This window comes from Nocardioides ungokensis, from assembly GCF_013466985.1.
Taxonomy (GTDB): Bacteria; Actinomycetota; Actinomycetes; order Propionibacteriales; family Nocardioidaceae; genus Nocardioides; species Nocardioides ungokensis.
In genome coordinates this window covers 1,659,625-1,714,385 of sequence record NZ_CP059164.1, presented here as the reverse complement: position 1 = coordinate 1,714,385, position 54,761 = coordinate 1,659,625, and the positions used below count along the sequence as shown (strand labels likewise).

55 protein-coding genes, 1 tRNA gene and 6 pseudogenes (2 of these 62 only partly in view) are annotated in these 54,761 nt (G+C 73.4%); 31 read left to right on the top strand and 31 right to left on the bottom strand.

Annotated features, from left to right (window positions below; all coding sequences use genetic code 11):
• Positions 1-283: the 5' end (the start) of a hypothetical protein gene (locus tag H0S67_RS08450; RefSeq protein WP_180936831.1), read on the bottom strand. 494 nt of this gene lie to the left of the window's left edge; only the first 283 of its 777 coding nucleotides appear in the window; the start codon lies at positions 281-283; the stop codon falls past the left edge of the window.
• Positions 284-621: 338 nt separating this feature from the next.
• Between H0S67_RS08450 and H0S67_RS08445 the strand changes: the two genes are divergently transcribed.
• The 4 genes and pseudogenes from H0S67_RS08445 to rsgA all read left to right on the top strand — a co-directional run bounded on the left by H0S67_RS08445 (position 622) and on the right by rsgA (position 5,011).
• A complete protein-coding gene (locus H0S67_RS08445) occupies positions 622-2,046 on the top strand; it encodes a sigma-70 family RNA polymerase sigma factor (protein WP_246355223.1) in 1,425 nt (474 codons plus the stop codon).
• An 83-nt stretch (positions 2,047-2,129) separates the two neighbouring features.
• Positions 2,130-2,660 (top strand): DoxX family membrane protein, encoded by a 531-nt coding sequence (locus H0S67_RS08440; RefSeq protein ID WP_180936228.1) that lies wholly within the window; start codon positions 2,130-2,132, stop codon positions 2,658-2,660.
• An 81-nt stretch (positions 2,661-2,741) separates the two neighbouring features.
• A pseudogene (aroA, locus tag H0S67_RS08435) lies at positions 2,742-4,026 on the top strand (3-phosphoshikimate 1-carboxyvinyltransferase).
• A pseudogene (gene rsgA / locus H0S67_RS08430) lies at positions 4,023-5,011 on the top strand (ribosome small subunit-dependent GTPase A). Before aroA ends, rsgA begins: the two co-directional pseudogenes overlap by 4 nt.
• A 48-nt stretch (positions 5,012-5,059) precedes the next feature.
• On the opposite strand, the gene H0S67_RS08425 reads toward rsgA, so the two are convergent.
• Complete coding sequence (locus tag H0S67_RS08425; RefSeq protein WP_180936227.1) at positions 5,060-5,497, bottom strand: DUF2231 domain-containing protein; 438 nt, start codon at positions 5,495-5,497, stop codon at positions 5,060-5,062.
• Between the two features lie 42 nt (positions 5,498-5,539).
• On the opposite strand from H0S67_RS08425, the pseudogene H0S67_RS08420 reads away from it, so the two are divergent.
• From H0S67_RS08420 to H0S67_RS08410, 3 genes and pseudogenes are all read left to right on the top strand, one after another.
• Positions 5,540-6,328, top strand: a pseudogene (locus H0S67_RS08420) (inositol monophosphatase family protein); the annotation flags it as partial.
• A 263-nt stretch (positions 6,329-6,591) separates the two neighbouring features.
• Positions 6,592-7,023, top strand: a complete 432-nt coding sequence (locus tag H0S67_RS08415; RefSeq protein WP_180936225.1) for a CBS domain-containing protein — start codon at positions 6,592-6,594, stop codon at positions 7,021-7,023.
• Positions 7,024-7,096: 73 nt separating this feature from the next.
• Positions 7,097-7,465: an FKBP-type peptidyl-prolyl cis-trans isomerase gene (locus tag H0S67_RS08410; protein WP_180936224.1), complete on the top strand. Its 369-nt coding sequence runs from the start codon at positions 7,097-7,099 to the stop codon at positions 7,463-7,465.
• A 17-nt stretch (positions 7,466-7,482) separates the two neighbouring features.
• Here the strand turns inward: H0S67_RS08410 and H0S67_RS08405 are convergent.
• The 3 genes and pseudogenes from H0S67_RS08405 to H0S67_RS24730 form a co-directional block, all read right to left on the bottom strand.
• Positions 7,483-7,715 (bottom strand): annotated as a pseudogene (locus tag H0S67_RS08405) (RNA-binding S4 domain-containing protein).
• Between the two features lie 63 nt (positions 7,716-7,778).
• On the bottom strand, positions 7,779-8,858 hold the full coding sequence (locus H0S67_RS08400) for a DUF445 domain-containing protein (RefSeq protein WP_246355222.1): 1,080 nt from the start codon (positions 8,856-8,858) through the stop codon (positions 7,779-7,781).
• 26 nt (positions 8,859-8,884) lie between these two features.
• Positions 8,885-9,043 (bottom strand): hypothetical protein, encoded by a 159-nt coding sequence (locus H0S67_RS24730; protein WP_246355221.1) that lies wholly within the window; start codon positions 9,041-9,043, stop codon positions 8,885-8,887.
• Between the two features lie 100 nt (positions 9,044-9,143).
• On the opposite strand from H0S67_RS24730, the gene H0S67_RS08395 reads away from it, so the two are divergent.
• The 3 genes from H0S67_RS08395 (at position 9,144) to H0S67_RS26545 (ending at position 11,262) form a co-directional block, all read left to right on the top strand.
• Complete coding sequence (locus H0S67_RS08395; RefSeq protein ID WP_246355220.1) at positions 9,144-9,542, top strand: FAD synthase family protein; 399 nt, start codon at positions 9,144-9,146, stop codon at positions 9,540-9,542.
• A 122-nt stretch (positions 9,543-9,664) separates the two neighbouring features.
• Positions 9,665-11,137: an MXAN_6640 family putative metalloprotease gene (locus H0S67_RS08390; protein ID WP_180936222.1), complete on the top strand. Its 1,473-nt coding sequence runs from the start codon at positions 9,665-9,667 to the stop codon at positions 11,135-11,137.
• Positions 11,134-11,262, top strand: a complete 129-nt coding sequence (locus H0S67_RS26545; RefSeq protein ID WP_281368978.1) for a hypothetical protein — start codon at positions 11,134-11,136, stop codon at positions 11,260-11,262. Before H0S67_RS08390 ends, H0S67_RS26545 begins: the two co-directional genes overlap by 4 nt.
• An 18-nt stretch (positions 11,263-11,280) precedes the next feature.
• On the opposite strand, the gene H0S67_RS08385 is transcribed toward H0S67_RS26545, so the two are convergent.
• Positions 11,281-11,856 (bottom strand): hypothetical protein, encoded by a 576-nt coding sequence (locus tag H0S67_RS08385; protein ID WP_180936221.1) that lies wholly within the window; start codon positions 11,854-11,856, stop codon positions 11,281-11,283.
• Positions 11,853-12,086: a hypothetical protein gene (locus tag H0S67_RS08380; RefSeq protein ID WP_180936220.1), complete on the bottom strand. Its 234-nt coding sequence runs from the start codon at positions 12,084-12,086 to the stop codon at positions 11,853-11,855. Before H0S67_RS08380 ends, H0S67_RS08385 begins: the two co-directional genes overlap by 4 nt.
• Before the next feature lie 293 nt (positions 12,087-12,379).
• On the opposite strand from H0S67_RS08380, the gene H0S67_RS08375 reads away from it, so the two are divergent.
• Genes H0S67_RS08375 through H0S67_RS08365 form a run of 3 tightly spaced genes read left to right on the top strand, consistent with a single transcriptional unit; the run spans position 12,380 to position 14,318 of the window.
• Positions 12,380-12,856 (top strand): universal stress protein, encoded by a 477-nt coding sequence (locus H0S67_RS08375; protein WP_180936219.1) that lies wholly within the window; start codon positions 12,380-12,382, stop codon positions 12,854-12,856.
• Positions 12,853-13,317, top strand: a complete 465-nt coding sequence (locus H0S67_RS08370) for a universal stress protein (protein ID WP_180936218.1) — start codon at positions 12,853-12,855, stop codon at positions 13,315-13,317. Before H0S67_RS08375 ends, H0S67_RS08370 begins: the two co-directional genes overlap by 4 nt.
• Positions 13,314-14,318, top strand: a complete 1,005-nt coding sequence (locus H0S67_RS08365; protein ID WP_246355219.1) for a zinc-dependent alcohol dehydrogenase family protein — start codon at positions 13,314-13,316, stop codon at positions 14,316-14,318. The genes H0S67_RS08370 and H0S67_RS08365 overlap by 4 nt, the downstream gene beginning before the upstream one ends.
• A gap of 48 nt (positions 14,319-14,366) precedes the next feature.
• Here the strand turns inward: H0S67_RS08365 and H0S67_RS08360 are convergent, their stop codons facing one another.
• The gene (locus H0S67_RS08360) at positions 14,367-15,320 is read right to left on the bottom strand and encodes a universal stress protein (RefSeq protein ID WP_180936217.1); all 954 of its coding nucleotides are present in this window, start codon (positions 15,318-15,320) and stop codon (positions 14,367-14,369) included.
• A gap of 175 nt (positions 15,321-15,495) precedes the next feature.
• On the opposite strand from H0S67_RS08360, the gene H0S67_RS08355 reads away from it, so the two are divergent.
• Positions 15,496-16,560 carry an NAD(P)-dependent alcohol dehydrogenase gene (locus tag H0S67_RS08355; protein ID WP_180936216.1) on the top strand — a complete coding sequence of 355 codons (1,065 nt, stop codon included), beginning with the start codon at positions 15,496-15,498 and terminating at the stop codon, positions 16,558-16,560.
• A gap of 49 nt (positions 16,561-16,609) precedes the next feature.
• Positions 16,610-17,155 carry a flavodoxin family protein gene (locus tag H0S67_RS08350; RefSeq protein WP_180936215.1) on the top strand — a complete coding sequence of 182 codons (546 nt, stop codon included), beginning with the start codon at positions 16,610-16,612 and terminating at the stop codon, positions 17,153-17,155.
• Positions 17,156-17,167: 12 nt separating this feature from the next.
• On the opposite strand, the gene H0S67_RS08345 is transcribed toward H0S67_RS08350, so the two are convergent.
• Together H0S67_RS08345 and H0S67_RS08340 are read right to left on the bottom strand one after the other, a co-directional pair.
• Positions 17,168-17,554 carry a DUF5709 domain-containing protein gene (locus H0S67_RS08345; protein WP_180936214.1) on the bottom strand — a complete coding sequence of 129 codons (387 nt, stop codon included), beginning with the start codon at positions 17,552-17,554 and terminating at the stop codon, positions 17,168-17,170.
• A 54-nt stretch (positions 17,555-17,608) separates the two neighbouring features.
• A complete protein-coding gene (locus H0S67_RS08340) occupies positions 17,609-19,255 on the bottom strand; it encodes an LLM class flavin-dependent oxidoreductase (protein WP_180936213.1) in 1,647 nt (548 codons plus the stop codon).
• Between the two features lie 1,087 nt (positions 19,256-20,342).
• Here H0S67_RS08340 and H0S67_RS08335 point away from each other — a divergent pair.
• Positions 20,343-20,621: a hypothetical protein gene (locus H0S67_RS08335; protein ID WP_180936212.1), complete on the top strand. Its 279-nt coding sequence runs from the start codon at positions 20,343-20,345 to the stop codon at positions 20,619-20,621.
• A gap of 329 nt (positions 20,622-20,950) precedes the next feature.
• On the opposite strand, the gene selD is transcribed toward H0S67_RS08335, so the two are convergent.
• The 5 genes and pseudogenes from selD to H0S67_RS28580 form a co-directional block, all read right to left on the bottom strand.
• Positions 20,951-21,958 (bottom strand): selenide, water dikinase SelD, encoded by a 1,008-nt coding sequence (selD, locus tag H0S67_RS08330; protein ID WP_180936211.1) that lies wholly within the window; start codon positions 21,956-21,958, stop codon positions 20,951-20,953.
• An 82-nt stretch (positions 21,959-22,040) separates the two neighbouring features.
• Positions 22,041-23,012 (bottom strand): NrfD/PsrC family molybdoenzyme membrane anchor subunit, encoded by a 972-nt coding sequence (gene nrfD, locus H0S67_RS08325; protein WP_219635579.1) that lies wholly within the window; start codon positions 23,010-23,012, stop codon positions 22,041-22,043.
• A complete protein-coding gene (locus H0S67_RS08320; protein ID WP_180936210.1) occupies positions 23,009-23,914 on the bottom strand; it encodes a 4Fe-4S dicluster domain-containing protein in 906 nt (301 codons plus the stop codon). Before H0S67_RS08320 ends, nrfD begins: the two co-directional genes overlap by 4 nt.
• Positions 23,915-26,611 (bottom strand): annotated as a pseudogene (gene fdh / locus H0S67_RS08315) (formate dehydrogenase); the annotation flags it as partial.
• A gap of 12 nt (positions 26,612-26,623) precedes the next feature.
• Positions 26,624-27,193 (bottom strand): dehydrogenase, encoded by a 570-nt coding sequence (locus H0S67_RS28580; protein WP_246355217.1) that lies wholly within the window; start codon positions 27,191-27,193, stop codon positions 26,624-26,626.
• An 86-nt stretch (positions 27,194-27,279) separates the two neighbouring features.
• Between H0S67_RS28580 and H0S67_RS08305 the strand changes: the two genes are divergently transcribed.
• Positions 27,280-27,374, top strand: a tRNA-Sec gene (locus tag H0S67_RS08305).
• Between the two features lie 52 nt (positions 27,375-27,426).
• On the opposite strand, the gene H0S67_RS08300 is transcribed toward H0S67_RS08305, so the two are convergent.
• Positions 27,427-28,269: a class II glutamine amidotransferase gene (locus H0S67_RS08300; protein WP_180936209.1), complete on the bottom strand. Its 843-nt coding sequence runs from the start codon at positions 28,267-28,269 to the stop codon at positions 27,427-27,429.
• 359 nt (positions 28,270-28,628) lie between these two features.
• Between H0S67_RS08300 and selA the strand changes: the two genes are divergently transcribed.
• The 3 genes and pseudogenes from selA to H0S67_RS23350 all read left to right on the top strand — a co-directional run bounded on the left by selA (position 28,629) and on the right by H0S67_RS23350 (position 31,528).
• Positions 28,629-29,759 (top strand): L-seryl-tRNA(Sec) selenium transferase, encoded by a 1,131-nt coding sequence (selA, locus tag H0S67_RS08295; protein ID WP_219635578.1) that lies wholly within the window; start codon positions 28,629-28,631, stop codon positions 29,757-29,759.
• Between the two features lies 1 nt (position 29,760).
• A pseudogene (locus H0S67_RS23355) lies at positions 29,761-30,204 on the top strand (GTP-binding protein); the annotation flags it as partial.
• A gap of 352 nt (positions 30,205-30,556) precedes the next feature.
• Positions 30,557-31,528: a SelB domain-containing protein gene (locus tag H0S67_RS23350; RefSeq protein WP_219635577.1), complete on the top strand. Its 972-nt coding sequence runs from the start codon at positions 30,557-30,559 to the stop codon at positions 31,526-31,528.
• 11 nt (positions 31,529-31,539) lie between these two features.
• Here H0S67_RS23350 and H0S67_RS08285 read toward each other — a convergent pair whose 3' ends face one another.
• From H0S67_RS08285 to H0S67_RS08235, 12 genes are all read right to left on the bottom strand, one after another.
• The gene (locus H0S67_RS08285) at positions 31,540-32,691 is read right to left on the bottom strand and encodes a site-2 protease family protein (RefSeq protein WP_180936208.1); all 1,152 of its coding nucleotides are present in this window, start codon (positions 32,689-32,691) and stop codon (positions 31,540-31,542) included.
• Between the two features lie 49 nt (positions 32,692-32,740).
• Positions 32,741-33,220: a universal stress protein gene (locus tag H0S67_RS08280; protein ID WP_180936207.1), complete on the bottom strand. Its 480-nt coding sequence runs from the start codon at positions 33,218-33,220 to the stop codon at positions 32,741-32,743.
• The gene (locus H0S67_RS08275; protein ID WP_180936206.1) at positions 33,217-33,870 is read right to left on the bottom strand and encodes a V-type ATP synthase subunit D; all 654 of its coding nucleotides are present in this window, start codon (positions 33,868-33,870) and stop codon (positions 33,217-33,219) included. Before H0S67_RS08275 ends, H0S67_RS08280 begins: the two co-directional genes overlap by 4 nt.
• Before the next feature lie 3 nt (positions 33,871-33,873).
• Positions 33,874-35,301 carry a V-type ATP synthase subunit B gene (locus tag H0S67_RS08270; RefSeq protein WP_180936205.1) on the bottom strand — a complete coding sequence of 476 codons (1,428 nt, stop codon included), beginning with the start codon at positions 35,299-35,301 and terminating at the stop codon, positions 33,874-33,876.
• Positions 35,298-37,013: a V-type ATP synthase subunit A gene (locus H0S67_RS08265; RefSeq protein WP_219635576.1), complete on the bottom strand. Its 1,716-nt coding sequence runs from the start codon at positions 37,011-37,013 to the stop codon at positions 35,298-35,300. The genes H0S67_RS08270 and H0S67_RS08265 overlap by 4 nt, the downstream gene beginning before the upstream one ends.
• Positions 37,010-37,327 (bottom strand): hypothetical protein, encoded by a 318-nt coding sequence (locus H0S67_RS23345; protein ID WP_219635575.1) that lies wholly within the window; start codon positions 37,325-37,327, stop codon positions 37,010-37,012. Before H0S67_RS23345 ends, H0S67_RS08265 begins: the two co-directional genes overlap by 4 nt.
• A gap of 220 nt (positions 37,328-37,547) precedes the next feature.
• On the bottom strand, positions 37,548-37,772 hold the full coding sequence (locus H0S67_RS08260) for a V-type ATP synthase subunit F (RefSeq protein ID WP_180936203.1): 225 nt from the start codon (positions 37,770-37,772) through the stop codon (positions 37,548-37,550).
• A 4-nt stretch (positions 37,773-37,776) separates the two neighbouring features.
• A complete protein-coding gene (locus H0S67_RS08255; RefSeq protein WP_180936202.1) occupies positions 37,777-38,148 on the bottom strand; it encodes an ATP synthase subunit C in 372 nt (123 codons plus the stop codon).
• Entirely contained in the window at positions 38,145-39,611 is a 1,467-nt protein-coding gene (locus H0S67_RS08250) for a V-type ATPase 116kDa subunit family protein (protein WP_219635574.1), read from the bottom strand. The genes H0S67_RS08255 and H0S67_RS08250 overlap by 4 nt, the downstream gene beginning before the upstream one ends.
• Positions 39,598-40,569 (bottom strand): V-type ATPase subunit, encoded by a 972-nt coding sequence (locus H0S67_RS08245; protein ID WP_180936201.1) that lies wholly within the window; start codon positions 40,567-40,569, stop codon positions 39,598-39,600. Before H0S67_RS08245 ends, H0S67_RS08250 begins: the two co-directional genes overlap by 14 nt.
• Entirely contained in the window at positions 40,566-41,024 is a 459-nt protein-coding gene (locus H0S67_RS08240; protein WP_180936200.1) for a hypothetical protein, read from the bottom strand. The genes H0S67_RS08245 and H0S67_RS08240 overlap by 4 nt, the downstream gene beginning before the upstream one ends.
• Positions 41,025-41,119: 95 nt before the next feature.
• Positions 41,120-42,184: a phosphatase PAP2 family protein gene (locus tag H0S67_RS08235; RefSeq protein WP_180936199.1), complete on the bottom strand. Its 1,065-nt coding sequence runs from the start codon at positions 42,182-42,184 to the stop codon at positions 41,120-41,122.
• A 182-nt stretch (positions 42,185-42,366) separates the two neighbouring features.
• Between H0S67_RS08235 and H0S67_RS08230 the strand changes: the two genes are divergently transcribed.
• The 7 genes from H0S67_RS08230 to H0S67_RS08200 all read left to right on the top strand — a co-directional run bounded on the left by H0S67_RS08230 (position 42,367) and on the right by H0S67_RS08200 (position 49,295).
• Entirely contained in the window at positions 42,367-44,175 is a 1,809-nt protein-coding gene (locus tag H0S67_RS08230) for an MFS transporter (RefSeq protein ID WP_219635573.1), read from the top strand.
• Between the two features lie 128 nt (positions 44,176-44,303).
• A complete protein-coding gene (locus tag H0S67_RS08225) occupies positions 44,304-44,750 on the top strand; it encodes a DUF6325 family protein (protein WP_180936197.1) in 447 nt (148 codons plus the stop codon).
• A 10-nt stretch (positions 44,751-44,760) separates the two neighbouring features.
• The gene (locus H0S67_RS08220) at positions 44,761-45,060 is read left to right on the top strand and encodes an SHOCT domain-containing protein (protein WP_180936196.1); all 300 of its coding nucleotides are present in this window, start codon (positions 44,761-44,763) and stop codon (positions 45,058-45,060) included.
• A gap of 162 nt (positions 45,061-45,222) precedes the next feature.
• Positions 45,223-45,996 (top strand): ABC transporter ATP-binding protein, encoded by a 774-nt coding sequence (locus H0S67_RS08215; RefSeq protein ID WP_180936195.1) that lies wholly within the window; start codon positions 45,223-45,225, stop codon positions 45,994-45,996.
• Positions 45,971-46,300 carry a hypothetical protein gene (locus H0S67_RS08210; protein WP_180936194.1) on the top strand — a complete coding sequence of 110 codons (330 nt, stop codon included), beginning with the start codon at positions 45,971-45,973 and terminating at the stop codon, positions 46,298-46,300. The genes H0S67_RS08215 and H0S67_RS08210 overlap by 26 nt, the downstream gene beginning before the upstream one ends.
• Complete coding sequence (locus H0S67_RS08205) at positions 46,297-48,888, top strand: ABC transporter permease (RefSeq protein WP_180936193.1); 2,592 nt, start codon at positions 46,297-46,299, stop codon at positions 48,886-48,888. The genes H0S67_RS08210 and H0S67_RS08205 overlap by 4 nt, the downstream gene beginning before the upstream one ends.
• Positions 48,834-49,295: an ABC transporter permease gene (locus tag H0S67_RS08200; RefSeq protein ID WP_180936192.1), complete on the top strand. Its 462-nt coding sequence runs from the start codon at positions 48,834-48,836 to the stop codon at positions 49,293-49,295. Before H0S67_RS08205 ends, H0S67_RS08200 begins: the two co-directional genes overlap by 55 nt.
• 10 nt (positions 49,296-49,305) lie before the next feature.
• Here H0S67_RS08200 and H0S67_RS08195 read toward each other — a convergent pair whose 3' ends face one another.
• Positions 49,306-49,758: a Rieske (2Fe-2S) protein gene (locus tag H0S67_RS08195; protein WP_180936191.1), complete on the bottom strand. Its 453-nt coding sequence runs from the start codon at positions 49,756-49,758 to the stop codon at positions 49,306-49,308.
• Between the two features lie 145 nt (positions 49,759-49,903).
• Between H0S67_RS08195 and H0S67_RS08190 the strand changes: the two genes are divergently transcribed.
• Complete coding sequence (locus H0S67_RS08190; protein ID WP_180936190.1) at positions 49,904-50,311, top strand: hypothetical protein; 408 nt, start codon at positions 49,904-49,906, stop codon at positions 50,309-50,311.
• On the opposite strand, the gene H0S67_RS08185 is transcribed toward H0S67_RS08190, so the two are convergent.
• Together H0S67_RS08185 and H0S67_RS08180 are read right to left on the bottom strand one after the other, a co-directional pair.
• The gene (locus H0S67_RS08185; RefSeq protein WP_180936189.1) at positions 50,258-50,848 is read right to left on the bottom strand and encodes a hypothetical protein; all 591 of its coding nucleotides are present in this window, start codon (positions 50,846-50,848) and stop codon (positions 50,258-50,260) included. The genes H0S67_RS08190 and H0S67_RS08185 overlap by 54 nt on opposite strands.
• Before the next feature lie 109 nt (positions 50,849-50,957).
• Positions 50,958-51,470 carry a sigma-70 family RNA polymerase sigma factor gene (locus H0S67_RS08180; RefSeq protein WP_281368976.1) on the bottom strand — a complete coding sequence of 171 codons (513 nt, stop codon included), beginning with the start codon at positions 51,468-51,470 and terminating at the stop codon, positions 50,958-50,960.
• A gap of 202 nt (positions 51,471-51,672) precedes the next feature.
• Between H0S67_RS08180 and H0S67_RS08175 the strand changes: the two genes are divergently transcribed.
• The 3 genes in view from H0S67_RS08175 to H0S67_RS08165 are tightly spaced (at most 8 nt apart) and all read left to right on the top strand, a layout consistent with a single transcriptional unit that may run on beyond the window.
• A complete protein-coding gene (locus tag H0S67_RS08175) occupies positions 51,673-53,484 on the top strand; it encodes a sialidase family protein (protein ID WP_180936187.1) in 1,812 nt (603 codons plus the stop codon).
• A gap of 8 nt (positions 53,485-53,492) precedes the next feature.
• Positions 53,493-54,644, top strand: a complete 1,152-nt coding sequence (locus H0S67_RS08170; protein ID WP_180936186.1) for a glycosyltransferase family 39 protein — start codon at positions 53,493-53,495, stop codon at positions 54,642-54,644.
• Positions 54,563-54,761: the beginning of a hypothetical protein gene (locus tag H0S67_RS08165; protein WP_180936185.1), read on the top strand. It continues 338 nt past the right edge of the window; 199 of the gene's 537 nt are visible here — the first part of the coding sequence; its start codon is at positions 54,563-54,565; its stop codon lies off the right edge, out of view. The genes H0S67_RS08170 and H0S67_RS08165 overlap by 82 nt, the downstream gene beginning before the upstream one ends.

The following is a 54,761-nucleotide window of genomic DNA, read 5'->3' as shown; positions in this document are numbered from 1 at the left end:
CGGACCAGGCGACCGCGACCGCACGGGCAGCCGCGTGGTCGGGGTCCCGGCCGGTGACCGCGCGAGCGGTGCGGGCGAGCGCCTCGAGCGCCTCGTCGAGCGAGGTCCCCCGGGCGGCGAGGAGGCGCCCCACGGCCTCGCAGGGCGCCTCCACTCCCCCACCCGAGGCGAGGGCCTCCCCTACCGCCTCGAAGAGCGGCGGCAGTGCCTGCCGCTGCTCCTCGGACAGCTCCCCCCTTGCCCCGGGGTCGTCCGCGGGACGGCGCGCCCTCGTCGCGAACATCCCCACGGCTGCTCCTCCCGGTCCCGGTTCTCGGGGTAGTGACGGCGCGGGCGGGTGGCCATGACGCGGTACGGCGCATTTTCGTGGCGGGCGTCACGAGAACTCGTTCGTGATCTTTCGGGACTTCGCGCGTTGGACCTCCGTGAGCACCACGCTGCCCAGGGCCGACGCCCCCGCGGACGCCGAGCTGATCTCGGCGGTCCGGGGTGGGGACGTGCACGCGTTCGGGCCCCTGTTCGAGCGGCACGTCGAGGCCGCCCGGCGTCTCGCGCGCCAGCTGGTGTCGGGGGCCGGACGTAGACGACCTGGTCTCCGACGCCTTCGCCAAGGTGCTCGGCGTGCTCCAGCGCGGCGGCGGGCCCGACCTCGCGTTCCGGGCCTACCTGCTGACGGCCGTCCGCCGCCTCCACGTGGACCGGATCCGCGCCGGCGCCCGGCTCCATCCCACCGACGACCTGACCCCGTTCGACCCCGGGGTCCCCTTCCGCGACACCGCGATCGAGGGCTTCGAGAACGCCGCGGCCGCGCGCGCCTTCGCGTCGCTGCCCGAGCGCTGGCAGCTCGTGCTGTGGCACACCGAGGTGGAGGGGCAGAAGCCCGCCGAGGTCGCGCCCCTGCTGGGGCTGAGCCCCAACTCGGTGTCCGCGCTGGCCTACCGGGCCCGCGAGGGTCTCCGCCAGGCGTTCTTGTCGATGCACGCCCAGGACACCGCCGACGCGACCTGCCTGTGGGCCCAGGAGCACCTCGGCGCCCACGTCCGTGGCGGGCTGTCGCGACGCGACTCCTCGCGGGTCGAGCGCCACCTCCTGGAGTGCCGGCGGTGCACGGCCGTCTACCTCGAGCTCCTCGAGATCAACAGCGGCCTGTCCGGACTGCTAGCACCCCTGCTCCTCGGCGGGGCCGCGGCGGCGTACGTCGGAGCGTCGTACACCGGAGCGGCGGCCGGCGCCGCGTCGTCGGGCGGACTGTCGCTGCTCCTCGGGCGGGCCCGCGACCTCGTCGTGACACACACGCCCGCGACCGCCGTCGCCGGGATCGCAGCCTCGACGGTGGTGGTGGGGACGCTGCTGCATCCCTTCGCGCCGACCCAGCCGGGTCACGTCCGGACCGTGCCTGCCTCGGAGGCCGGGCCGGAGAGCCGTGGGGCCGGTCGTGGGAGGGATGCGCGTCGATCGCCCGACCCGTCCCACCACCGCGGCATGCGTGCGCCGGCGCCCGGGGCCGGCCACCCTGCCGCCGTCCCGGTCGCCGACACCACCGGTCCGACGCCGGCGCCGGACCACCCGGCGAGCCCCTCCTCGGGCCAGCACCCGTCCGGCGGGCCGTCGACCCAGCCGCCCTCCGCCCAGCCCCCGTCCGGCCAACACACGCAGCCGCCGCCCAGCCAGCCGGTCGACGATCCCGGCTCCACCGCGGCACCGCCGGACAGCGTCGACCTCATGGTCGTCGCCACGGCCTCGCCCGTCCTGGGAGCCGGTGGCCGGGTCGACGTCACGGTGACCGGGCTCGGGCCGGGGCAGGTCGCCGACCTGGACGTCAGCGCCGACCACACCTCGGTGACCCTGGCGCCCGACCCACGCTGCACCGGCATCGGGACCGGTCACGGGAGCTGCCGGGTGACCGGCAGCCCGGCGACGTTCACCTTCGCGGTCGGGGCGCTGCCGGACGCGCCGACGACGCTGACCTTCACGGTCCGACCCGAGGGCTCTGTCACGGAGTCCGACCCCTCGGACAACACCGCCCGCGTCCGGCTCGGCCCCTGAGCAGTCCCTGGGCAGAGTCCGACCCGGGCAAGGTCCGACCCCGGTCGAGGTCTGACCCGGGCTCGATCGGGTATGAAGGTGCCATGACCGTCAGCCGAATGATCGCCCGTCCCATGCTCGCCTCGATGTTCGTGGTCGGTGGGGTCAACGCCCTGCGCAACGCCCCCGCCCTGGCCAAGAAGGCCGGCCCCGTCGGCGACAAGCTCGTGCCCATGATCCGCAAGGCCGCTCCCTCGCTCCCGCTGCCGGAGGACCCGGTGACGCAGGTGCGCGTCAACGCCGTCGTGCAGCTCGGCGCGGCCGCGGCCCTGGCCACCGGGCGCGCGCCTCGCCTCTCGTCCGCGGTCCTCGCGGCCTCGCTGGTGCCGACCACCCTCGCCGGCCACCGCTTCTGGGAGGCCCCCGACAAGGACACCCGCACCCAGCAGCAGCTCCACTTCTTCAAGAACGTCTCCATGCTCGGCGGGCTGATCATCGCCGCCGGCGACACCGACGGGAAGCCCGGTGTCGCCTGGCGCGCCCGCCGCGTCGCCAAGGACGCGCGCCGCGAGGCCAGGCACCTGGCCCAGTCGGCGCGGCAGGAGGCCAAGCTGGCCAAGGCCAAGGTCAGCTGAGCGAGCGGTCTCACGGGTCCGGGCACGCGTACGGCGACCCGCGCCAGCGTCGTTAGTCTTGCGCGAGTGACGACGCCGACCGTGCCCGACCCGTGGCCCGCGCCCCGTGCCGCGACTCCCGTCGAGGCCACCGTCTCGCTGCCCGGGAGCAAGTCCCTGACCAACCGGGCCCTGGTGCTGGCCGCCCTGGCCGACGGCCCGTCGACGGTCGGCCGGGCCCTGCGGTCGCGCGACACGACGCTGATGGCCGCCGCGCTCACCGCCCTGGGGTCGACCGTCGACACCACCGGCGAGGACTGGGTCGTCCGTCCCGGCGCCTTCGACCGTGACGCCGGCGTCGACTGCGGGCTCGCGGGGACCGTGATGCGCTTCGTCCCCCCGGTCGCCGGTCTGTCGCGTGGCTCCGTCGCGTTCGACGGCGACCCGCACATGCGCTCGCGCCCCGTCGGCGAGGTGCTCACGGCGCTGCGCTCGCTGGGCGTGAGCATCGACGACGGCGGCACCGGCTCGCTGCCCTTCACCGTGCGCGGCACCGGAGCGGTCCGCGGCGGCCGGGTGGTGGTCGACGCCTCTGCGTCGTCGCAGTTCATCTCGGCGCTCCTCCTCGCCGGTGCGCGCTACGACCACGGCGTGGACGTCCGCCACGACGGCAAGCCGGTGCCCTCACTCCCCCACATCGACATGACGGTGGCAATGCTGCGCCGGCACGGGGTCGAGGTGGACGACGCCGATCCCGACCGCTGGGCCGTCGCACCGGGGCCGGTCCTGGCCGTCGACCACGTGATCGAGCCGGACCTGTCCAACGCCGCGCCGTTCCTCGCCCTGGCCGCCGTGTCCGGCGGGTCCGTCACCGTGCGTGACTGGCCGGAGAGCACGACGCAGGCGGGCGACGCGCTGCGCGAGATCCTGGCGCGGATGGGCTGTCGCGTCGAGCGGGTCGAGGACGGCCTGCGCGTGAGCGGCACCGGGACGCTGGAGGGCATCGACGTCGACCTGCACGACGTCGGCGAGCTGGCGCCGGCCGTCGCCGCGCTGTGCGCCGTCGCCTCGTCGCCGTCCCACCTGCGCGGGATCGCGCACATCCGCGGGCACGAGACCGACCGGCTGGCGGCACTGGCCACCGAGCTCGGAGCGCGCGGCGCCGACGTCGTCGAGCACGCCGACGGACTGAGCCTGCGCCCCGCGACGCTGAACGGGGGTGTCTTCCACACCTACGCCCGACCACCGGATGGCCCACGCCGGGGTCATCGTCGGCGCGGCGGTCGACGGCGTCCTCGTCGAGAACATCGCGACCACCGGGAAGACCTTCCCCGACTTCGCAGGCTTCTGGTCCCGTCTGCTCACCCGCGAGGACGCCCCGGGATGAGCGGTCGCTACAGCGAGCACGACCACGAGCACTACGAGCGCCCTCGGCGACACACCCGGCCCCGGACCAAGGAGCGGCCGCGCTACGACGACGCCGTCGACGGCGTGGTCGTCACCGTCGACCGCGGCCGATTCACGCTGCTCATCGACGGCACCAGGGTGATGGCGATGAAGGCGCGCCCGCTGGGCCGCAAGGGGGTCGTCGTCGGCGACCGGGTGCGCGTCGTCGGTGACACCTCGGGCGCCGTGGGCAGCCTGGCGCGGATCGTCGAGGTGACCGAGCGGCTGACCACGCTGCGCCGTACCGCCGAGGACGACGACCCCGTCGAGCGGGTCATCGTGTCCAACGCCGAGCAGCTGGTCATCGTGACCGCGCTGGCCGACCCCGAGCCGCAGCCACGGCTGATCGACCGCGCGCTGGTCGCGGCGTACGACGCCGGGATGCAGCCGCTGCTGTGCCTGACGAAGGCCGACCTGGCCGACCCCGAGACGTTGCTCTCGACCTACCGCTCCCTGGGCGTGCCCTGGGTGGTCACCAGCCGCGGCGGCGACCTCACCGCGCTCCGGGACCGCCTCCGCGAGCGGACCAGCGTGCTGGTCGGCTCCAGCGGCGTCGGCAAGTCCACCCTGGTCAACGCCCTCGTGCCCGACGCCGGGCGCGACGTGGGGCACGTGAACGCCGTGACCGGGCGGGGACGGCACACCTCGACGTCGGCCTTCATGCTCGCGCTGCCGGATCTCGAGGGCTGGATCATCGACACCCCCGGCATCCGGTCGTTCGGCCTGGCGCACGTGCAGCCCGAGGACCTGATCGGGGCCTTTCCCGACCTCGACGAGATGACCGGGGACTGCCCGCGGGGGTGCACGCACGGCGAGGACGAGCCGGAGTGCGGACTCGACGACGCGGTCACGGCGGGCGGGCGGACCCCGAGCGGGTGTCGTCGTTCCGGCGGCTGCTCGCCGCCCGCAGCGACCCTGCGTACTGATGGGAGTACTGACCGGCGTACTGACGGAGGTACTGGCGGGCCGGGGCGCTACTGACCCCAGACCGCCCGTGCACCGGCGTCGCCGGTGAGCACCACCATGACCAGCGTGGCGAGCGCCGAGACGCCGAGCGCGGCGGCGAGCAGGAGGCGCACGGCCCCGGTGCGGGTGTGCAGCCAGGCCGACGCGATCGCCACGACGGTGAACACGAAGGTCACCACCAGGGTCACCTTGGCGCGGGCACGGTGCGTCGACACGCCCGGAAGCTGGGCGAGCTCGGGACGCTGGGTCAGGAAGTAGCGGCCGGTGAGGTACGCCGCCAGCACCGACACGCCGGCCACCAGGGCGAGGCCGAGCATCGGCCAGCGCAGGCCGTCGCGGCGGCCCGGGAGCGCGACGTAACCGACCGCCAGCAGGGCGGCCAACGGCCCGAAGACGACGGCCGCATGCACCACGAGCGGATGCAACGGGAGACCGTTGACCTCCATGCAGACACCGTACGCCCGGTTCGCTGGGCATAGCCTGTGCCCATGCCGACCTCAGGTCCCCGCGACTACACCGACGACCTGCGCCTCGCGCACGTGCTCGCCGACGACGCCGACTCACTGACCCAGGCGCGGTTCAAGGCGCTCGACCTGCACGTCATGAGCAAGCCGGACCTGACCCCGGTGACCGACGCCGACCAGGCCGTCGAGGAGGGCATCCGGCGGACGCTCTCGCGGGTGCGCTCCCGCGACGCGGTGATCGGCGAGGAGCAGGGCTCCACCGGCCACAGCCAGCGCCGGTGGGTGGTCGACCCGATCGACGGCACCAAGAACTACGTGCGCGGCGTGCCCGTGTGGGCCACGCTCATCTCGCTGGTCGTCGACGACGAGGTGGTGCTCGGGGTCGTCTCGGCGCCCCAGCTGCAGCGGCGCTGGTGGGCCTCGGTCGGCAACGGCGCGTGGACCGGGCGGTCGCTGCTCAAGGCGACCCGCTGCCAGGTCTCCGACGTCCGCCGGCTCGAGGACGCCTCGTTCGCCTACTCCTCGCTGTCGGGCTGGGACGAGAGCGGCCGCCTCGAGGACTTCGTCTCGCTGACCCGGCGCTGCTGGCGGACCCGCGCCTACGGAGACTTCTGGTCCTACATGCTGCTCGCCGAGGGGGCGGTCGACCTGGCTGCGGAGCCGGACCTGGAGCTGTACGACATGGCCGCGCTGGACGTGATCGTGCGTGAGGCGGGCGGCCGGTTCACCTCGCTCGACGGCACCGACGGCCCATTCGGCGGCAACGCGCTGGCCTCCAACGGGCACCTGCACGAGGCGGCCCTGGCCTTCCTCGGCTCCCTCCCCCACGACGAGGCCGACCCCGACTCGCGCCCCCGGGGTGCCGGCTCGGTCTCCGAGCTGCACTCGCGCCGGCCGCGCCCGGCCGAGGGTCCGAGGACGGGCACGAGCTCGACTGAGCGCCACCGGAACCGGCCCGGCGCGGACGCCGTCTCACCGGTGGCGCGTCGACCTGTTCAACGCTGCCGGATCACGAGTAGCGTCGGAGGTGACGCTCGACACGACGCCCGACAGGGCGGTCCTTCGGAGGTGCAGTGATGCGGATCGGTGACGTGCTCAGGGCCAAGCCCAGCCTCGACGTGGTGACGATCGGACCCGAGGCAGGTGTCCGCGAGCTGATCGCGCAGCTCGCCGAGCACAACGTGGGGGCGTTGATCGTCAGCTCCGACGGCACGACCGTCGAGGGCATCGTCAGCGAACGCGACGTCGTGCGGCACCTGCACCACGACGGCACCGTCATCAACAACACGGTCGCGGCGATCATGACCGCCGTCGTGGAGACGTGCGACGAGGACACCCACGTCGACGAGCTAATGAAGGTGATGACCGAGCGCCGGGTCCGGCACGTGCCGGTCGTCCACGAGGGCCGGCTGGTCGGGATCATCAGCATCGGCGACGTGGTCAAGCACCACATCGACCAGCTGCAGTTCGAGCGCGACCAGCTCGACGAGTACGTCCACCGGTCCTGACCCCTCCTCCGTGCGGGGACGGCGCGGTGCTCGACTATCGTCGAGCGACCCGATCCCCCGCCGAGAGGACATCATGGACAAGCCCGAGATCGACTTCCCCGACTTCGAGGTCCCGGCCGACCTGGTCGTCACCGACATCACCGTCGGCGAGGGCCCGGAGGCCGCCGCCGGCAACACCGTCTCCGTGCACTACGTGGGCGTCGCCCACTCGACCGGCGAGGAGTTCGACGCGTCGTACAACCGCGGGGAGCCGCTCCGCTTCCGCCTCGGCATCGGCCAGGTCATCTCGGGCTGGGACCAGGGCGTGCAGGGCATGAAGGTCGGCGGCCGTCGCCAGCTCGTCATCCCGCCGCACCTGGGCTACGGCGACCGTGGCGCGGGGGGCGTCATCAAGCCCGGCGAGACCCTGATCTTCGTGGTGGACCTGCTGGGTGTCAGCTGAGGGGCGTCAGCTGAGGGCTACCAGGGCAGGTCGTCGCCGCGCTCTCGTCGGAGACGCGGGCCGACTGCCCACCCAGGGTGACGACGTCGCCCAGCACGAGCTGGCGGCCCCGGCGGGTCTCGACCTCGCCGTTGACCTCGACCGCGCCGTCGGCGATGAGCGGCTTGGCCTCCGCACCCGACTCGACGAGGTTGGCCAGCTTCAGGAACTGGCCGAGCCGGATCGACTCGTCGCGGATCGGGACGTCCATGGGTTCGCTCACGCGGATCAGTGAACCACCACGCCGCTCGTCACGAGTTCAGCACGCTGGCCATCAGGAGATCAGCACGCTGGCCGAGTGGATGAGCACACCCACCAGGCCGCCGACGATGGTGCCGTTGATGCGGATGAACTGCAGGTCGCGGCCGACGTGCAGCTCGATGCGGCGGGCTGCCTCCTTGCCGTCCCAGCGCTCGATGGTGTGCGTGATCACCGCGGTCAGCTCACTGCCGTAACGGTCGACGGCGAAGACCGCCACGTCGGCGGCGATGCCGTCCAGGCGCCACCGCAGCTCCTCCTCTGCCTCGAGCCGCCCGGCGAAGTGCGACAACTCGACCATGAGCCGCTGGCGCACCGCACCCTCGGGATCGGACAGGGAGGTCAGCAGCGCACGGCGCAGCGCGTTCCACAGCGAGATGCTGGAGGCGATCACCTGGGGGTGGTCGAGCAGGCGCTCCTTGAGGCGCTCGGTGCGCGCCTGGGTCTCGGGGTCCTCCAGCAGGTCGGTCGACAGCTGCGCCAGCATCGAGTCCAGAGCCTGGCGGGCATGGTGGCGCGGGTCGTCACGGATGTCGCCGACCCAGCGGACCAGCTCGAGGTGGATGCGTGAGGTCACGGCGTCGTTGAGCCGCGTCGGGGTCCACCAGGGAGCCCGCTCCCCCAGGATCTCGGCGACGGTCTCGGGGTTGTGCACCAGCCACTCGTGCAGCTCCTCGAGCGCCAGGTCGACGAGCCCGTGGTGCAGGTCGTCGCGCACCATCTCGCCCAGCAGGCCGCCGAGGAGCGGGGAGATCGGCTCCTCCCGGAAGCGCGGCACCAGGGCCTCGGTGACCAGGTCCGCGATGTGCTCGTCGCGCACCTTGCCGAGCCCGATCGCGGCCACGTCGGCGGCCTCGTCGACCACCCGGCGCGCATGGGCCGGGTCCGAGAGCCAGCGCCCGATCCGCTGCGAGATCGTCGCAGCCGCGATCCGGTCGCGGATGATGTCCTCCTGCAGGAAGTTCTCCCCCACGAACTCCTGGAGGCTGCGCCCCAGCTCGTCCTTGCGCCGCGGGATCAGCGCGGTGTGCGGGACCGGGAGCCCCAACGGGTGCTTGAAGAGTGCCGTGACCGCGAACCAGTCCCGCGATCGCACCCACCATCGCGCCTCCGCGCCGGCGTTCACGAAGCCCCAGAAGCCGTCGGCCCGAGCGTGGCGACGTACACCACGGCGGCGAAGCCGAGCAGCGAGACGGCGAGGGTCCGCATCCGGCGCAGGGCCCGACGTCGGGCGCCGTCGGCGGCGGAGTCGGGCGTGGTCATCGAGATCGTGGCAGCCATTGCGGCCGATTGTCCCCCAGGGCCGGGCGAGATCGCGTGCACTGCCGGCCGGACGGCGCGAACTCGGCCCCCGGCGGCCGGTCGTGCCAGAATCCCGGGCATGGCTCGCACCGTGATCACCTTCGGCACCTTCGACGTCTTCCACGTCGGCCACCTCCGGGTGATCGAGCGCGCCGCGGCCCTTGGTGACCGCCTGGTGGTCGGCGTGTCGGCCGACGAGCTCAACCTGCGCAAGAAGGGCCGCGAGCCCGTCTTCAGCCAGGCCGAGCGGCCTCGCGATCGTCGCCGCCCTCAAGCCCGTCGACGAGGTCTTCGTCGAGAGAGCCTCGAGCTGAAGCGCGACTACATCGTGCAGTTCGGCGCCGACGTGCTGGTGATGGGCGACGACTGGACCGGCCGGTTCGACGAGTTCAGGGACATCTGCGAGGTGGTCTACCTCCCGCGGACGCCGGCCATCTCCACGACCGCGCTGATCGAGAAGATCTCGGCCACCAGCTGAGGCCGAGGCGGGCCCGTGTTGCGCCGCCGGTTTAGGGTGGCCACTGGTCCGGTCAGGCTCGGAGCCTCCCACCGGCGGTGAGATGCCGTCGCCCACACACTCGGAGATCAAGGGGAAATCTCATGCGCCGTTCGTTCGCCGCCGCCCTGGTGGCCATGTCCGCGGCCGCGTCTGCGGCCCTCTCGCTGGCCCCGGCCACGGCCTCGTCCGCCACCGATGGCACCGCGCGGATCACGGTTCCCGCGAACCTTCCCGTCGCCCTGCCGCCCGTCGGTCAGGCCACGGGCACGGTCGCGGCCCAGCAGGCGCGCCGCGCCCTGGACCACGCTCGCCAGGTGCTCACCGGCGCAGCGCCCGCCGCCGCCTCCGGCTCCCGCCCCGAGGCGACGCTGGCGATGCGCGACCTCTTCGCCGCCCTCCCGGACCTCTCCCCGAGCGACCGCCGGGCCGCACACTCGGTGCTCGCCCGGCCGACCGACGGCAGCCGCGACCCCTACGGCGACGGCTACACGGTGCCGGCCAAGCGCAAGTGCAAGGGCCACTTCTGCATCCACTGGGTGCCCACCACCTCGGACGCGCCGCCCAGCGCGACGTGGGTCGACAAGTCGCTGAAGACCATGAACCAGGTGTGGCAGAAGGAGGTCGGCGACCTGGGCTACCGGGCGCCGGTCAAGGACGGCAAGCACGGCGGCAACAACCTCTTCGACGTCTACCTCAAGGACGTCGGCAGCCAGGGCCTCTACGGCTACTGCGCGCCGGAGTACCTCAAGCCCGGCCGGACCCGCGAGGCCTCGGGCTACTGCGTGCTCGACAACGACTTCTCCTCCTCCCAGTTCGGGGGCGCCCGGCCGGTCGACAGCCTGCGCGTGACCGCCGCCCACGAGTTCTTCCACGCCGTCCAGTTCGGCTACGACTACAAGGAAGACCACTGGATGATGGAGGCCACCTCCACCTGGATGGAGGAGCGCTTCGCCGACGGCATCAACGACAACCGGCAGTACCTCCCCTACGGCCAGGTCCGGCTGCCCTACACCTCCCTCGACGTCTACAACCCGACGGGCTTCAACCAGTACGGCAACTGGCCGTTCTTCGAGTACCTCAGCAGCCACTACGGCGCCGGCCTGGTGCGCCAGATCTGGAACCTGGCGGGCAACTTCCCGGGCGCCGGGAAGCAGTACTCCACCCAGGCGATCTCGAGCGCGCTGCGCAGCCACGGCGGCTTCACGTCGGTCTTCGGCGGCTACGCGGCCGCCAACGTGAGCCCCGCGCAGTCGTACGCCGAGGGCAGCGCCTGGCCGAGCGCCAAGATCGACAGGCACTGGACCCTCGCCCGCGACCACCGCAGCGGCGGCGCGAAGCTCTCGGTGAACCACATGGCGGCACGTGACGTCGTCATGAAGCCCGACGCCACACTGAAGGGCAGCCGCTGGAGGGGTCGCGTCGTCGTGGACGCGCCGGGCCGCGCGAAGAGCCCGGCGGTGGTCGTGGTGATCGACCGGGTCCAGGGCAAGCCGATCCGCAAGCAGGTCCAGCTGTCGCGCTCGGGCGCCGGCACGCTGTCGTTCGCCTTCAGCCACGCGACGGTCAAGCGGTGAGCATCACCCTGGCCAACGCGTCCACGCGCTTCGACTGCGGCCGGCACACCAACCTGTCGTGCCACGGCAAGCCGAAGGACAACGACAGCAGCTACGCCGTGAACGTCTCCGCCTTCAAGCGCTGACAGCGCCAGCGTGACGGTTCAGGGGCGGGTCCGGGCCTCGTAGAGCTGGTCCGGGCTCGCCACCCAGCGCCGGGTGCGCCACGAGGGAGCCGAGCGGCGCTCGAGCTCGTCGAGCAGCACCGTGCGCATCTGCACGATCCGCGCCTTCGTGGCCACGTCGGTGGTCGTCTGCAGGGCGACGTAGCTCGACTGCCAGGCCAGCGCCAGGTCGTGGTCGCTGATCCGGGCCGCGACCGAGGGCCGGGAGACCCAGGAACGCGCGGGCTCGCCGTACCTCTGCCGGAGCCAGGCGACGAGCGGTGGCGCCCCGCACAGGAAGATCGCGAACGGGATCAGTGAGGCCGGGCCGAGCGGTGCCATCAGGCCGACGGCCGCCGGCGCTCCGAGCCCCACCCGGACGGCCCATGCGGTGATGTGCCCGACACCGCCGCCACCCTCCGGCGCGTAGAGATAGGCGTACAGCCCGGCGATCCCGGCCAACGGGAGCGCCAGGGCGACGACCTCGGCCGGCCCCAGACCGGCGAGCGCGAAGGCGAGGCCGACCGCCATCAGGACGCCCGCCACGGCGTTCCAGCAGGCGCGGTAGGTGCTCACTTGCCTGCTCCCGGGGTGATCACACCGAGCACCAGCTGGGCGACCATCACGAGGACCTTGCCCAGGGCGGTCCCGACGGCGAGGCCGAGCGCGACGAGCACGAAGACGGTGAGCAGCGAGCCGGTCAGCGGGCGACGCTCGGAGAAGGAGGGCGTCGGCGCGGAGCGTCCCGAGGGGCGGTGCGACGCTCGAGGGACTGCCTCGTGCCCGGTTGATGCATCCGTCGACATCGCCGCCACCTCCTTGACTTCCCACGGTGACGCTCCGGCCGCCACGCGTTCAGGGCCGGAGGTCCCCGCGCGCCGGTGACGTGGGTCCCGCCTCGATGGCCCGTACCGGCTCGCGGCCGGGTGATGCGGTGGGCGGTGCTGCGCATGGTCCCGGCCGATGGGGGCCTTTGGTCACTGTCACGGGGCGTGTGCGCCGACGAGGCTGGGCGAAGGGCCGGGGTCGCGCACGTGCCTGCCCTCCTGCCCGTCAGAGAGCCTGTCCGCCCCCGTCAGCGAGGTGCACGATGCAAGCGGTGAGCCCGTCCATCCTGGTAGCAGTGGACGACGAGGCGGGCCCAGCGCTCCGGTACGCCGTGGACGCGGCACGCCGCGCGGGCTGCGCGGTGCACCTGCTGCACGTCGTGGTCCCCGGCAGCGTCGCCTCGGCGACGGGCATCGGCGAGCAGCTCCTGCACGCCGCCGCCGAGCAGGCCGAAGGCCTGGCCGGCGGGCTGGCTCCGGTGAGCACCGAGCTCGCCCACGCCGGTCCCGTGCCCGACGTGATCGTCCAGCGCGCAACACGGGCCCGTCAGGTCGTCCTCCAGCGGCGCAGCGGCCCGGGTCACGAGCTCACCGAGGGCTCGACCTGCGCGGAGGTGGCCCGCCGCGCGAGCTGTCCCGTCGTCCTGGTGCCGGATCCCCGGCAGGACACCGGACCGGCCACGGACACTGCGCTCGACGACCTGGCGGGCCTCCAGGTCACCCCCGTCGGCCCCGGAGTACTGCCATGAGCGGCGTCGTCGTGGTGGGCGTCAACGGCTCCACGGAGAGCGTCCGGGCCCTGAGGTGGGCACTCGCCGCGGCCGCCGAGCGGCACTGGCGAGTCGAGGTGGTGACGGCCTGGCCGCACACCGGACCCGTGTTCGTGCGCGAGGTCCCCGGCCACCACAGCGATGCCCGTGAGCGTGCGCGCGTCGCCCAGGCCGACGCCCTGCGCTGCGCCCTGGCGGAGACCCCGGCCGCCGTTCCGGTGTCCATGGTCCTGGAGAACGCCCGGCCCGAGGACGCGCTGGTGCTGAGGGCGCGTGGCAAACAGCTCCTGGTGGTCGGCACCAGCGGGGGCCCCGTCGAGGAGCACCGGACCGGCCTTGCCGGCCGGTGCCGCGTGCAGGTGGACTGCCCGGTCGCTGTCGTCCCAGCAGACGTGGACGACGCGCGCATCCTGGAACCCCTGGCGCGGGCACCCGGATGATGCGTGCGTGGTCGGTCGCCATCCCCGCGCGCATCGACCACCATCCGCTGACCCTGGACCGCCGCCCCAGACCCCAGCCGGCGCCCGACGAGATCCTCGTCCAGGTGCGCGTGTGCGGCGTCTGCCGCACCGACCTCCACCTGGTCGAGGGAGACCTCGACCCCCGCCGCCCCGGCGTCGTACCCGGGCACGAGGTGGTCGGGGTCGTGCGCGAGGTCGGCACGGCGACCGACCGGTTCGCCCCCGGCGAGCGCGTGGGCATCGCCTGGCTGCGCCGTACCTGCGGGACCTGTCCCTGGTGCCGACGGGGAGACGAGAACCTCTGCCCCGCCTCGGAGTACACCGGCTGGGACGCCGACGGCGGCTTCGCGGAGTACGCCGTGGTCCCGGCCGCGTTCGCCTACCGGCTGCCCCCCGGGTACGACGACGTGCACGCGGCCCCGCTGCTGTGCTCCGGCATCATCGGCTACCGGGCCCTGCGTCGTGCGGCTCTCCCCCCGGGCGGTCGGCTCGGTATCTACGGCTTCGGGTCCAGCGCGCACATCACCGCCCAGATCGCACTCGCCGAGGGCGCCGAGCTCTACGTGATGACCCGTGGCGAAGGGAACCGGAAGCTCGCCGAGAAGATGGGGGCGACCTGGGTCGGCGGCGAGGCGGACCGCCCGCCGGTCCCGCTGAGCTCGGCCATCGTCTTCGCACCGGCCGGGACCCTGGTGCCGGTGGCGCTGGAAGCCCTCGACCGTGGGGGCACCCTCGCGCTGGCGGGCATCCACATGTCCGACGTGCCGTCCATGGACTACCAGCGGCACCTCTTCCTCGAGCGGGACCTGCGCTCGGTCACGTCCAACACCCGGCGCGACGGCGAGGAGCTGCTGCACCTGGTCGGCAGGCTGGGCGTGCAGGTGCAGGCCACGGTCTACCCCTTCACCGAGACCGACCGGGCCCTGGCCGACCTCGCCGCCGGGCGGGTCAACGGGTCGGCGGTCGTCACGTTCTCCTGACGCGCCCTCCCGAGGCGCCCTTGCTCGAGCCGGGTGGCCCCGCCGCGCTCAGAACGTCACGTACGGCTCGGGCGCCGAGCTCGAGGAGCCGTGGTTGGGGTTCGGGTTCACCCGGTGGGCGTGCGTCGGGTTGGCCAGCAGCACCGGGCAGGTCGCCTCGCGCAGCACCGCGCGCGCCACCGGACCGAGGTGGGACCCCACCGGGACGAGCGGGTCGTGCCTGCCGACCACGAGCAGCACCGAGTCCCGTCCGGCGTCGAGCAGGGCGTCCGCAGGGTGGGCGTGCCGGGCCTCGACCTCGATCGTGAGGCCCTCGACCAGGTCGCCGAGGCCGTCGAGCACGGCCTGGATCTCCTCGCGCGCCCGGTCGGCCCAGGCGTCGTTCTCGACGCGGCTCATGATGATGTCGTCGTAGACGCTCGGGAACCACCAGGTGTGGAGCACGTGCAGGACCGCACCACGCGAACGGGCGGCGGCGGCAGCGACGCTGAGGACCGGAGCACACCGCTCGGGGATGTCGACGCCGACCGTGACGACCGGCTGCCCACCTCCGTTGTGGTTGGCCTCCGACCAGCCGGTCGGCACGGACACCACGGGCACGTGCGCGTGCGCCGCCACGCCACTGGAGACCGAGCGGGTGACGGCTCGCATCATCCGGGTCAGGTCCCGACGCTGGAGGACCACCAGGCGGGCGTCCTCGGTGGCCTCCAGGATCGACTGGACGACCGGGCCGCGCACGAGGGCGTGGGTCAGGGGCACCCGGTCCCCGACCAGGTCCTGCGCACGCTCGAGGGCCGCGTGCAGCGTCGCGTGACCGATCTGCTCGATCTCGGCGAAGTCGAGGAGCACCATCTGGGGCCCCGTCGGGGTCACGTGCACGGCGTGCAGCACGTGGAGGCCGCACCCGTCGCGCAGCGCCTCCGCCGCGGCGTACTCCAGCGCACTGTCGACGGGGTCGTTGCCGACCGCGACCACCACCGGCTTGGGGCTCTGCTGCGGCATGACGACCTCCGTGGTCCACGCACCGCCAGCGGACATGACGGTGCTCGGTGGCTCCACCCTCGTGCCCGCGCCGGGGCCGACCTAGGGACCAACGTCCCCTCGGCGACCGGTCCGACGCCCCTGAGTAGGGCCGGGAAGCAACGGCACGCTGTACTCGACGAGAGAGAGGTCTTGCATGAGGGCACTGCGCCTGAACTCCTGGAAGAGCGAGCCGGTCCTGGAGGACGTCCCCATCCCGGAGCCCGGGCCCGGCGAGGTCCTCGTCCAGGTCAGCGCGGCCGGCGCCTGCCACTCCGACCTCCACCTCATGCACGACTTCGAGGCCGGGGCCCTGCCGTGGGCGCCCCCCTTCACCCTCGGCCACGAGAACGCCGGCTGGGTGCACACCCTCGGCGAGGGCGTGGACTCGGTGGAGCCGGGCCAGCCCGTCGCCGTCGTGGGCGCGTGGGGCTGCGGTGCCTGTGCCCACTGCCGAGACGGTATCGAGACCTACTGCGAGCGCCCCGACCGTGCTCCCGTGCCCGGCGGTGGTGGCGGCCTGGGTCTCGACGGCGGCATGGCGGAGTACCTGCTGGTGCCCGCGGCACGGCACCTCGTGCCGCTCCCCGACGGCCTCGACCCGGTCGACGCCGCGCCCCTCACCGACGCGGGGCTGACGCCCTACCACGCGGTGCGCCGCTCGAACGCGAAGCTCGGGCCGGGCTCGACCGCCCTGGTGTTCGGCGTGGGCGGTCTGGGCCACCTGGGCATCCAGATCCTGCGCGCGACGACGGCCGCCCGCGTGATCGCGGTCGACCCACGGGAGTCGTCACGCGACCTGGCGAAGACGTGCGGGGCGGACCTGGTGCTCGCGCCCGGGGACGACCTCGTCGAGCACGTGCGTGAGGCCACCGCCGGCCACGGCGCGGACGTGGTCCTCGACTTCGTCGGCTCCGACGAGACGCTGGCGGCGGGCGCCGCCAGCGCCCGACAGCTCGGGGACATCACGATCGTGGGCATCGCGGGCGGCACCCTGCCGGTGTCGTTCTTCGGGGTGCCCTACGAGGCGAGCGTCCAGACGACGTACTGGGGCAACCGCCGCGAGCTGGTGGAGGTGCTGGACCTTGCCAGCCGCGGACTCCTCCACACCGAGACGACGCTCTACACCCTCGAGGACGCCGGCCAGGCCTACCGCGACCTCGCGCACGGGACCGTCCGGGGGCGAGCCGTCGTCGTCCCCCACGACAGCTACCAGCCGTGACCGGCCGCAGCACCCACGAGCGGAGCCACCCGAGGTGACCATGACCCCGATGAAGACCGTCATCGTGTTCGAGTCGATGTTCGGCAACACCGAGAGGCTCGCCCGCGAGATGGGCGACGGACTCGCCGCCGAGCGGGGCCAGGTCGTCCTGGCGGACGTGCGCCACGTGCGTGCGGAGGACTTCGCCGGGTGCGACCTGCTCGTGCTCGGTGCGCCGACGCACGCCTTCAGCCTGAGCCGGCCCAACACGCGGGCGGACGCGGTCCGCCAGGGAGCTCCCGAGTCCCGCGCGGCGGTCGGTCTCCGGGACTGGCTGACCTCGATCGACGACGTCTTCGGCGCCGGCTCCGCCCGACCGGTCGTGGCGGTCTTCGACACCCGGGTCGAGAAGGTGCAGCACTGGCCGGGGTCGGCGGCCCGCAAGACCGCGCGGATGCTGCGCGGCCACGGCTTCGAGGTGATCGACCACCCCACGAGCTTCTACGTCGAGGACGTCCGGGGACCTCTGGTTGCCGGCGAGCGTGAGCGCGCCCGGGACTGGGCCCGTCGGCTCATGACGACCGTGCGTACCGGCCCGGAGCGCAAGACGGCCTGACGACCCGGTGGGTCACTCCTCGATCGTGTGGACCGCGGCCTCCTCAGCGCTCGCCGCAGCCCCGTCGATGCCCTCGTCGTCGGCCACGAGTCCGTCCACGTCCGCGTGGGCGCCCTCGTCGGGTGCCAGCAGCCGACCGGAGCGGTCAGCGCCGACCTCGCCGCCCACGGGGCCGTCGACGACCTCGGCGTCCCGCTCCATCTCGGCCTGCTCCCAGACCTCGGGCTCCTCCTGCCGGATCCGGTCGTCGATGGTCTCGCCCTCGGCGGCCTCGAACGGCGTGACGCCCTTGGCGTTCACGCCACGCGGGCGCTCTGGCGGGGAGATCCCCTCGTCCAGCACGTCGTCCACGCCGCGGTCGTCGAGGGTGTCCTGGGGCTGCAGCTGGTCTTCGCTCATGCCCCGACCGTAGCCCGCACACCTGAGGTCCAAACCCACCCGGCGAACCGATCCTCAGGCGAAGCCGAACCTCGCCAGCGGCTCGAGCAGGACCCGCTCCTCGTAGGCGAGGTGCGAGCCCATGGTGTCTGCGAGCAGGTCGACGGCCTCGCGCAGACGCGCCATCCCGCCCGGCTCGGAGACGACCGCCACGAGGGCACGGTCCACGTCGTCGAGCACCCCGGCGATGACGTGGTGCTCCTCCTCCAGCCGGTCGACCACCGGATCCAGGGACGGGTCGCTGGCCCGCAGGTGGGGGAACATGCTCGTGTCCTCGATGGTGTGGTGGGTGGTGACGACGCGGCAGTAGGACTCGCAGAACGCGCCCAGCGTCCAGTTGTTCTGTCGCATGGCCATGGTGTTGATCAGCGACCTGGCGCGCCCCGCGTCGACGCTGCCCGCCTCCACCTGGTCGATCAGGTCGAAGAGCTGGGTCAGCTCGCCGCGCAGGTGGTCGTGCACGTCGACGAGGTGCTGAGCCGTCGCGCGCTCGTGCGCTGTCCATCTGCGCCCCTCTCCCCCGGCCTGCGGCTCGGGCCGGGTGTCCTCGTCCCAGGCGGCCCGCGCGCTGCGGCGTACGCCGTCGTCGGGCGTCGGCCGGACGCCCAGGGAAGATGTGCCCAGTGACGGTGTGCCCAGTGACGGTGTGCCCAGTGACGGTGTGCCCAGTGACGGTGTGCCCAGTGACGATGTGCCCGGTGACGATGCGCCCAGGGACGCCGCGCCGACGACTGGAGCCGTGGGCGTCACGGCCTGCTCGGACGTGCTCGGCCGTGCCCCGCTCCGGGCCGCCTGCACGAGGTCGCGGGTGGCGGGCGCCACCTCGTCCCCGAACCTCCGGATCGTGCTCGCGTCGTCGGTGGCGAGGATGAAGGTGCTCATGCCATGGGTGAGCGCCAGCTCGGCGAGCTGCTCTGCCCAGTCCGAGGGGCCACCGGTCAGCCCCGGCTGCCCGGCGCCCTGCGAGGCGTTGACGTTGTAGAGCCGCCGGACAGCCGCCGGGTCGCGCCCGGCGGCGATCGCGGCCTCGTCGATGCGCGCGTTGCGCTCCGCGAGCGTGTCCGGGGGCACGTAGGACATGCTCGGCAGCCAGCCGTCGGCCACTCGTCCGGTCAGCGCGAGCATGCGCGGCCCGATCGCCCCCAGCCAGATCTCCACGGGGTGGGCGGGCGCCGGACCCGGGTGCACCCCGTGCACGCGGTAGTGCTCACCGTCCTGCCGCACCGACCGCTCGCCGGTGTCCCAGGTCGCGCGGAGGATCCCGATCGCCTCCGCGAGAGCGGCCAGCGCCTCACCCGGCGTACGCCGCGGCCCGCCCGCCGCCTCGATGGCGTCCCAGAAGGCGCCCGCGCCGAGGCCGAGCTCGACGCGGCCGCGGCTCAGCACGTCGAGGCTGGCCACCGTCCTCGCCAGCACGAACGGCGGCCGCAACGGCAGGTTGGCGACGTTGGGTGCGACTCGCACCGAGGTCGTGCGCGCGAGGATCGTCGCCAGCAGCGCCCAAGCGTCCAGGAAGCGCGGCTGGTAGGGGTGGTCCTGCACGGTGACCAGGTCCAGCCCTGCCACCTCGGTCAGCATCGCCAGCTCGACGACCCGTTCGGCGTCTGCCGCCGTGGGGGTCAGGAACGTGCCGAACTGGAGGTCGTGCCCGTAGTCACTCACAGAGACGAGCCTAGGAGGAGCTCCGGCGGTTGCCGGTTGATGTCGGCGGTCGGCGGTTGGTGCCGGATGTCCCTGCTCACTCACGCCTTCTGGTGCGGATCCAGGTGGGTGGTGGGGCTCCGGGTCTCTGGGGTGGGAGGAACTCGGGTTGCCGTCTCGGGTTGAGGCGGACCTGCCAGGGGGTGTGGTGGATGGTGCGGTGGTGGTGGCCGCAGAGCAGCACCAGGTTCCAGGCTGGTTTCTCCGTGGTCGGCCCAGTGGACGATGTGGTGGGCGTGGCCCATCACCGGGGGTCGGGTGCAGCCGGGGAAGGCGCAGTGGGTCGCGGCAGACCAGGGCCCGCCAGATCGCCGGGGTGACCAGTCGGCTGGTGCGGCCGACGTCCAACCTCGCCCTGGGTGCCGAGGGCGATGGGGATGAGGTCGGCGTCGCAGGCCATCCGCCGGACGACGCGGGGGTGAGCTCCAACCCGTCGTCGGTGGCGGGAGGTCGGTGCCGAGGGTGGCCCAGTCGATCCTGCCGGAGCCTCGAGGCCTCGAGGCTGGTGGTGACCGCGATCCGGGGCGGGCGCCGTGGCAGTCGGGTGGCAGGTCGGTGGTCAGGGCGTGCCGGCAGGTCTCGACCAGCGCGTCCCACAGCCGGGCGCCGTGGTCCCGGGGTCCACGTTCTCCTCGCCGTGGTCGGGTCGACCGCGGGGGCGGCTTGGTGAGCGGGAGGAGGGCGGCCTTGATCGCGGCGGCGTCCTCGACGGTGCCCGGCCGCGGAGCCGGATGCCGCCGGCCCGTCCTCGACGATCGCCAGGAACCGGTGGTGGTGGGCGGCCCGGTCCTGCCGGTCCAGCTCCTTCTCGGTCTTGCGTTCGGCGGCGTCGGGGTCGGCGACCTCGACCAGGTGCCGGGCGGCCTTGGCCAGGTCGGTCGCGTTCAGGCGGGTCGCGGCATCGAGGAGGAACGCCTCCCCGTCCGCCGCACCGGGGTCGGTGGGGAGCCTGTCGACCGCGTCCACGATCACCGCGCCTGCTCGGGTGACCCGCCCGCGACCATCGCGGCGTGGGTCGCGACGCTCGTGACCAGGGTCGGCGTGCCGGATGGTCTGGTGGCCGGTGCCGCGGTGGGTGCCGGCCAGGTGGGTGAACCACTCCGCGGTCGACCCCCACGCCAACTCCCTTGGCGACCCCGCGGGCGTGCACCTCGGCCACCACCGCGGCTTCCAGGGCGGCGAGGTGGGCGCGGAGCGCTCGGCCACCCACCGCCTCGACCAGCTCCTCCGAGACTTCGCGACCCACATCGTCTCGTCGATCGCCAGCACGGTTCCGGCAGCGGCACCCCGGCGGGGGTGGTCGGCGTACCGGTGGGCTGCTCCATGACCCAACTCAACCAGAGGCCACCGACAGTCAGGGGCCGCTGACCTGCGGTTATCCACCGAAGGTAACGAATCGATCACATGTTCGAGACATTGCCGATGGCGGCCAAGGACCGCGCGGCCCGCAGCCCGGGAAGCACCGCAACCCCGGCGGCGTCCCCCGCGTAGCTGCCAAGGACCGCAACCACCCACGGCCCGCAAGCCGAAGACATCAAAGCCCCTGCCTGGCTGCGGGGGTTCGAGGCTCCCTTTGACATGGCGCCGGCGCCCACTCAGTGCACCGCCTCAACCACCGGCGACCACCGGCGATAACCGGCGATAACCCCACTACGTTCAGCGCACAGTGATCGCGTGCTCCCCGCGTGGGACGAGCTCGCCGATGACGGGGTAGCCGGGAAGCTCTCCGGCGACGAGGAGGCCGCCCGAGGTCTGGGCGTCGGCGAGCAGGAGCAGCTCGTCGTCGGAGACCGAGGCCGAGGCAGTGACGTGCGGGCGCACCCAGTCGAGGTTGCGCCGGCTGCCGCCCGGCACGAACCCCTCGGCCAGCGACGGACGCGCGGCCTCGAGGTAGGGGACGGCCGCGGGGTCGACGACCGCCGAGACCCCGCTGGCTCGACAGAGCTTGTAGAGGTGGCCGAGCAAGCCGAAGCCGGTGACGTCGGTGGCACAGGACAACCCCGCCGATCGTGCCGCGAGGGACGCATCGCGGTTGAGGGCCGTCATCGTCGCCACCGCGTCCGCGAAGACCTCGCCGGTCGCCTTGTGCCGGTTGTTGAGGACGCCCAGGCCGAGCGGCTTGGTGAGCGTCAGCGGCACGCCGGCCACTCCCGCGTCGTTGCGCAGCAGTCGGGACGGGTCGGCGAGGCCGGTGACCGCGAGGCCGTACTTCGGCTCCGGGTCGTCGATGCTGTGGCCGCCGGCGAGATGGCAGCCCGCTTCGGCGGCGACGGCCGCTCCCCCACGCAGCACCTCGGCCGCGAGCTCGAAGGGGATCCGGTCGCGCGGCCAGGCGAGCAGGTTGACTGCCACGATCGGGTCGCCACCCATCGCGTAGACGTCCGACAGCGCGTTGGCCGCCGCGATCCGGCCCCAGTCGTAGGCGTCGTCGACCACGGGCGTGAAGAAGTCCGCGGTGACCACGACGGCCCGGTCGCCGTCGATGCGTACGACGGCCCCGTCGTCGCCGTTCTCCAGCCCGACGAGGAGATCGTCGCCCGAGCCACCGGCCGACCCCCCGAGCCCGGCGAGCACCCGCTCGAGCTCGCCCGGCGGGACCTTGCACGCGCAGCCACCGCCGGAGGCGAACTGGGTCAGGCGAACCGTTGCTCCGGTGGTGGTCACCCGGTCACCGTACCCACTGCCCGCGTCTGTCCACGCGCCACGGGACGCGGGCGCGCACCGACCAGCGCTCGCCGAGAACGGTTCACCCGGCGGGCGTGCCGGATGCAGCCGCCGCCTTGCGGGCAGCCAGCCTCTCCTTCTGGGGGATGACGGTGTACTTCGGGTCGCGGGCGGACTCGAGCCCGGCCTCGAAGACGCCGAAGCGGGTGAGCGCGGAGGCGGCCACGCAGGTGGCACCCGCGACCGCCGAGACCAGGCGCGAGCGTCGCCCGGCCAGGAGCGTGGCGACCGCCGCGACCGTCGTCATCCGCCGGGCCGTGCGCATCAGCGTGCCGGGCCGGCCCTGCTGGTAGGGCTCGGCGATCATGCCGAGCCGGTGCGTGAGCGACTCGGCGGCGGCGATCTCCAGAGCAGCCCCGGCCACCGCCATCCGACGGGCGGGCCCGGCCTGGTCGACAGGCGTGAGCAGCATCGCGAGTCCCCCCGCGGCCGTCGCCCCGGATCCGGCGAACACGAACGGCAGCTCCCGGTGCGCCTCGTGCCAGGCGGGCACGGCCGTGTTGGCCACCAATGCTGCGGTGTAGGTGGCCAGCGGCGGTCCGAAGGCCGCGGCGCCGACCCCACAGAGGCGACCCAGGCGCGGGAACCAGCCGGTGACCATCGAGCCGAACGCCGCGGTCGAGAACGCCGAGAAGGGCGCGAGGATGAACGACCCGACCGAGAGCGGCGATGTCGGCTTGAATACGCGCAGCATGTGCAGGAAGCGCTCCGGGCGCCCGAGGTCGTGGACCAGGAAGACCGTGCCGATCCCGGCGCCCGCGGCCGCCGCACCGCGGGCCACCTTCTCCAGCGCCGGGAGGTCCTGCAGCGCGGCGCCCTCGGCGAGCAGCGCGGAGCCCCCGGCCAGGCCGCCCAGGAAGAGGTACAGCGGGACGTCGGGCGTCTTCCACGTCGGGGTCTTGATGATCTGCTTGCCGTAGTAGGACTCGAACTCCGCCTCCGGCACCATCAGGCGGTCGCCCCGGCCGCCACCGCCTCCGCCCTTCGGACTCACCTGCGCCTCCCCAGGAACGACGCGACGCCGACGCCGACCATCGTGGCGGCGGCGGCACCCACGTGCTTCCAGATCGACCCCAGGTCGCGGGTGGTGACCACCGGGTCGGGCGGCAGCCCGTAGACCTCGGGCTCGTCGAGCAGCAGGAAGAAGGCACCGTCGCCACCGACGCCGTCCTCCGGGTCGCGGCCGTAGAGCCGGGCGACGTCGACGCCCCTCTCGTGCAGCTCGGCCAGCCGGTGGTCGGCGCGCTCGCGCAGCTCGCTCAGCTCACCGAACTGGATCGACTCGGTGGGGCACGCCGTCGCGCAGGCCGGCGACTCGTCGACCTTGAGCCGGTCGTAGCACAGCGTGCACTTGAACGCCCGGCCGTCCTCCTTGCGCAGGTCGATGACGCCGTAGGGGCAGGCGGGCACGCAGTAGCCGCAGCCGTTGCAGATGTCGGGCTGGACCACGACGGTGCCGAACTCGGTGCGGAACAGGGATCCGGTCGGGCAGACGTCGAGGCAGGCAGCGTGGGTGCAGTGCTTGCACACGTCGGAGGACATCAGCCAGCGGACACCGGCGTCACCGTCCGTCGCCCCACCCTCCATGGCTCCGGGCGGACCCATGCCCGGCAGCCCGAGGTCGGTCGTGGTGAGTGGCTTGGGCTCGACGGGCTTCTCGACGAACGCCACGTGCCGCCACGTGCTCGCCCCGAGCGCCTGGGTGTTGTCGTAGGACATCCCGGACAGCTCGTAGCCGTCGTCGGGCACCTCGTTCCACTCCTTGCAGGCCACCTCGCAGGCCTTGCAGCCGATGCACACCGAGGTGTCGGTGAAGAAGCCCATCCGCGGCGGGTGGTGGTCGTAGCCCGCGTCGCCCTGGACGTCGTCCAGCGGGCCCCACAACGAGTTGGCCATCTAGTCGGTCCTCCCGTTGGTGGGGTCGTCCATGTCGACGTCGGCACGCCGACGGTAGTCCTCGACGTACGCCGTCAGGTCCGGACCCCGCGGGCGGCGACCGGGCCTGATGTCGCAGGTGCCGACCTTGTCCTGGATGTAGACGTTGGGATCCATGGTCACGTTGACCAGGTCGTTGGGCGAGTCGCCCTGCGTGATGCCGTTGCGTCCCCAGTGGTAGGGCAGCCCGACCTGCTCCACGACCTGGTCCCCCAGCCGCAGCGAGCGGAGCCGGTCGGTCACCAGGACGCGCGCCTCGATGGCGGTGCGGGCCGTGACGATCGTCGCCCAGCCGAGGTGCTCGAGCCCGCGCTCGGCCGCGAGCCGGGGCGAGACCTCGCAGAACGGCTCGGGCTGCAGCTCGGTGAGGTAGGGCAGCGTGCGACTCATCGCACCCGCCGTGTGGTGCTCGGTGAGCCGGTAGGTCGTGAACACGTAGGGGAACACGTCGCTGTAGCTGGGGTTGATCGGGTTCGACGCGTCCGAGAGCTTGCGGCGCGACGGGTTGTTCTGCCGGCCGTACAGCGGGTTGCGCACCGGCGACTCCGGCGGCTCGTAGTGCGTCGGCATCGGCCCGTCGGCCAGCCCCAAGGGGGCGAAGAGCCAGGCCTTGCCGTCGGTCTGCATGACGAACGGGTCCTGGCCTCCGATGGCGTCGGGCCCCGTGGCGCCCTCCTCGGGCACGTGGTCGGGAGCGCGGTCGACGATGAAGTCGGGGACGTCCGCACCGGTCCACCGGCCCTTTTCGGCGTCCCACCAGACGTAGCGCTTGCGCTCGCTCCACGGCGTGCCGTCCGGCGCGGCGGAAGCCCGGTTGTAGAGGATCCGGCGGTTGGCCGGCCACACCCAGCCCCACTCGGCGGCGACCTGGTCCTGCTCCCAGTGCGGCTTGCGCCGCCGCGCCTGGTTGGTCTCCTCGGCATAGACCCCGCAGTAGATCCAGCAACCGCATGCCGTCGAGCCGTCGGCCTTGAGCTCGGTGTACGCCGACAGCGCGCGGCCGTCGGGTCCGGTGCCGTTGATCTCGCGCAGCACCGCCTGCCCGTCCGGCTCGCCCTTCTCGTCGACGGGGTAGTCCCACGCCAGGTCGAGGATCGGCCGGTCCATCTCGTCCGTGGAGCCCGCGAGCTTCTCGCGGATCCGGTTGCCGAGCTCGAAGTAGAAGTCCAGCTCGCTGCGGGCGTCGCCCGGCGGGTCGACGGCCTTGTCGCGCCACTGCAGCATCCGCTGCGTCTGGGTGAACGAGCCGGCCTTCTCCACGTGCGAGGCCGCAGGCAGGAAGAAGATCTCGGTGCCGATGTCCTCGGTGACCAGCTCGCCGGTCTCGATCTCGGGGCCGTCCTGCCAGAACGTCGCCGACTCGATCATCTGCAGGTCGCGCACCACGAGCCAGTCGAGGTTGGCCATGCCGAGCCGCTGCATCTTGCCGTTCGCCGAGCCGACCGCGGGGTTCTCGCCCACCAGGAAGTAGCCCTTGGTGGTGCCGTCGATCATCCGCTTGACGGTGTTGTAGGTCGAGTGGTCGCCGGTGATCCGCGGCAGGTAGTCGAAGCAGAAGTCGTTGTCGGCCGTGGCCGCCTCGCCCCAGTAGGACTTCAGCAGGCTGACCGAGTAGCTCCGCACGTTGCCCCAGAAGCCGGCCTTGCCCTCGTCGGCGCTCACCCACTCGTCGAGGCTCTGGTGCTGCGCCGCGTGCGGCATCGGCAGGTAGCCGGGCAGGATGTTGAACAGCGTCGGGATGTCGGTCGAGCCCTGGATGCTGGCGTGCCCGCGCAGCGCGAGGATGCCGCCGCCCGGTCGGCCGATGTTGCCCAGCAGCGTCTGCAGGATCGAGGCGGTGCGGATCATCTGCGCGCCCACGCTGTGGTGCGTCCAGCCGACCGCGTAGCAGAACGCCGTCGTGCGCTCCCGCCCGCTGTTGGCGGTCAGGGCGTCGGCGACCTCCCGGAACTGCTCCGGCTCGATGCCGCAGACCTCCTGCACCATCTCGGGCGTGTAGCGCGCGAAGTGGCGCTTGAGGATCTGGAAGACGCAGTGGGGGTCCTGCAGCGTCTCGTCGCGCCGGCCCTTCCAGCTGACCGGGGCACCGCCGGAGCCGTGGCTCTCCGAGCGCGCCGCCTGGTGGGACTCCTTGTGCCCCGCCCCGGGGTACTGGCCGCCGGTGCGCACCTCGTCGGACTCGAGGTCCGCCTCGCGGCGTTGCTGGTCCTCGGTGGGGTTCTCCGGCGGCTGGTAGCGCCAGGTGACGGGGTCGTACTGCGCCGCCTCCGGGTCGAAGCCCGAGAACAGACCGTCGAGGTCCTCGGTGTCGCGGAAGTCCTCGTCGATCACGTTCGCCGCGTTGGTGTAGGCGACGACGTACTCACGAAAGTCGAGGTCGTTGCTCAGCACGTGGTTGACCAGCGCGCCGAGGAACGCGATGTCCGAGCCCGCGCGGATCGGCACGTGGAGGTCGGCGACCGCCGAGGTGCGGGTGAACCGCGGGTCGACGTGGATGATCTTCGCGCCGCGCCGCTTCGCCTCCATCACCCACTGGAAGCCCACCGGGTGTGCCTCCGCCATGTTGGAGCCCTCGATGAGGATGCAGTCAGCGTTGGAGAGGTCCTGCAGGTTGGTTGTTGCGCCACCACGGCCGAACGAGGTTCCCAGACCGGGAACCGTGGAGGAGTGTCAAATACGGGCCTGGTTCTCGATCTGGATCGCGCCCATCGCCGTGTAGAGCTTCTTCATGAGGTAGTTCTCCTCGTTGTCGAGGGTCGCTCCTCCGAGGCTGGCGATGCCGAGGCTGCGGCGGGTACGACGGCCGTGCTCGTCCTCCCACTCCCAGAACTGCTTGCGGGTCCTGATGACGCGGTCCGCGATCATGTCCATCGCGGTGTCGAGGTCGAGGTCCTCCCACTCGGTCCCGTGCGGACGCCGGTAGCGGACCTTGGTGACGCGGGAGGGCGAGGTCACCAGCTGCTTGCTGGCGCTGCCCTTCGGACACAGCCGACCGCGGGAGATCGGGCTGGCGGGGTTGCCCTCGATCTGGGTGACCTTGCCGTCCTTGACGAAGACCTTCTGTGCGCAGCCGACCGCGCAGAACGGGCAGACCGAGTCGACGACCTCGTCGGCCTCGACGGTGCGCGGCTCGAGGTGCTCGCTGCGGGAGGACATCGCGGCCTTGCCGCGGCCGAGCCTGTCGGCCCCTGTCACCTGACGGAGCAGCGGCCACTGGCCGATGAAGGTCTTCGCACCCACGCCTGCACCCTCCTGGTCGCTCTGGCTGCTGCCTACACGTAACCACACCACGTGGCCCCAAACCCGGTGCCACTAGATTGTGGCGCGGAGGCGTTCCTCGTCTGGTGACGGGCGCGGTCCTCAAAACCGTAGTGGCCGGGCATCCCGGTCAGGCGGGTTCGATTCCCGTCCGCCTCCGCCAACAGCTCTCCCTGCCCGTCCCGCGGGTCAGCGGAGGCGGGAGACCGTGCTCGTCACGCGGTGCGCGCCGGCATCAGGGGCTTGAACGGGGTGATCGTCTCCTCGCCGGCATGGATGGCCACGCAGCTGGCCTCCGGCACCTCGCGCCACGCTCCGCGCAGCTCGCCCAGGGGCTCGGACACGACCATGCGCGCGTCGTCGGACAGCTCGTGGAGTTCCGGGTTGTCCGGGTACTGCTGCTTGAGCATCGACACGTCGGTGCTGTGGAACAGGGACCGGGACTTGCCCTCGGTGGAGTAGCGGAAGGCCCAGGTGGTCGCGCCGTCGGTGGTGGCCATGGTGCCCTGCATCGGGAAGCGGATGCCGTGGCGCTGTGCGGTCTCCTCGACGAGGCCCACGGCGCGGGCGACTGCCGTGGGCGGGTCGTCCTCCAGGCCGAAGGTGAGCGCGAGGAAGAGCAGCATCTCCGAGTCGGTGGTGCCCTCCATGTCGGCGTACCGGTCCGGGTCCACGGCCATCGCGAGGTCTCGCTTCATCGCGTGGAACCCGTCGATGAACCCGTTGTGCATCCACAGCCACCGTCCCTGGCGGAACGGGTGGCAGTTCGTCTGCTGCACCGGTGAGCCGATGGCGGCCCGGATGTGGGCGAACACCCGGGGCGAGGAGATGTGCGCCGCCAGGTCATGGAGGTTGCGGTCGTTCCAGGCCGGCTCGATGCTCCGGAAGAGGCCGGGTGTCTCCCGGTCGCCGTACCAGCCGACGCCGAAGCCGTCGCCGTTCGTGGGTTCAGCACCCATCGTGGAGCTCATGCTCTGCACGATCAGGGAGTGCTCGGGCTTGTAGAGCAGATCTTCCATGAGCACCGGTGAGCCGGAGTAGGCCAGCCATCGACACATGAAGCGCCTCCTATGTCGGTCGCCTCCATTACACGTCGCGGTCCGCAGGAGCGGATCATCCGTCTCGGGTGAGGCCCGGGCGGTAACGTCCGAGGTCGGTGGTGGAGGTGGCGGCTGCCGCCCACCGTCGACGCCCCGACCAACGAGAGAGGACCGGTCTTGGACGACCCCCGCCGGCGTACGCCGCGCACCGACGCCGTGCTGGCCGACGCCCGGGTGCTGGCCGCCGCCGGACGGCTCGGCCGGGCCCGCACCAAGGCCGTGGTCGTGGAGGTGCTGGAGGACTGCCGGCGCGGCGACGTGGCCCCGAGGACGTCGTCGAGGCCACCCTGGCGCGGCTCCCCCGAAGCACCGTCTCGATGCGGCAGGTCCTCAACGCGACGGGCGTCGTCGTCCACACCAACCTGGGCCGCGCGCCGCTGTCGGCGGCGGCGATCGAGGCCCTGCGGACGGCCGCGGGTCCCACCGACGTCGAGCTCGACCTCGCCACGGGCCGGCGCGGGCCGCGCGGAGCCGCCGCCCTGGCCGCACTGGCCGCGGCGGTGCCCGACGCCGCGGGTGTGCACGTCGTCAACAACGGGGCGGCCGCCCTGGCCCTGGTGGCCTGCGCGCTGGCTTCGTCGGCGGACGGTCCCGGCCGCGAGATCGTCGTCGCACGCGGTGAGCTGGTCGAGATCGGCGACGGCTTCCGGATCCCCGACCTGCTCGAGTCCGTGGGCGCGCGGCTGCGCGAGGTGGGCACGACCAACCGGGTCCGGCTCTCGGACTACGCCGCGGCCGTCGGGGAGCGGACGGCGTTCGTCCTCAAGGTCCACCCGTCGAACTTCCGCGTGGAGGGCTTCACCTCCGCCGTCCCGGTGGCCGACCTCGCCGGCCTCGCCCGGGAGAGCGATGTCCCCGTCGTCGTGGACATCGGCTCCGGTCTGCTGGCACCGCACCCCCGGCTGCCCGACGAGCCCGACGCCGCCACCTGCCTGGCCGCGGGCGCCGACCTGGTCACCGCCTCCGGCGACAAGCTTCTCGGCGGGCCGCAGTGCGGGCTGCTGCTGGGCCGCGGCGACCTCGTCGAGTCCCTGCGCCGGCACCCGTTCGCCCGCGCGCTGCGCGTGGACAAGCTGACGCTGGCCGCGCTCGAGGCGACCCTGACCGGCCCGACCCCGCCGGTCCCGGAGGCCCTCGCCCAGCGGCCGGAGGAGCTGCTGACCCGAGCCCGCCGGATCGCGCAGGGGCTCAACGCCCACGCCGGGGCCGACGTCGCGGAGGCCGTCTGCTCGGCGGGCGCCGTCGGCGGCGGCGGCGCGCCGGGCGTGACCATCCAGAGCGCCGCGGTCGCGCTCCCGGCCGGCCTCGCGGACCCGCTGCGCAGCGCCGAGACACCGGTGGTCGGGCGCGTCCACGACGGGCGGCTGCTGCTCGACCTGCTCGCGGTCCCCGAGTCCGAGGACGAGGCCCTGACCGAGGCGGTACGCCGCCTCATCGCGGACGCCTGACGTGCACGTCGTCGCGACCGCCGGGCACGTCGACCACGGCAAGTCGACCCTCGTCCGTGCCCTCACCGGCAGCGACCCCGACCGCCTGGAGGAGGAACGCCGCCGGGGTCTCTCGATCGAGCTCGGCTACTGCTGGACCGACCTCGTCACGCCCGACGGCCGTGCCGCCGGCGACGTGGCGTTCGTGGACGTGCCGGGCCACTCGCGGTTCGTCTCCACGGCGCTCGCGGGGGTGGGCCCGGTGCCGGTCGCGATGCTCGTCGTCGCCGCCGACGACCCGTGGATGCCGCAGGCAGCCGAGCACCTCGCGGCCCTGGACGCCCTGGGCGTCGGCCACGGGCTGCTCGTGGTCACCCGGTCCGACCTCGCCGACCCCGCGCCGGCGCTCGCCCGGGCACGGAAGCAGCTGTCCCGCACCACGCTGCGTGACGCACCGTCGGTGACCGTGAGCGGCCGGACCGGCGCCGGCCTCGACGAGCTGCGCTCCGTGCTGGCCGACGTGCTGGCCCGCGTCCCCGCCCCGGACCCGGCCGCCGACGTGCGTCTCTGGGTCGACCGGCGCTTCACGGTCCGGGGCACCGGCACCGTCGTCACGGGCACCCTGCCGGCGGGCTCGGTCCGCGTCGGGGACGTGCTCGAGGTCGACGGCGAGCCGGTGCGGGTGCGCGGGCTGGAGTCGCTGGGTCGGCCCGTGGAGGCCGCGCACGGCGTCGCCCGGGTGGCCCTCGACCTCGGCGGCCGCGCACCCCAGGGCATCACCCGGGGCAGCGTGCTCGTGACCCGGGGCGTTCGAGCCCGTGACCACCGTGGACGTGCGCCTCACGGGCGGGGGCGCTGCCCGCCTCCCGGAGTCGCCCGTCCTCCACGTCGGCGCGGCCCTGACCACCGTCCGTGCACGGCCGCTCGCGGAGGGCTACGCCCGTCTCACCGTCGAGCACCCGCTCCCGCTGCGCCTGGGCGACCGCGCGATCCTGCGGGACCCCGGCAACCGCACGATCTGGGGCGTGACGGTGCTCGACCCCGCTCCCCCGTCGCTCTCGCGCCGCGGCGCCGCCCGCGCCCGGGCCGCCGCCCTCACGGCGTACGACCCGACACTGGCGGGCCAGCTCGCGAGCCGTGGGCTGGTACGACGCAGCCTGCTGCGCCGCCTCGGCGCGGTCGACTCGCCCCCACGCCTGCCCGACGGCGCCGTCGCGGCCGGCGACTGGCTGCTGTCGCCCGAACGTGCCGCGCAGCTGCGGGACCGGCTGGTCGAAGCGGTCGACCGGCTCGCCACTCCCCTGCAGCCGGGCGTCACCGAGGCAGCGCTGGCCCACGAGCTGGACCTGCCGGACACCGGGCTGGTGACGGCCCTGGTCCGCCCCCCGCTGCGCGTGGACGGCGGCCGGGTCCTGCGGGATGCCGCCGACGACCTACCGCCGCCGCTGGCCGCGTCGGTCGCGGCCCTGCGCGCCGAGCTCGGGCCCGCGCCGTTCGCGGCACCCGACGCCGGACGGCTCGCCGCCCTCGGGCTCGACGCGCGTGCCGTCGCCGCATTGCACCGGTCCGGCCACGTGCTCCGCGTCGCGGACGGTGTGGTGCTGCTGCCGGGCGCCGACGACGCCGCCGTCGAGGTGCTGGCGTCGCTGCCCCAGCCGTTCACGACCAGCGAGGCCCGGCAGGCCCTGGCCACCAGCCGTCGCGTGGCGCTGCCGCTGCTCGCCCACCTCGACCGGACCGGCCGGACGCTGCGGCTGCCCGACGACCGCCGGCAGCTCCGGGGCGCCTGAGGCGGCGTCGTTCAGGACTGTCGCTGGGAGCTGCGCAGCGGCGCTGCGGCGATCGCCCGCTCGAGGTCGGCGGTGGAGAGGACGCCGACCGGTTCGTCGCCCGACTCTCCGCCGAGCACCACCGACGACATCGGCACGTCGGCGCCGGACCTGACCGAGGCGCCCAGGGTCTGGGCCGCGTCGACCACCTCGTCGTCGGGATGGAGCACTGCCACCAGCTCGGCCGGGGTCATCACGTCGACGACCCGGACGGAACGGCGACGCGACTCCGGGACCGCACCGGCGTGCGAGAGCATCAGGGTGCCGACGTAGCGGCCCCCGGCCACGACGGGGTACGCCGAGTGGTCGTGGAGGGCGTCGAGCCGCTCGGCCAGCTCGGCGATCGTCATCTCGGGAGCCAGGGTCACCGGCGGGGCCGTCATCAGGTCCCGGACGTGCAGCCCGGTGAACGCCTGGGTGGCCCGCGCCGCGGCGACCTCCTGCCCGACTGCCTGGTAGAGGAACCAGCCGATGGCGGCGAACCAGACCCCGCCGACCGTGTCCCCGAGCGCGAGGAAGACCGCACCGAGGGAGATGATCAGGATGGCGAAGATCCGCCCCGACCAGGCCGCGAGGAGGGTGGCCCGCTCGTGGTCGCCGGTGCGCCACCACAGCAGCGCGTGCAGCAGCCGGCCGCCGTCCAGGGGCAGGGCGGGGATCACGTTGAAGACCAGCAGCAGGCCGTTGATGCGCGCCAGGTAGGAGAGCACGCCCACCGACGGGTCGCTGAGTCCGGCGGCGTTGCCCGCGAAGGCGAGGATCCCGAACAGGACCATCAGCACCGCCGAGGCCGCCGGCCCCGCCGCCACGATCCGGAACTCCGCGCCCGGGCCGGGGATCGGCTCGTCGGCCTGCGAGACGCCGCCGAAGAGGAACAGCGTGATGTCCTTGATGCGCACGCCCTCCCGCAGCGACTGCAGCGTGTGGCAGAGCTCGTGGACGAGCAGCGAGGCGAAGAGCAGGACGGTCGCCACGGCGGCCATGACGAGGTAGACCCAGGTGGCCAGTCCCTCGTAGCTCGTCGGGAAGAGCACCGTCGAGAGCGACCAGTAGACGAGCGCGACGATGACGAGCCAGCTCCAGCCGACCCTGATCGGGACGCCTCGGACACGGAACACCACCATGGACACCACGCTAGGAGCGCGGGGGCCCGCACTCACGGGTCGAGCGACATCACCACGGGGACCTTGGGCCCGAGCCGAACGGGTGCCCGACGGGCGCCGGGAGGGGCGGGACGACCAGCACCGGCCGCTCGGCGAACTCCAGCACGTGCCGCGTCTGCTCACCGACGTAGGGCTCGCCGCTACCCCCGCGGCGGGACCTGCCCATCACCACGACGTCGGCGGCCCAGCGACGGGCGTCGTCGAGGATGGCCTGGCCGACCCCGCCGTCCAGCACCGCGACCTCCGCCTCGATCCCCGTCGCCTCTGCCATGCCGGCGATCCGTCTCAGGATCGCGGTCGCCGCGGGCCGGCCGCCGCCCTCGCGTGCGGCGCCGGTGGCGGCGGCCAGCGCGGCGTCGAACTCGTGGTCGACGAGCACGTGCACGATGCGCAGGCGGGCCTGCATCCCGAGCGCGAGCTCCAAGGCGACCCGGGCGGCGGCGAGTGCGTCCGGGGAGTCCTCCACCGCGAGCAGCACCCGGCCGATCACGGTCTCGCCCCCCGCGAGCCGCTCCGGTCCTCGCGACCTCGATCCTCCGCTGCCGCGGCGCGACGCAGGCGTACGCCGTCCTCCCGCTCCGCCTGCTCCAGCCCGGCCTCACGCTCGGCCAGCGACGCGTGGAGCCAGGGGATCCAGCGCCGGTCGAGCGCGCGCATCCGGCGGCGCGTGATCGCGATCTCGGCCTCGACCCGGCGTACGGCCTCGTGGGCGGCGGCACTGCGCACCCCGACCCGCAGGGCCTCCTGGTGCGCGTGCGCGGCCGGCACCACGGCCGCGTTGGCCGGGGGCACGCTCCGGGTGAGCTCGCCGGTCAGGAGCTCGGCCCCGGACGGGTAGCCCAGGCCCATGGTGCTCGCCCAGGTCACCTCGACGCGGGCCGGGGCCACGGCCGTGGCCCCGGCGACCGCGTCCTCACCACCCAGCAGCACCACGCGCAGCAGCCAGGTCCGCGCCGCCGCGCAGGCCTCGGTCCACTCCCGGTCGAAGCGGTCGGCCTGCAGCCGGCGCCGCTGGAGCTCGGGCAGCAGGATGCGCAGCTTGCGGTCCAGCTGGTCGCGACCCCGCTCGGCCGCGTCGATGCGGCGGTGCAGCCACATCCGGCCGGCCCGCCCGGGAGGAACGCGCGACGACTGGGGCATCGCTCACCGCCGTCCGTCGAGGTGGGTCTCGAGCAGCCTTGACGGCAGCATCGACAGCTCGCGTACCGGCAGCACCGACACGACCTCCCAGCAGCGGTCCAGGGTGTCGTCGAGGGTGCGCGCCTCGCTGCGCTGCTGGTCGAGCAGCCGGCGCTCGAGGCGGGTCGCGAAGTCCAGGTAGCGCTGGTCGGTCGCGTTCAGCGCGGCCGAGCCCACGATCTCGGCGAGCTCGCCCACCTGTCGTGCCCGCGCCAGCGCCGCCAGGAGCTGCGCAGCGAGGTCGAGGTGGTCCTCGCGGGTGCGGCCCGCGCCCGCGCCGCTGCGCATCAGGCGCGAGAGCGACGCGAGCGGGTCCACCGGTGGGTACACGTTGCGAGCGTGCACCTGCGGCGAGAGCACCACCTGGCCCTCGGTGATGTAGCCGGTGAGGTCCGGCACCGGGTGCGTGATGTCACCGGCCGGCATGGTGAGCACCGGGAGCACCGTGACCGAGCCCGGTCGTCCCCGGACCCGCCCGCAGCGTTCGTAGAGGGACGCCAGGTCGCTGTAGAGGTAGCCGGGGTAGGCACGGCGGCCCGGCATCTCCCCACGGGCCGAGGACACCTCGCGCAACGCCTCGGCGTAGCTGGTCATGTCCGCGAGCACGACGAGCACGTGCCGCCCGTGGGTGAAGGCCAGGTCCTCGGCCACGGTGAGGGCGATGCGCGGGGTCAGCACCCGTTCGATGACCGGGTCGTCGGCGGTGTTGAGCAGCAGCACCAGCTCGCCCGCCGCCGACCGCTCCTCCAGCACCGACCGCACCATGTCGGCATCGGCGTGGGTGAGGCCCATGGCCGCGAAGACGACGCTGAAGGGCTCGCCCCCGGCGGTGGCCTGGGCGGCCACCTGCGCCGCGAGCTCGAGGTGCGGCAGGCCCGCGACCGAGAAGATCGGCAGCTTCTGGCCGCGGACCAGGGTCGTGAGCGCGTCGATCGCCGAGATGCCGGTGAGGATCGGCTCCGCGGGCGGCTCACGGTGGGTCGGGTTGAGCGGGAGCCCGGCGACCGGAGCGGTGGTCGCGGACAGCACCGGTGGTCCCCCGTCGACGGGCTCACCGCGGCCGTTGCAGACCCGGCCCAGCCAGGCCGGTCCGACCGGGACCCGCAGCGGCCGGCCCGAGAACGCCACCCGCGTGTTGCCGGTGCTCAGCCGCTCGGTGCCCTCCAGGACCTGGACCACGGCGAGGTCCCCGTCCACCTCGAGCACGAGCCCGTGTCGGAGCTCCTGCCCGCCGTCGGGGCCGACGGACCTCACGGTCGCGAACTCGTCCCACCCGACACCGGTGGCGCCGGAGACCACCAGAAGCGGCCCGTGGAGCTCCTGGACGGACCGGTGCACGACCTCGAGGTCCAGCGCGTCGAGCGCCTCCTGCGGCGTACGGTCGGGCCTCATGCCAGGCCCGCCAGCGTGCGCAGCACCTGGTCCCGGCGCGCCAGCACCCCGTCGGCCCCGTCGGGCGGGGTCTCGCGCGCGGCCCGCAGGACCGGTGAGAAGTCGACCTCCTCGATCTCGGTGGCGATGACCCCGCGGTCGACCGCCGCCGTGCAGGCGTCGACGACGGCGAGCACCGTGTCGACCAGCGCGGTCGTCTTCCCGGCCGTGCTGTGCGCGTCGTCCGGATCCACGGCACTCTGCTGCAGGACCGCCTCGCGCAGCAGCCGGCCGCCGAGCAGCACCACGCGCTCGCGCCCGGGCAGCGAGGCCGTCCCGACGAGCTCGGCGAGGTCGCCGAGCCGGTCCGCCTCGGCCAGCAGCGACACCATCCGGGCGCGGCGCGGACCCCACCCAGGGTCGCCGTTGCGGGCGTACCACACAGCTAGGCCCTCGGCGTCGCGCGCGAAGGAGCCGGTCCACCCGACGGCCGGGTAGTGGCGGGCGTAGGCGAGGGCGCGGTCCAGGGACCACAGCCCCCGCACGAAGCGCTCGGTGTGCGCGGTGACCGGCTCGGTGGTGTCGCCGCCCGGGGGCGAGACCGCGCCGATGATGGTGACCGACGCCTCCGCCCCGCCGAGGGTGACGTAGCGTCCGGCGCGCTCGTAGAACGCCGCCAGCGCCGACGGGAGACCGGCCGGGTAGCCCTCCTCGGCCGGCAGGGCACCCGAGCGAGACGCGAACTCCCGCAGCGCCTCGGCCCAGCGGGAGGTGGAGTCGGCGATCACGACGGCGTGGTGGCCCATGTCGCGGAAGTGCTCGGCGACGGTCACCCCCGTGTAGATGCTGGCCTCCCTGGCCATCATCGGCATGTTGGAGGTGTTGGCGATGATCACGGTCCGGCCGGCGAGGGGCCGGCCGCTGCGCGGGTCGACGAGCCGCGAGAGGTCGTCGAGGACGTCGGCCATCTCGTTGCCCCGCTCGCCGCAGCCGACGTAGACGATGACGTCCGCGGTGCACCACTTCGCGACCTGCTGGAGCAGCATGGTCTTCCCGGTGCCGAAGCCCCCGGGGACGGCCGCGCTGCTCCCCCTGGCCACCGGAAAGAGCGCGTCGAGGACCCGCTGCCCGGTGAGCAGCGGCTCGGCGACGGGCGTACGCCGGGCAACCGGCCGCGGGCGTCGCACCGGCCACTCGGTGCCGACACCGACGGCCACGCCGGCCACGTCGACCACCGGGTCCCGGGCGGTGACCCGGCCGGCCGGGGCCACCCACCGGACCTCGCCCCGAACCCCGGGCGGCACCAGGACGCGGTAGTCCAGGCCGCCGGCGTCCGGCACGGTGCCGAGGACCGCGCCCGGGGTGACCTCCTCGCCTTCCAGGACCGCCGGCTGCCAGGACCACTGCGACCCGGTGTCGCGCTGGTCGGTGTCCGGCTCCAGCCACGTCGGCGCCGAGGCCAGCGGCCGGAGCAGGCCGTCGAAGACGCCGCCGAGCAGCCAGGGACCGAGGCGGGCCGACAGCGGCCGGCCGAGCGGCGTGACGGGGTCACCCACGGCGAGGCCGCCGGTCGACTCGTAGGCCTGCACCGAGGCGGACACGGTGTCGACGGCGACCACCTCCCCGGGGAGCCCGGCCGCTCCCAGCCCCACGAGGTCCGACATCGCCACCTCGGGCAGCCCGGTGACCTCCACCAGCGGCCCGTTGACGCGGCGTACCCGCCCGCCCGTCACGCCGGCTCCCACAGCCGGGCGCCGTCGACCGAGCGCAGCGCCCGGTCCACCAGGGCCTCCGCGGAGGCGTCCACCCGGCGACCGTCCGCGGTCTCCGCGGCCAGTCCGCCGTCGTCGAGGTCCCGCAGGGTCGCCCCGGGGAGCCGTGCGCGCAGCAGGGCGGCCAGCCCGTCGCGGGCGGCGGGCTCCGCCAGCAGGGCGCGCACCGCGACGAGCGAGGCGCGGCGCAGCTGCTCGTAGGCCTCGCGCTGCGCGGCCAGCACGACCCCCGCGCTGCCCTGCGTGCCGCGGTCCGCTCGGTGGTGAGGACCCACGCGGCGTCGGCCTCCCCGTCGGTCCGCGCCTCGGCGACGAGCGTGTCGGCCTGGTGCCGCGCCGTCTCCAGCCGATGCCGGGCATCCGCCTCGGCCTCCTCCCGGAGCCGGTCGGCCTCCGCGGTGGCCGCGGCGAGCAGCGCCGCGCGCAGCGGGGCGAGGCTGTCGCGCTTGGGGTCGGCCGGTACGCCGTGGGCCCGGGGCTCCTCGACCACCGTGCTCATCGGGGCAGCACCACGGTCAGCGGCGCGTCCGGGTGGTGGCGCGCCTCGCCCAGTGCCGACGCCGCAGCCTCCGTCAGCACGACCACGGCGACGGAGGACGGCAGGTCCCGCCACGCGGCGAGGACCGACGCCGGGTCGTCCGCCGGGCGGACCCCGGCCCCGGCGAGGCCGAAGCCGGCCACCAGATCGCTGGTGCCGATCACCACCACGTCGCCGGCCACCGCGTCACGCCTTGCCGATGAGGATGATCGACACGATCAGCCCGTAGATCGCGATGCCCTCGGCCAGTCCGACGATCACCATCGCGCGGCCGAAGAGCTCGGGCCGCTCGCTCATCGCGGCCAGAGCCGCCGAGCCGGTGTAGGCCACCGCGATCGCAGCGCCGATCGAGGAGCCGGCCACCGCGATCGCGGCGCCGATCAGGGCCGAGCCGTTGGCGCTGCTGCCCGACGACGAGGACGCCGCCGTGACGGCACCGGAGGCCACCGCGTCGGACGCCGGTGACGGCCCCGCGGACGCAGCCACCACGAGCAGCAGGAGCGAGGCCACCAGCAGCAGTCCGCTGACCACCAGCACGATGCGCAGGAACCGGGTCATCGGGACACCTCCGGGAGGACGGTCGGGGTTGCGGCCGGCGTGGGCGGCGAGGTCACCAGCGGCACGTGCCAGGGCTCGAAGGGCCGGCCCTCGAGGTCGAACACGCGGGAGAAGAGCTCGTAGTACTCCAGCCGCAGGGCCTGGATCGCCGCCACCACGCCCTCGAGGGCGAAGGTCAGCGCGTTCCCGACCACGAAGACGAGCACGGCGGCCAGTCCGGCGACCGGCCCCTGTCCCCACAGCCCGGTGGTGGCCTGCCAGACCACCGCTCCGAGGGCCGCGTGCGTGAGTCCGAAGGCCGCCAGGCGAGCGAAGCTCACGACGTTGGAGCCCAGCCGGACCACGAGGTCCACCAGCTCCACGGCCGCCTGGGCGCCGCCCGCGACCCCGCCCCCCGCAGCGGCGAGGAGCCCGACGTACGCCGCCGCGAGGCCGGCCGCCGCGACCAGGGCGGCCACGGCGACCAGCCAGCCGAGGTCGAGGTAGAAGCCGGCCGACAGCAGCCCCAGGCCCAGGAAGACGGTGGTCCCGGCCAGCCCGGTCGGCGCGTACGCCGCACGCCGCAACCCGCCCTCACGGAACCGGTTGACGGTGCCCAGCGCGTAGGCGCCTGCCAGCAGGACGGCCCCGACGGCCACGGCCACCCCGAGCAGCGGCACCGGGTGTTCCAGCGGCTCGAGCCAGAGCACCGGGATCACACCGGTGGGCCCGAAGAACTCGCCGTACAGCAGCCCGAAGACCATGCTCGCCGCGCCGGCACCGGCCAGGAAGGTCCACACCGGCCGCAGCCGCCCGAGCTGCCGGACCGGACGCGACCGGGACCCGGACCCGGCTCCGAACCGGGCCACCAGCCCCGCCGCGAGCAGCAGGGCGCCCTGGCCGAGGTCGGCGAACATCATCCCGAACATCACGACGTAGGCGAGGCCGGCGAGGACCGAGGGGTCCACGTCGGCGTACGGCACCGTCGCGTAGGTGCGCACCAGCGGCGCCATCTCGTGGGCGGCCCCGCTCCGCGACAGCAGCGTCGGCGGCTGCACGCCGCGCGGGGTCGGCAGCGGCACGGCCGCGGCCCCCGCCGCGGCGAGCCGGTCGGCGAGCGGGCCGAGGTCCTCGCGCGGGACCCACCCGACCAGGGCGGCCACGCGTCCCTCGGTGACCGCCTGCGCGGCGCGCGCGTCGAGCTGCGCCTCGCCGGCGAGCAGGTCGATCCGGCCCTGTGCCTCCCACTCGTCGAGGTCCGGAGCCATCGGCGAGAGGGCAGGGCCTGCCGCGGGGCCGGCCTGTCTCTGGAGGCGGGCGGCCGCCGAGCCCGGCGACGTCGGCTCACCCCGACCGGGACGCACGTCCAGCTCGACCGTGCCGGCGTCGCCCACCACGACCAGCGCATCGCGCAGGGCCGGGCCCGGGGCCAGCACCGCCACCCGCTGCATTCCGACCGGGTGCAGGGCCTCACGCCACGGCACGGGACACCCCCGCCGCCCCAGGCAGCACCGTCTCGTCCAGCACCGCGTCGAGGTCCTCCGAGGAGGCGTCGGGACGGGCGGCCACCTCGAGGGCGGCCCGGGTGCGCCAGGCGTCGACGGCCATCAGGAGCACGGCCCCGAGCACGACCGGTGGCCCCGGGCGCGGGCTTCGGGTCAGCGCGAACGCGTCCTGCTCCACGCGCGCCCACCAGCGCGCCTCGGCGCGCCACAGGTCCGCGCCGCCCGAGACCCCGGCCAACGCCCACGAGGCGCTGCGCGACAGCCGGGGCCGCAGCTCGGGCAGTGACGTCGCGGCCGCGGCTGCGGGACCGACCACCCGCGCCGCCGACAGCCGCGCCCCCGCGGTGAGGTCCGGGCGGTCGAGGAGGATGCCCCTGGCCAGCAGCAGGGCGACGGCACCCGAGGCCCACGGAGCCGCCGTCGGGGCCACGGCGATCACCCGGTCGGCCAGGGACAGCCGCATGGCCCACACGATCTGGTCCGGGTCCGCGCCTCCGGGATCGCCCCAGGTGGAGGCCGCCAGAGCCGCGCGGAGGCCACCCGCGTCACCCGCAGCGGCCAGCCGCGGCCAGGAGGTCGCCAGGCTGCCGAGGTGGTACGGCGCCGGGGCCTCCTCGCCCCGCAGGCGCCTGAGGTGGTCGGCGACGTTCGCGATCTCGAAGGGAGCGAGCAGCACCCGCAGCAGCGCCGCCCCGGCCCGAGGGACCCAGCCGCCGAGCACCCGCACGTTCCAGACCAGCGAGTCGTGCACCGCCCGCTGCGCCTCGGCGAGCGACATGTCGAGGCGCACGTCGTGCCCGTACGGCGTGCGGACAAGCAGCGCCAGCGCGGCCTCGAGCGAGGGCTCCCCCGCCAGGCGGCGCAGCTCGTCGACCCCGAGCCGGCGCCGGGTCATCGAACGGGAGCGCACGCTGCCGGCGACCCAGGCCGCGGTCACGGGGCGTCCCGCGGTCCCGGCGGCGCCGGCCCGGCGAGCAGGGCACGCACGGTGCCCACCACCTCGTCGACGCAGCCGGCCGTCCGCTCACTCGCCACCGTCCGGACCTCGGCCGCCCGGCGCTCGGCGTCCGCGGTGGTCGCCGCTGCCTCGGCCTCCCCGTGCTCGCGCAGCCGCGCGACCACGGCGGCCCGCTCCTCCGGCTGCCGGTCCCGGGCTGCGGTGACCAGCCGGACCGCCTCCGCCTCGGCCTCCTCGCGAATGTGTCCTGCGTCGGCGGCGGCCCGGTCGACGAGGTCCTGGCACTCGCGCTCGGTCGGGGCCAGCGCCGCGAACAGCGCGGCCAGCTCCTCGGCCGCCCCGGCCTCGTGGTCGGCGGGCACGCCGGCGGCGCCGGCCGCCCCGGGGGTGCCGGACGGCCGGAAACGGTTCAGCAGGTCACGAGCACGCGGCATCCTCGTCTCCCCTCATCCGACGCTGGTCCGAGAATCGGCCGGGCGTGGCGAGGAGGACAGGGCACAACGGCCCCTGCCGGGAGACGGAGGTCGGGTCAGTCCCGGGGCGCGAGTCCCCCGGACGGCCTCAGGACGACGGTGGGGCTCTCCGTCGGGTAGACGGTGAACCGGCCCAGCAGGACGGCCAGCACGGCGAGCAGGACCCCCGCGACCACGTCGACGAAGAAGTGCCAGCCGAAGTAGACCGTCGACACCATCACCAGCGCCAGGTACACCGCCATGACCCGCGAGGAGCGGCGCAGCCCGTAGTAGCGCATCATCAGCCAGATCATGCAGGTCAGGCCGACGTGCAGGCTCGCGAACGCCGAGATGCTCACGAAGGCGCCCGGGGCAGACGGGTCGGCCAGCATGTGCGCCCGCTCGGCGAGGTAGCTCACCTGGGTGCTGGTGATGGTGCTGTCCGGGAGGCCCTTGAAGACGTCGGGCTCCGCGGCGAACGGGCCGAGCGTCGGGATCAGGTAGTAGGTCCCGACACCGAGGATCCACGCCCACATCCCGGAGGCGACGTACACGTAGGCCTCCCGGATCCGCGGGACGAAGACGAGCGAGGCCACCAGTGCCAGCGACACCACGTAGCTGAACGCCCGGTAGACCACCTCCAGCACCGACGCCGGGACGCCGTACCCCAGCAGGTCGTGCAGGAGCACCGCCGGGTCGTGGCCGAGGAAGATCCAGCGGTCGACGCGCAGGAGCAGGTCGTCGCGGATGGTGTTGAACGCGTCCCAGCTCTTCAGGTTCCGGTAGCAGACGTAGACGAGGTAGTAGGCGAGCACGCCGGTCAGCACCAGCACGAGCCGCTGCCACCGCCACCGCTCCCGGAGGAACCGCAGGGCACCGGGCACCGAGCCTCGCGCGCACCACAGCGCCTGCACGACGGCCAGCACCACCAGGGTGGTCGCCGCCCCGACCAGGCGGCCGCGGAACATCGAGCCGCCCGGGTCGCGCATGGGCACGCCCACGTGCTGCGACCACAGGGCGGTGACGACGCCGAAGGCGGCCACGACCACCCAGATCCCCACGACCCACCGCACGTGGTGCAGGTCGGCGTCGGCGGAGTCCTCGGCGGCAGGCCGGGACGCGAGGGAGGGGGACGATGTCACGTCGGGAGACTCTCGGCTGACGTCGCGCTGCGACGGACGAGCTGCGACTGACGAACGGGGCGTTGCCGGCGGCGGGCCTCGCCCACCGCTGCACCGGCGACTGTACCAAGCCGTGATTGCGGTCCCTGCAGCGTCGTCGTGACACGATGGGACCGAGAGGACGTACCACGGGAGGGTGCACCATGGCGGGGGGAAGCCAGCTGCTGACCCGCGAGCCGGCGCCGAGCGCGCCGATCGCGAGGGGCAACGCGCTCTCTCGGCACCCCGTGCTGTCCGCCGCCGTGACCGCCGCCGTCCTGCACCTGCTGTGGTGGGCCTTCCTCGCCAGCGGGGGCGGCGACCTGGCCGCCCAGGACGCCTGGGCGGAGTTCGCCCGCGCGCATCCCGACAGCGCCTACAACCTGGCGTGGTACGGCGGCATGCACCCGGTCTCCTACAGCGTCATCTCCCCCTACGTGATGGCGATCCTGGGGGTCCGCACCACCATGATGCTGGCGGGGACCGCCTCGGCGGCCCTGCTGGCGCTCCTGCTGGTGCGCAGCAAGGCGATCACCCGACCGTGGTGGCCCTCGATGTTCGGCGCGCTGGCGCTGACGGGCAACGCGGTCTCCGGACGCGTCACCTTCGGCCTCGGCATGATGTTCGGCCTGGCCGCCATGGCCGTCGTGTTCGCCTGGCCCACCCGGTGGCGCACGCCCGACCGCCGGCACCGGGTGCCGCGTGCGATCCTGGCCGCCCTGCTCTCCGGCATCGCCACCGCCTCCAGCCCCGTCGCCGGGCTCTTCGTCGGGATCGTGGCAGCGGCGCTGTGGATCAGCCGACGACGTGCCGCGGCGTACGTCCTCGGGGTGCCGCCCGTGGCCATCGTCGCGCTGTCATCGTGGCTGTTCCCGTTCTCCGGCCAGCAGCCGATGCCGCTGGGGTCGACGATCCTCCCCGTGGCCTTCGGGGTCGGCGTCTACCTGCTCGCCCCGTCGTCCTGGCGCACGGTCCGGATCGGCGCGGTGCTGTACGCCGTCGGCGTCGTGGCCGTGTGGGCGGTCCCGTCGCAGATCGGCACCAACATGACCCGCCTGGGCCTGATCTTCGGTGGCGTGCTGCTGGTGGCCCTGTTCGTGCGCACCCCCGAGCCACGACAGCCGCTCCGCTGGCCGACGGTCCTCCACGCCCGCCGTGGACGGGTCGCCCTGGCGTTGGCGGCCGGCATCATCACCTCCTCGATCTGGCAGGTCGCCACGGCGGCTCGCGACGTGATCGGCACCCGACCCACCGAGTCGTGGACCGCCGACGTGCAGCCGCTGGTCCGCCAGCTCGAGGCGCACCACGCCGAGCGTGCCCGGGTCGAGGTCGTGCCGGCGGCCAGCCACCGCGAGGCATCCGCGCTGGCGCCGTACGTCAACCTGGCCCGGGGGTGGAACCGCCAGGCCGATGCCGAGCGGAACCCGATCTTCTACGAGGACGGGGAGCTCACCCCGACCGCCTACCACCGGTGGCTGGACCGGTGGGCGGTGCGCTTCGTGGTGCTCCCCCACGGTGAGCCGGACCACGCCGCGGTCGGCGAGGCCGCGCTGGTCGCTGGGGGCGTGCGCTACCTGCACCTGGTCTGGTCCGACCCGAACTGGCGGCTCTACAAGGTCAGGTCCCCCACGCCCATCGCCGACCCACCGGCCGTGGTGACCGACTTCGACTCCGCCGAGGTGACGCTGACGATGCCGCACGCCGGAAGCGTGCTGGTCCGGATCCCCGACTCACCGTGGCTGAGCCTGGTCGACGAGCAGGGCCAGCCGGTCCCGGCCCCGTCCTCCGCCGCCCCGGGCCTGCCGGTCGTCAACACCGACGGCTGCCTCAGCCCCGCCGAGCAGCCGCAGCAGCCGGGCCAGCCCGTCGACGTGTGGACCGTGCTGCGCGCGCCGCACGCGGGGACCTACCACATCGCGGCGCCGTACAAGCTCCCGCGCGGGACGGCCTGCCCCGACGCCGACCCCTCGTAGGGCGGATCCGCGGAATCAGCCGCCTCCCGGACCAGCATCATCCGGCGGGGATGAGGTCGCGGAACCGGAAGCGGATCAGGCTCGTGAGCAGCCCCGAGTACGCCCGCCCAGACACCCCAGGAGTCACCGTGTCCCTCACCCCAGACGCCGACGTCCACGGCCCCGTCGACTTCGTGCTCCTCGAGTTCCCCCGCGACCGCCTGACCGGCGAGGCCGCCGACGCCCTCATGGATCTCGTGGAGGCCGGCACCATCCGCCTCTACGACCTGCTGGTGATCAGCAAGGACGTCGACGGGGAGATCGAGGTCCTCGAGCTCACCGACCCGGGCGGCCCCGCCGCCGCGTTCTCCTACTTCGCCGGCGCCCGTTCGGGGCTGCTCGGCGATGAGGACATCCAGGAGGCGTCCTCCGCGCTGGAGCCGGACACAGTCGCTGCCCTGCTCGTCTACGAGAACGCCTGGGCGGCACCCTTCGTCGCAGCCGCCCGACGCAACGGCGGCGAACTCGTCGCCAGCGCCCGCATCCCGGCGACGGACATCATGTCGGCCGTCGAGGCCCTCGAGACCGCGAGCTGAGGAGGACACCATGCCCGGACTGCTGAGAGGAGTCGCCCGGACCGCCGTCGTGGCCGGGACCGCCACGGCCGTGAGTGGGCGCGTGCAACGCCGCCAGGCCGCCAAGTTCGCCGACCGCGACGCACAGACCGCGGTCCAGCGCGACCAGGCGTACGAGGAGCAGCAGCCAGTGGCGGCGGCCCCCGCCGCCGCGGCCCCCGCCGAGGACCCGATCCAGCGGCTGAAGGACCTGGCCGCCCTCAAGGAACAGGGCGTGCTGACCGAGGAGGAGTTCGCCGCCGAGAAGGCGAAGGTCCTCGCCAGCACCTGACCCTCACCCACGCCGGCACCTCGACCCGGCCCGGACGAGGCACGCGCTGAGGGCAACCCGGAACGTGCTGGACGGGCGCTGCCACGGGGACCTTCGCCCCTGACGACTGCCGCGGGCGCGACGGATGTTCGAAGGAGAACACCGCGACCCGAGGAGACGGTGATGCGGAGATCCCGGCGGCACCCGACGACCGACACCGTCCACCCCCTCGTCGACGAGGAGGTCATCGTCCACGCGACCGGGGTCCTCAAGACCTACGACACCGGCCAGGTCCGGGTGGACGCGCTCAAGGGCGTGGACCTGTCGCTGCGTCGCGGCGAGATGGTCGCGGTGATGGGGCCGAGCGGCTGCGGCAAGACCACGCTGCTCAACTGCCTGTCCGGCATCGACGAGATCGACGGTGGCCAGGTCCTCATCGAGGGCGTCAGCCTCGCCGAGCTGCCGGACCGGGCACGCACGCGCTACCGCGCCGAGCGGATGGGCTTCGTGTTCCAGTTCTACAACCTGATGCCCGTGCTGTCGGCGGTCGAGAACGTCGAGATGGCGCTCCTGCTCTCGGGCACGGCGCCGCGCGAGGCCCGACCTCGTGCCCTCGCGGCCCTGGACCTCGTGGGACTGGCCGACCGGGCGGACCACGTGCCCGAGGAGATGTCCGGCGGCGAGCGCCAGCGGGTCACGATCGCCCGCGCGCTCGTCAACGACCCGGCCATCGTGTGGGCCGACGAGCCGACGGGCGACCTCGACAGCGAGACCGCCGAGAGCGTCACCACGCTGATGCGGCGGCTCAACCAGGAGCGTGGGCTGACGTTCCTGATCGTCACCCACGACATCTCCGTGGGCCGGCGTACCGACCGGATCCTGCGGATGCTCGACGGCGCGGTCGTCGACGAACAACGAATGGAGCCCGCGGATGTACGCACGAGTCACCCAGCTTGAGATCGACACGATGCGCATCGACACCGACACCGCGGTGGCGGTGTACCAGTCCGAGGTGGTCCCCGACCTGCGCCGGCAACCCGGGTACGCCGGCGTGCTCGTCCTCGCCAACCCCGAGGGCACCGGCGCGGTCATCACGTTCTGGGACAGCGTCGAGGCAGCAGACGCCTCGGCCACGACCGGCTTCTACGCCGACGTGCTCGAGAAGTTCACGACGATCTTCAAGTCGCCCCCCGGCCGTGGCCGTTACGAGGTCAGGATGGTCGAGCTCCCGACGGCCGAGGCATCAGCGCCCGGGCCATGAGCAAGCTCTTCGGCGCCCCGGTCGACACGCTGGCGGTGGTGCTCAGCGTGCTGCTCGTCCTCGCGCTCGCCGTGATCGGGGTGCTCGCCGTACGGCGCACCGTGCTGATGAAGCTCGGGGTCCGCAACCTCACCCGTCGCCGCGGCCGCAGCGCCATCATCGTGGGTGGGCTGATGCTCGGAACGATGATCATCGGCTCGGCGCTGGGGTTCGGCGACATCATGGCCAACACGGTCCGCACCTCGGTCATCACCTCCTTGGGCCAGACCGACGAGATCGTCACGACCCGGTCGGGGAAGGCCCCCGACATCGCGACGCTCGGGCAGGCCACCTCCACGCGCTACCTCAGCAGCGCCGAGGCGGACCGGGTCGTGACGGCCGCCCGCCGGGCGCCCGGGGTGGACGGAGCGGCACCCGGCATCAGCGAGGGCGTGGCGGTCCAGGACACGACCAGCCGCACCAACGAGCCCCAGCTCACGCTCTTCGCCACCGATCCCGCGGCGATGTCCGGGTTCGGGCAGGTCACCACCGAGTCCGGTGCCGGCGCGAGCCTCGCCGATCTGGGCCCGGGCCAGACCTACCTCGACAGGCCGGCGGCCGACGCGCTCGACGCCAGCACCGGTGACCGGCTCGTCGTCTTCGTGCGCGGTCGGCAGGCGCCCCTCACGGTCGCCGGCGTGGTCCGGTACGACGGCACCGGCAGCGACCAGGGTGCCCTGCTGCTGCCGCTCGACCGGGCGCAGAGCCTGCTCGGGGTGGGCGACCGGGTCCAGCACGTGCTGGTCTCCAACAACGGAGACGCCACCAGCGGCGCCGACGCCACCACCGCGGTGACCGACCAGCTGCGGCCGACCACGTCGGGGCTGGGGCTGCGGATCGACCCGGTCAAGGCCGACGGGCTGAAGCTGGCCGACCAGCAGGGCGCGACGTTCCTCTCGCTCTTCTCGACCTTCGGCACCTTCACGATCACCGCCGGGATCCTGCTGATCTTCCTGGTCTTCGTGATGCTGGCCGCCGAGCGGCGCGGCGAGATGGGCACCGCGCGCGCTATCGGCACCCAACGGCGCCACCTGGTGCAGATGTTCGTCTTCGAGGGGGCGGCCTACGACGTGCTGGCCGCTGCGGTCGGAGCAGTCCTCGGGCTGGCGCTGTCGGTCGCGATGGTGCGGCTGATCGCGGGCGCGCTGTCGGAGTCCGGCATCGTGACGATCCGCTACCGGCTCACGTGGACCAGCCTGCTGGTCGCCTTCTCCCTCGGTGCCCTGCTGACCCTCGCGGTGGTGACGATCGCCGCCTGGCGGGTCAGCCGCCTCAACATCGTCGCCGCCATCCGCGACCTGCCCCAGCCGCCCCGGCGCCGGCGCCGTCGCTACGGTTGGCTGATCGCGGGACTCTGCGTGGCCGCCGGCGCCCTGATGATCGCGTCGGCGTTCTCGTCGAAGAGTGCGGTGGCCCTGCTCATCGGCGGGTCGCTGGTGCTGGTCGCGCTGGTGCCGGCGATCCGGTCGCTCGGCGGCAGCGAGCGGCTGGCGTACTCCGTGGCCGGCACGGGTGTCCTCGTCTGGAACCTGCTGCCGTTCAGTGTCTACAAGGCGCTGGTGCCGGACCTGAAGATGGGCTTCGACGTCTTCGTGCTCGTGGGGCTGATGCTGGTCGCGGGTGCCACGTGGGTCCTCGTCTACAACCTGCGCCCGATGCTGAACGGCGGCGTGATGTGGGTCTTCGGACGGTCCACGCGCGCCGTGCCGGTGCTGAAGACCGCGATCGCGAGCCCGCTGCGCAACCGGTTCCGCCGCGGTGCCACGGCGGGGCTCTTCACGCTCGTCGTGTTCACGCTGGTGACCGGCGCTGCGACGTCCGGGTCGTTCCTGGCCTCGCTCAACGACGAGAAGACCTTCGGCGGCGGGTACGACATCACCGCGCAGACCTCGCCGCTGAGCCCGATCCGGGACATGCGCGCCGCGCTCGCCTCGGCTCCCGGCATCAACCCGGCCGACATCACGGGGTACGCCGCCCAGTCCTACGTGCCGATGGACGCGCGCCAGACCGGACGCGCCGGGTCCTACGTCGGCTACGTCGTCCGCGGGCTCGACCGCAACTTCCTGGACACGACCACCTACGACATGGCCACCCGGGCCGCGGGCTACGGCTCGGACCGGGCCGTGTGGAAGGCCCTCGCCGCGCACCCCGGGCTCGCGGTCGTGGACCAATTCTCGGTGCCCCGGCGGGCCAACTGGGGCACGGGCGTGGTGTCGGACTTCCAGCTGCACGGCTTCTACATCGAGGACCAGGGCTTCGCCCCCGTCCCGGTCGCGGTCCGCGACACCCAGACCGGCACGACCCTGCACCTCAAGGTGATCGGGGTCCTGGCCGACAACGTGCCCAACGCCATGCTCGGCATCTCCACCTCGCAGCAGACCCTCGCGCCGCTGGGCGCCGCGGCCGCGCCCGGCGTGTGGTACTTCCGGGTCCGTGACGGGTCGACCCGGTCGCCGAGGCCGACGCGCTGGAGGCGGCGTTCCTGGACAGCGGCATGCAGGCGACGGCCCAGAGCGCGGCCCTGCACGACGCGGTCTCGGCGTCGCTGACGTTCCAGTACCTCATCCTCGGCTTCCTCGGGCTCGGCCTGGTGATCGGTGTCGCCGCCCTGGGGGTCATCAGTGCCCGCTCGGTCGTCGAGCGGCGCCAGCAGATCGGGGTGCTGCGAGCGATCGGCTTCCAGGCGCGGATGGTGCAGATGAGCTTCCTCGTCGAGTCGCTGATCGTCACGCTCGTCAGTGTCGTGGTCGGCAGCGTGCTGGGGCTCTGGGTCGCCTTCAACGTCGTCCAGGACTCCGCGGGGCAGCCCGGCTACGAGAACCTCGCCCTGGTGCCGCCGTGGTCGGCCCTGGCCGTGATCCTCGGCGTGGTCGTGGTCTGCTCGGTGCTCGCCACCTGGCTCCCCAGCGTGCGCGCCTCGCGCGTCTACCCGGCGACCGCGCTGCGCTACGAGTAGCGGCGCGGGCTCAGGTCTCCACGACCTCGCCCTTGGTGACCTTGACGGAGACCTTCGGGAGCGGGGACGGTGCGGGGCCGCCGGTGTTGTCGCCGGTGGCCAGGTCGTACGTCGACCCGTGGCAGGGACACAGGAGCTCGCTGCCGTGCGGGGCGACCGTGCAGCCCATGTGGGTGCAGATCGCCGAGAACGCGACCACGTCACCCGCGGTGGGCTGGGAGACGATCACCGGCTTGCCGTTGGAGTCGGTCGCCGAGACCGCGCCGCCGACCGGGACGTCGGCCACCTTGGCCAGCACCTGGCTGCCACCCCCCGAGGCGCCACCTGATCCCGCTGAGGTCGAGGAGCCGGTGCTCCCGCCACCGCCGCAGGCGGCCAGCGCCGCGGCGCCCAGCGCCGTGCCGGCACCCGCCACGAGGACCTTGCGGCGGGAGAGACCGCCCTCTGACTCGTTCGACGTCATCGCCTGCCTCCGTGCTCGGTTGTCGTGACCTGCATACGCCGGTCCGCCCCCGAAGGTTCAGTCCCAGTCTGAACCACCCGCCCGCGTTCGACGTGGACACAGTGGGCCCGACTGGACCCGCACCCTCGAAGAACTGGAGAGATCCATGAAGATGCGCATGCTGACCGCCGTGGCGGTGCTGGTCTCGGCGTACGTCCACCTCAAGCTGTGGCTGGACGGGTTCCGCGACCTGCACATGATCGGCCCGGCGTTCATGCTCAACGCCGTGGCCGGCCTCGTGATCGCCGTCGCCCTCGTCACCTGGCGGCACTGGCTCCCGCCCCTGCTCGCGGTCGGCTTCGGCCTCTCGACGTTCGGGGCCTTCGTCACCTCCGCCACGGTGGGCCTCTACGGGGTCCACGAGGTGTGGCGCGGTAGCTACGTCCTGGCGGCGGCGGTGTCCGAGGTGGTGGCCGTGGTCGCCGGCGTGCTGGTGCTGCTGCAGGAGCGGTCGGCGTCGTCAGGCCTTGAGCCTGAGCACCGGTTCGCCGTCCGCCGCGCGAACCTCCACTGAGGTGATGTCACCCGGCGCTGCCGAAGTGGCCGCCGCCAGCTGCATGGTCCGGCCGGGCAGGGCGCGCCACGTCGCGACCTGCTCGGCCCGGCCGTCGCGGGTGTGCACGACCATGGAGTACGTCCTGGTGAGCGGCTCGGGATAGCCGACCGGCGTTGCCTTGTAGGTGCACGTCAGGTCGAGCCGCGTGCCCCACGAGACCCCGGTGAAGGCCAGGCTCGCCTGCATGCCGACGTCCCGCACCGCGACCATCGGACGGCTCCCCGGGGTGCTCGTGCCGACCACCGGCGGGTTCGCCTGGGGGGTGTCCCCTCCCCCGTTCACCCCGACCGTGACCGCCGCACCGATCGTCACCACGGCGGCAGCAGCAGCCGCCAGCCCAGCGGTCGCGAACGTACGACGGCGCCGGCTGCGGCGTACCTGCCACATCAGCGAGGGCAGCAGCGTCTCCGGCGGCGGCTCCTCCGAGGGCGGTGACTCCAGCACCGCGGGGTCGATCCGGGCGAGCAGGCCCGGCAGGCCGGCCAGCTCGCGCACCGAGCGGGAGCACGCCTCGCAGCCTGCAAGGTGCTCCTCGAACTCCCGCCGCTCGACGGCGACAGCGCGCCGATGACGTAGGAGCCGTCGAGGTGTGCGAAGTCGCAGCTCATGCGCTCACCCCCATCTCCTCCAGTGCCAGTCGCAACGCCCGCAACGCGTAGTGGGTGCGGGACTTCACCGTGCCCTCGGGGATCCCGAGACGACGCGCGGCCTCGGACACCGGCAGCCCACGGTAGTAGCACTCCAGCAGCACCGCCCGGTGCTCGGGTGACAGCCGGGTGAGCGCCTCGGCCACGACCCACGACAGCAGCAGCTGGTCGGTGTGGTCGACGTCGTCGACGACCTCGGGCACGTCCGCGACGGCGAACTCCGCGTGCGCGCGTCGGGTGCGCCACTCGTCGATGACGATGTTGCGCGCGACCGTGAACAGCCAGGCGCGCACCGACCCCTGGGCCTCGTCGAGCGCCGAGAAGTGTCGCCACGCGCGCAGCAGCGTCTCCTGGACCACGTCCTCCGCGCGGGCACGGTCGTTGCCGGTCAGGCGCAGGCTGTAGCCCCACAGCGCGGACGCGTGCTCGTCGTGCAGCTGCTGCATCAGCGCGGCCTGGTTGTCGACCACCACTCCTCCTGCTCCCAGTGTGCCCCCGGCGGACGATCGGCGCTGCCGGCTCGTCTTCATGACCGGTACTACGGCGCGGTCGTCCGGATGGTTCACGTGTCATGCCGGGCCGGAAACCTCACCCAGAATTGATGAGTCGCACCCCGTATGTCCGCGCGTACGTTCGCAAGGCACTCTTCTCGGCTACCAGGGGGTTTCCACCGTGCGACGTCTCACGCCAGTTCTCGCCACACTCGCCGCCGCCGCGTTCGCGGCCACCATGACCCAACCCGCACCCGCCTCGACACCGGCGGGCGACACGAGGTTGTCGAACGACGTCGGGGGCGGCTACACCAGCAACTACACGATGGTCACCGGGCAGCCGTACACCGACGCCACGCTGACCGAGTGCGGGCGGTCCCGCGGCCGGCAGAACGAGCCCTCGGTGGCCATCGACCCGCGCAACAGCAACGTGCTGGTCGGCAGCTCCAACGACTACTGCGGGGTCTACAACGACGGTGTGGACGCGGACGGGGCGCCGATCGCCTCGGGTCCGATCTGGCTGGGGTACTACCGCTCCACCACCGGCGGCTCGTCCTTCCAGAGCTCCCTGGTCCCGGGCTACCCCGGGGACACCAGCCCCTACGCCGGCCGGGCGCACATCCGCACCGCCAGCGCCGGCGACCCGGTCCTGGCCTGGGACACCCACGGCAGGCTGTTCGCCGGCTCGGAGAGCTCCGACGACCCGGCGGGCACGAAGAAGACCTTCGGTGACGTCTGGGTGGCGACCTACCGCAACCCCGGCGGCGAGGGAGGCGCGACGACCAACGACGGCAAGGAGTTCCAGCGCTCCGAGATCGTGGCCAGGGGCTCCTCCGCCCCCAACACGCTGGGCAAGTTCAACGACAAGACCGCCATCGAGGTGGACCGCACCGGTGGCTCCTGCGACGGCACGGTCTACTTCGCCTGGTCGCGCTTCACCAACACCTCGAGCAACATCTACCTGTCCCGGTCCACGGACCACGGCGCCACCTGGTCCAACCCGGTCCGGCTCACCCAGAGCACGCACGACGTCCAGGTCCCCGAGATCACGGTGACGGGCAACGGCCACGTCTACGTGACCTGGGTGGCCACGGTCGGCAACAAGCACAACGAGACCGACGCGGTGCAGTACGCACGCAGCACGAACTGCGGGGCCACCTTCGCCCAGCCCGCCGACGTCGTCACGTTCGAGGGCTACGCCCACAGCGACGGCAGCAGCCGCGACTGCGGTGACTTCGCCGACGCCTGCCCGTCGGGCTACACCTTCTTCCGGGCCGACTCGTCGCCGCGCTCCGCCACCGACCAGAACGACAAGTCCAGCGAGGACGTGCACATCGTCTACGACGCCGCCTACGGACCCGACGTGCCGACCGGGACGTCGTACGGGATGGTCGGCACGGGCGTCGGCTCGCTCTCGGCGGTCTACTACACGGTGCTCCACGGGGCTACGGGCACGCACACCGACCCGGTGCTGGTGAACCGGCCGACCAAGCAGCACCAGATCTTCCCCGACATCGCGGTCAACGCGGGCACGGCGCACGTGCTGTGGTGGGACAGCCGCAACGACTCCAGCTGCGCCGACGCGACCACGTGCGCCGCGCAGCCGATCGGCAACACCGCCGACCGGCACGTCGTCCAGGACGCGCTCGACACCTACGGCACCTCGTTCAGCCTGGCGTCCGGCCCGACCGGATCCGCGGTCCGGATCAGTGACAAGTCGACCAACCCGAACTTCGAGCAGTTCGACAACCGCGCGGTCCCGTTCGCGGGTGACTACCTGTGGATCGACAGCGTCGGATCGAGGACGTACGGCGTGTGGACCGACTGGCGCGACACCGTGCCCGGCACCGATGCGCGCGAGACCAGCGCGGACGGTGGCGCCGAGCCCGGCGAGGGGGCCGACGTGCTCCAGTGCCGGACCAACGGGTCCGCTGACACCTGTCCCCGATCTGGTGGACTCGACCAAAACGTCTACGGCGATCTGGCACCCTAGGAAGTGCCATGACGGTGCTGCGGGGAGCCGAGCGTGTCGGGGGTGAGGCACGCGTCCTCGTCCCCGACACCGTCCTGCCCCGCAGTCGTTGGATCCGTCGCCGGGCTGCTCCGCGTCCGTCACTCCGGGGCCGGTTCGCCCGCCTCGACCCGCTGGTCGCCCTGACCTGCGTGGTGGCCGCCGCCGTCTTCGTGCTGCACGGCTTCGACGGCGTCCTCTCGCGCGATCTCGGCGTCTACATGTACGCCGGCCAGCAGGTCGCCGACGGCGTTGCTCCCTACGCGGGGATCCTCAACCGGGCCGGCCCCCTGGCGCACCTGCTGCCCGGGATCGGGGTGGCCGCCGGTAGGTGGGTGGGCGCCGACGACGTGCTCAGCGCCCGCGTGCTCTTCATGGTGCTGTCGGTGGCCTGCGTCGGCACGGCGTACGTCCTGGGCCGGGACCTCTTCCGGTCCCGGCCGGCGGGACTGGCCACCGCGGCGGCGCTGCTGTGCTTCGAGGGCTTCATCCGCTACGCCACGTACGGTCCGCGCGAGAAGACCGCGATGGTCCTCTTCCTGCTCTGCGCGCTCCTCGCGGTCACCCACCGCCGCTGGTTGACCGCCGGGTGCTTCGTCGCCCTCGCGACGCTCACCTGGCAGCCGGCCCTCTTCGCCGCCCTCGCCGCAGCCGTGACCGCGGCGCTGCTCGCGCCGACCGGCACCCGGCTGCGCGCCCTGGCCCGCATCGCGATCGGCGGGCTCGTCCCGACCGCGGTGACGGTCGCCGTCTTCGTGGCGCTCGGCGAGCTGCGCACGTTCCTCGACGACTTCCTGCTGATCAACCTCCAGTACACCCACCAGGCACCGTTGCTCAACCGGTTCGGCAAGACCTGGGGGGTGCTGGGGACGCCTACGGCTGGTCGCTGTGGGTCTTCTTCGTCGGCGCCGTCGCACTGCTGGTGCTCTCCGTCGTCGGCGTGCTGCGTCGCAGCAGCCGCCACGACGAGCGGACGGCCGCGCTGGCCGGGACGGGCGTCGCCCTCGCCGCCGGACTGGCCTGGTCGTGGACGGCGTTCAACAGCTGGCCGGACGCCTTCGTGCTGCTCCCCGCCGCGGCCGTCGGCATCGGCGGCCTCGCGGCCCTGGTGGGCCGCCTGCCGAAGGCCTGGATCGCCCTGACGCTGGTGCTGGCCTGGGTGGGCGTGGCCACGGCGGCGTCCTTCGCGTACTCCGTCGGCGAGCGCGACCAGACGCTCCTCCAGCAGCGCCGGGACGTGGCCGCCGTGATGTCGCTGC

What these genes read in the sequence shown, in the direction of transcription:
- H0S67_RS08390 (WP_180936222.1), top strand. Translation starts at nt 9,665, where the DNA reads ATGCGCCGTTCGTTCGCCGCCGCCCTGGTGGCCATGTCCGCGGCCGCG.
- H0S67_RS08410 (WP_180936224.1), top strand. Translation starts at nt 7,097, where the DNA reads ATGGACAAGCCCGAGATCGACTTCCCCGACTTCGAGGTCCCGGCCGAC.
- H0S67_RS08365 (WP_246355219.1), top strand. Translation starts at nt 13,314, where the DNA reads ATGATGCGTGCGTGGTCGGTCGCCATCCCCGCGCGCATCGACCACCAT.
- H0S67_RS08220 (WP_180936196.1), top strand. Translation starts at nt 44,761, where the DNA reads ATGCCCGGACTGCTGAGAGGAGTCGCCCGGACCGCCGTCGTGGCCGGG.
- H0S67_RS08350 (WP_180936215.1), top strand. Translation starts at nt 16,610, where the DNA reads ATGAAGACCGTCATCGTGTTCGAGTCGATGTTCGGCAACACCGAGAGG.
- H0S67_RS08370 (WP_180936218.1), top strand. Translation starts at nt 12,853, where the DNA reads ATGAGCGGCGTCGTCGTGGTGGGCGTCAACGGCTCCACGGAGAGCGTC.
- H0S67_RS08200 (WP_180936192.1), top strand. Translation starts at nt 48,834, where the DNA reads ATGCAGGCGACGGCCCAGAGCGCGGCCCTGCACGACGCGGTCTCGGCG.
- H0S67_RS08210 (WP_180936194.1), top strand. Translation starts at nt 45,971, where the DNA reads ATGTACGCACGAGTCACCCAGCTTGAGATCGACACGATGCGCATCGAC.
- H0S67_RS08240 (WP_180936200.1), bottom strand. Translation starts at nt 41,024, where the DNA reads ATGCCGCGTGCTCGTGACCTGCTGAACCGTTTCCGGCCGTCCGGCACC.
- H0S67_RS08270 (WP_180936205.1), bottom strand. Translation starts at nt 35,301, where the DNA reads ATGAGGCCCGACCGTACGCCGCAGGAGGCGCTCGACGCGCTGGACCTC.
- H0S67_RS08355 (WP_180936216.1), top strand. Translation starts at nt 15,496, where the DNA reads ATGAGGGCACTGCGCCTGAACTCCTGGAAGAGCGAGCCGGTCCTGGAG.
- selA (WP_219635578.1), top strand. Translation starts at nt 28,629, where the DNA reads ATGCGGCAGGTCCTCAACGCGACGGGCGTCGTCGTCCACACCAACCTG.
- H0S67_RS08285 (WP_180936208.1), bottom strand. Translation starts at nt 32,691, where the DNA reads ATGGTGGTGTTCCGTGTCCGAGGCGTCCCGATCAGGGTCGGCTGGAGC.
- H0S67_RS08425 (WP_180936227.1), bottom strand. Translation starts at nt 5,497, where the DNA reads ATGGAGGTCAACGGTCTCCCGTTGCATCCGCTCGTGGTGCATGCGGCC.
- H0S67_RS08380 (WP_180936220.1), bottom strand. Translation starts at nt 12,086, where the DNA reads ATGTCGACGGATGCATCAACCGGGCACGAGGCAGTCCCTCGAGCGTCG.
- H0S67_RS08215 (WP_180936195.1), top strand. Translation starts at nt 45,223, where the DNA reads ATGCGGAGATCCCGGCGGCACCCGACGACCGACACCGTCCACCCCCTC.
- H0S67_RS08440 (WP_180936228.1), top strand. Translation starts at nt 2,130, where the DNA reads ATGACCGTCAGCCGAATGATCGCCCGTCCCATGCTCGCCTCGATGTTC.
- H0S67_RS08255 (WP_180936202.1), bottom strand. Translation starts at nt 38,148, where the DNA reads ATGACCCGGTTCCTGCGCATCGTGCTGGTGGTCAGCGGACTGCTGCTG.
- H0S67_RS08345 (WP_180936214.1), bottom strand. Translation starts at nt 17,554, where the DNA reads ATGAGCGAAGACCAGCTGCAGCCCCAGGACACCCTCGACGACCGCGGC.
- H0S67_RS08190 (WP_180936190.1), top strand. Translation starts at nt 49,904, where the DNA reads ATGAAGATGCGCATGCTGACCGCCGTGGCGGTGCTGGTCTCGGCGTAC.
- H0S67_RS24730 (WP_246355221.1), bottom strand. Translation starts at nt 9,043, where the DNA reads ATGGCTGCCACGATCTCGATGACCACGCCCGACTCCGCCGCCGACGGC.
- H0S67_RS08275 (WP_180936206.1), bottom strand. Translation starts at nt 33,870, where the DNA reads ATGCCCCAGTCGTCGCGCGTTCCTCCCGGGCGGGCCGGCCGGATGTGG.
- H0S67_RS08230 (WP_219635573.1), top strand. Translation starts at nt 42,367, where the DNA reads ATGGCGGGGGGAAGCCAGCTGCTGACCCGCGAGCCGGCGCCGAGCGCG.
- H0S67_RS08195 (WP_180936191.1), bottom strand. Translation starts at nt 49,758, where the DNA reads ATGACGTCGAACGAGTCAGAGGGCGGTCTCTCCCGCCGCAAGGTCCTC.
- H0S67_RS08415 (WP_180936225.1), top strand. Translation starts at nt 6,592, where the DNA reads ATGCGGATCGGTGACGTGCTCAGGGCCAAGCCCAGCCTCGACGTGGTG.
- H0S67_RS08320 (WP_180936210.1), bottom strand. Translation starts at nt 23,914, where the DNA reads ATGGCCAACTCGTTGTGGGGCCCGCTGGACGACGTCCAGGGCGACGCG.
- H0S67_RS08395 (WP_246355220.1), top strand. Translation starts at nt 9,144, where the DNA reads ATGGCTCGCACCGTGATCACCTTCGGCACCTTCGACGTCTTCCACGTC.
- H0S67_RS08360 (WP_180936217.1), bottom strand. Translation starts at nt 15,320, where the DNA reads ATGCCGCAGCAGAGCCCCAAGCCGGTGGTGGTCGCGGTCGGCAACGAC.
- H0S67_RS08205 (WP_180936193.1), top strand. Translation starts at nt 46,297, where the DNA reads ATGAGCAAGCTCTTCGGCGCCCCGGTCGACACGCTGGCGGTGGTGCTC.
- H0S67_RS08300 (WP_180936209.1), bottom strand. Translation starts at nt 28,269, where the DNA reads ATGTGTCGATGGCTGGCCTACTCCGGCTCACCGGTGCTCATGGAAGAT.
- H0S67_RS08170 (WP_180936186.1), top strand. Translation starts at nt 53,493, where the DNA reads ATGACGGTGCTGCGGGGAGCCGAGCGTGTCGGGGGTGAGGCACGCGTC.
- H0S67_RS08335 (WP_180936212.1), top strand. Translation starts at nt 20,343, where the DNA reads ATGGTCTGGTGGCCGGTGCCGCGGTGGGTGCCGGCCAGGTGGGTGAAC.